The 57,671-nt window shown below is 72.2% G+C and carries 50 protein-coding genes and 2 tRNA genes (1 of these 52 running past the window's edge); 26 read left to right on the forward strand and 26 right to left on the reverse strand.

The features are described from left to right. The coding region (locus tag ACYVK5_RS21725) for a hypothetical protein (protein WP_460708059.1) at positions 1-209 on the forward strand (209 nt) is incomplete at its 5' end. Between the two features lie 122 nt (positions 210-331). Here ACYVK5_RS21725 and ACYVK5_RS21730 read toward each other — a convergent pair. The 4 genes from ACYVK5_RS21730 to ACYVK5_RS21745 form a co-directional block, all read right to left on the reverse strand. Beyond that, the gene (locus tag ACYVK5_RS21730) at positions 332-1,243 is read right to left on the reverse strand and encodes an ATP-grasp domain-containing protein (protein ID WP_460708060.1); all 912 of its coding nucleotides are present in this window, start codon (positions 1,241-1,243) and stop codon (positions 332-334) included. Between the two features lie 110 nt (positions 1,244-1,353). Then, a complete protein-coding gene (locus tag ACYVK5_RS21735; RefSeq protein WP_460708061.1) occupies positions 1,354-2,034 on the reverse strand; it encodes an ABC transporter permease in 681 nt (226 codons plus the stop codon). Continuing rightward, on the reverse strand, positions 2,031-2,690 hold the full coding sequence (locus ACYVK5_RS21740; RefSeq protein ID WP_460708062.1) for an ABC transporter permease: 660 nt from the start codon (positions 2,688-2,690) through the stop codon (positions 2,031-2,033). The genes ACYVK5_RS21735 and ACYVK5_RS21740 overlap by 4 nt, the downstream gene beginning before the upstream one ends. 71 nt (positions 2,691-2,761) lie before the next feature. Further along, a complete protein-coding gene (locus ACYVK5_RS21745; protein WP_460708063.1) occupies positions 2,762-3,121 on the reverse strand; it encodes a winged helix-turn-helix transcriptional regulator in 360 nt (119 codons plus the stop codon). Positions 3,122-3,234: 113 nt separating this feature from the next. Here ACYVK5_RS21745 and ACYVK5_RS21750 point away from each other — a divergent pair, with 113 nt between their 5' ends. From ACYVK5_RS21750 to ACYVK5_RS21760, 3 genes are all read left to right on the forward strand, one after another. After that, the gene (locus ACYVK5_RS21750) at positions 3,235-4,095 is read left to right on the forward strand and encodes an NAD(P)H-binding protein (RefSeq protein ID WP_460708064.1); all 861 of its coding nucleotides are present in this window, start codon (positions 3,235-3,237) and stop codon (positions 4,093-4,095) included. 277 nt (positions 4,096-4,372) lie between these two features. Beyond that, on the forward strand, positions 4,373-5,398 hold the full coding sequence (locus tag ACYVK5_RS21755) for an ABC transporter substrate-binding protein (RefSeq protein WP_460708065.1): 1,026 nt from the start codon (positions 4,373-4,375) through the stop codon (positions 5,396-5,398). An 89-nt stretch (positions 5,399-5,487) separates the two neighbouring features. Continuing rightward, the gene (locus ACYVK5_RS21760; RefSeq protein ID WP_460708066.1) at positions 5,488-6,873 is read left to right on the forward strand and encodes an acyltransferase family protein; all 1,386 of its coding nucleotides are present in this window, start codon (positions 5,488-5,490) and stop codon (positions 6,871-6,873) included. A 139-nt stretch (positions 6,874-7,012) separates the two neighbouring features. Here the strand turns inward: ACYVK5_RS21760 and ACYVK5_RS21765 are convergent. Beyond that, positions 7,013-7,085 (reverse strand) — tRNA-His (locus ACYVK5_RS21765). Positions 7,086-7,152: 67 nt separating this feature from the next. Then, complete coding sequence (gene orn / locus ACYVK5_RS21770; RefSeq protein ID WP_460708067.1) at positions 7,153-7,791, reverse strand: oligoribonuclease; 639 nt, start codon at positions 7,789-7,791, stop codon at positions 7,153-7,155. A gap of 619 nt (positions 7,792-8,410) precedes the next feature. Here orn and ACYVK5_RS21775 point away from each other — a divergent pair. Continuing rightward, a complete protein-coding gene (locus tag ACYVK5_RS21775; protein ID WP_460708068.1) occupies positions 8,411-9,721 on the forward strand; it encodes an MFS transporter in 1,311 nt (436 codons plus the stop codon). On the opposite strand, the gene ACYVK5_RS21780 is transcribed toward ACYVK5_RS21775, so the two are convergent. The 5 genes from ACYVK5_RS21780 to ACYVK5_RS21800 all read right to left on the reverse strand — a co-directional run bounded on the left by ACYVK5_RS21780 (position 9,657) and on the right by ACYVK5_RS21800 (position 15,484). After that, a complete protein-coding gene (locus tag ACYVK5_RS21780; RefSeq protein WP_460708069.1) occupies positions 9,657-10,769 on the reverse strand; it encodes a protein phosphatase 2C domain-containing protein in 1,113 nt (370 codons plus the stop codon). The genes ACYVK5_RS21775 and ACYVK5_RS21780 overlap by 65 nt on opposite strands. Next, positions 10,766-12,949, reverse strand: coding sequence for a serine/threonine-protein kinase (locus ACYVK5_RS21785; protein WP_460708070.1), 2,184 nt, complete (start codon positions 12,947-12,949; stop codon positions 10,766-10,768). The genes ACYVK5_RS21780 and ACYVK5_RS21785 overlap by 4 nt, the downstream gene beginning before the upstream one ends. Further along, entirely contained in the window at positions 12,946-14,004 is a 1,059-nt protein-coding gene (locus tag ACYVK5_RS21790; RefSeq protein ID WP_460708071.1) for a glutamate ABC transporter substrate-binding protein, read from the reverse strand. The genes ACYVK5_RS21785 and ACYVK5_RS21790 overlap by 4 nt, the downstream gene beginning before the upstream one ends. Beyond that, complete coding sequence (locus tag ACYVK5_RS21795; RefSeq protein WP_460708072.1) at positions 14,001-15,287, reverse strand: hypothetical protein; 1,287 nt, start codon at positions 15,285-15,287, stop codon at positions 14,001-14,003. The genes ACYVK5_RS21790 and ACYVK5_RS21795 overlap by 4 nt, the downstream gene beginning before the upstream one ends. Positions 15,288-15,410: 123 nt before the next feature. Continuing rightward, a tRNA-Arg gene (locus tag ACYVK5_RS21800) sits at positions 15,411-15,484 on the reverse strand. Positions 15,485-15,632: 148 nt separating this feature from the next. On the opposite strand from ACYVK5_RS21800, the gene ACYVK5_RS21805 reads away from it, so the two are divergent. From ACYVK5_RS21805 to ACYVK5_RS21835, 7 genes are all read left to right on the forward strand, one after another. Then, on the forward strand, positions 15,633-17,324 hold the full coding sequence (locus ACYVK5_RS21805; protein WP_460708073.1) for a GTPase domain-containing protein: 1,692 nt from the start codon (positions 15,633-15,635) through the stop codon (positions 17,322-17,324). Further along, positions 17,321-18,931 carry a GTP-binding protein gene (locus ACYVK5_RS21810; protein WP_460708074.1) on the forward strand — a complete coding sequence of 537 codons (1,611 nt, stop codon included), beginning with the start codon at positions 17,321-17,323 and terminating at the stop codon, positions 18,929-18,931. The genes ACYVK5_RS21805 and ACYVK5_RS21810 overlap by 4 nt, the downstream gene beginning before the upstream one ends. 55 nt (positions 18,932-18,986) lie before the next feature. After that, on the forward strand, positions 18,987-19,610 hold the full coding sequence (locus ACYVK5_RS21815; RefSeq protein ID WP_460708075.1) for a single-stranded DNA-binding protein: 624 nt from the start codon (positions 18,987-18,989) through the stop codon (positions 19,608-19,610). Between the two features lie 108 nt (positions 19,611-19,718). Beyond that, positions 19,719-21,401 (forward strand): energy-dependent translational throttle protein EttA, encoded by a 1,683-nt coding sequence (gene ettA / locus ACYVK5_RS21820; protein ID WP_460708076.1) that lies wholly within the window; start codon positions 19,719-19,721, stop codon positions 21,399-21,401. A 220-nt stretch (positions 21,402-21,621) separates the two neighbouring features. Further along, the gene (locus ACYVK5_RS21825) at positions 21,622-22,563 is read left to right on the forward strand and encodes a hypothetical protein (RefSeq protein ID WP_460708077.1); all 942 of its coding nucleotides are present in this window, start codon (positions 21,622-21,624) and stop codon (positions 22,561-22,563) included. A gap of 69 nt (positions 22,564-22,632) precedes the next feature. Continuing rightward, positions 22,633-24,753 carry a dynamin family protein gene (locus ACYVK5_RS21830; protein WP_460708079.1) on the forward strand — a complete coding sequence of 707 codons (2,121 nt, stop codon included), beginning with the start codon at positions 22,633-22,635 and terminating at the stop codon, positions 24,751-24,753. After that, a complete protein-coding gene (locus ACYVK5_RS21835) occupies positions 24,750-26,441 on the forward strand; it encodes a GTPase (RefSeq protein ID WP_460708080.1) in 1,692 nt (563 codons plus the stop codon). The genes ACYVK5_RS21830 and ACYVK5_RS21835 overlap by 4 nt, the downstream gene beginning before the upstream one ends. A gap of 169 nt (positions 26,442-26,610) precedes the next feature. Here ACYVK5_RS21835 and ACYVK5_RS21840 read toward each other — a convergent pair whose 3' ends face one another. After that, a complete protein-coding gene (locus tag ACYVK5_RS21840; RefSeq protein ID WP_460708081.1) occupies positions 26,611-27,126 on the reverse strand; it encodes a hypothetical protein in 516 nt (171 codons plus the stop codon). A gap of 267 nt (positions 27,127-27,393) precedes the next feature. Between ACYVK5_RS21840 and ACYVK5_RS21845 the strand changes: the two genes are divergently transcribed. Continuing rightward, positions 27,394-27,885, forward strand: a complete 492-nt coding sequence (locus ACYVK5_RS21845) for an acyl-CoA thioesterase (protein WP_460708082.1) — start codon at positions 27,394-27,396, stop codon at positions 27,883-27,885. A gap of 132 nt (positions 27,886-28,017) precedes the next feature. Here the strand turns inward: ACYVK5_RS21845 and ACYVK5_RS21850 are convergent, their stop codons facing one another. The 3 genes from ACYVK5_RS21850 to ACYVK5_RS21860 all read right to left on the reverse strand — a co-directional run bounded on the left by ACYVK5_RS21850 (position 28,018) and on the right by ACYVK5_RS21860 (position 32,798). Then, a complete protein-coding gene (locus tag ACYVK5_RS21850) occupies positions 28,018-31,326 on the reverse strand; it encodes a S41 family peptidase (protein WP_460708083.1) in 3,309 nt (1,102 codons plus the stop codon). Between the two features lie 75 nt (positions 31,327-31,401). Beyond that, positions 31,402-32,397 carry an acyl-CoA thioesterase gene (locus ACYVK5_RS21855; protein ID WP_460708084.1) on the reverse strand — a complete coding sequence of 332 codons (996 nt, stop codon included), beginning with the start codon at positions 32,395-32,397 and terminating at the stop codon, positions 31,402-31,404. A gap of 23 nt (positions 32,398-32,420) precedes the next feature. Then, positions 32,421-32,798: a globin gene (locus tag ACYVK5_RS21860; RefSeq protein WP_460708085.1), complete on the reverse strand. Its 378-nt coding sequence runs from the start codon at positions 32,796-32,798 to the stop codon at positions 32,421-32,423. Positions 32,799-32,984: 186 nt separating this feature from the next. Here ACYVK5_RS21860 and ACYVK5_RS21865 point away from each other — a divergent pair, with 186 nt between their 5' ends. The 3 genes from ACYVK5_RS21865 to malQ all read left to right on the forward strand — a co-directional run bounded on the left by ACYVK5_RS21865 (position 32,985) and on the right by malQ (position 36,831). Then, positions 32,985-33,221, forward strand: a complete 237-nt coding sequence (locus ACYVK5_RS21865; protein ID WP_460708086.1) for a glucose PTS transporter subunit EIIB — start codon at positions 32,985-32,987, stop codon at positions 33,219-33,221. 130 nt (positions 33,222-33,351) lie between these two features. Beyond that, positions 33,352-34,392, forward strand: coding sequence for a mechanosensitive ion channel family protein (locus ACYVK5_RS21870; protein WP_460708088.1), 1,041 nt, complete (start codon positions 33,352-33,354; stop codon positions 34,390-34,392). A gap of 135 nt (positions 34,393-34,527) precedes the next feature. Next, entirely contained in the window at positions 34,528-36,831 is a 2,304-nt protein-coding gene (gene malQ / locus ACYVK5_RS21875; RefSeq protein ID WP_460708089.1) for a 4-alpha-glucanotransferase, read from the forward strand. Between the two features lie 177 nt (positions 36,832-37,008). Here the strand turns inward: malQ and ACYVK5_RS21880 are convergent, their stop codons facing one another. The 9 genes from ACYVK5_RS21880 to ACYVK5_RS21920 form a co-directional block, all read right to left on the reverse strand. Further along, the gene (locus ACYVK5_RS21880; protein WP_460708090.1) at positions 37,009-37,359 is read right to left on the reverse strand and encodes a PASTA domain-containing protein; all 351 of its coding nucleotides are present in this window, start codon (positions 37,357-37,359) and stop codon (positions 37,009-37,011) included. Beyond that, on the reverse strand, positions 37,352-37,807 hold the full coding sequence (locus tag ACYVK5_RS21885) for a hypothetical protein (RefSeq protein WP_460708091.1): 456 nt from the start codon (positions 37,805-37,807) through the stop codon (positions 37,352-37,354). The genes ACYVK5_RS21880 and ACYVK5_RS21885 overlap by 8 nt, the downstream gene beginning before the upstream one ends. Next, entirely contained in the window at positions 37,804-39,003 is a 1,200-nt protein-coding gene (locus ACYVK5_RS21890) for an alpha/beta hydrolase family protein (RefSeq protein WP_460708092.1), read from the reverse strand. The genes ACYVK5_RS21885 and ACYVK5_RS21890 overlap by 4 nt, the downstream gene beginning before the upstream one ends. Before the next feature lie 146 nt (positions 39,004-39,149). Then, positions 39,150-39,626, reverse strand: a complete 477-nt coding sequence (locus tag ACYVK5_RS21895) for a hypothetical protein (RefSeq protein WP_460708093.1) — start codon at positions 39,624-39,626, stop codon at positions 39,150-39,152. A gap of 2 nt (positions 39,627-39,628) precedes the next feature. Beyond that, on the reverse strand, positions 39,629-40,057 hold the full coding sequence (locus ACYVK5_RS21900) for a hypothetical protein (protein ID WP_460708094.1): 429 nt from the start codon (positions 40,055-40,057) through the stop codon (positions 39,629-39,631). Positions 40,058-40,148: 91 nt separating this feature from the next. Continuing rightward, positions 40,149-40,334: a hypothetical protein gene (locus ACYVK5_RS21905; protein WP_460708095.1), complete on the reverse strand. Its 186-nt coding sequence runs from the start codon at positions 40,332-40,334 to the stop codon at positions 40,149-40,151. A gap of 253 nt (positions 40,335-40,587) precedes the next feature. Next, on the reverse strand, positions 40,588-41,787 hold the full coding sequence (locus tag ACYVK5_RS21910) for a M20 family metallopeptidase (protein WP_460708096.1): 1,200 nt from the start codon (positions 41,785-41,787) through the stop codon (positions 40,588-40,590). Continuing rightward, positions 41,784-42,560 (reverse strand): helix-turn-helix domain-containing protein, encoded by a 777-nt coding sequence (locus tag ACYVK5_RS21915; RefSeq protein ID WP_460708097.1) that lies wholly within the window; start codon positions 42,558-42,560, stop codon positions 41,784-41,786. The genes ACYVK5_RS21910 and ACYVK5_RS21915 overlap by 4 nt, the downstream gene beginning before the upstream one ends. Before the next feature lie 28 nt (positions 42,561-42,588). After that, positions 42,589-43,098, reverse strand: a complete 510-nt coding sequence (locus ACYVK5_RS21920) for a hypothetical protein (protein ID WP_460708098.1) — start codon at positions 43,096-43,098, stop codon at positions 42,589-42,591. A gap of 214 nt (positions 43,099-43,312) precedes the next feature. Between ACYVK5_RS21920 and ACYVK5_RS21925 the strand changes: the two genes are divergently transcribed. The 7 genes from ACYVK5_RS21925 to ACYVK5_RS21955 all read left to right on the forward strand — a co-directional run bounded on the left by ACYVK5_RS21925 (position 43,313) and on the right by ACYVK5_RS21955 (position 48,469). After that, entirely contained in the window at positions 43,313-44,416 is a 1,104-nt protein-coding gene (locus ACYVK5_RS21925) for an NAD(P)-dependent oxidoreductase (RefSeq protein WP_460708099.1), read from the forward strand. Continuing rightward, positions 44,413-45,186: a methyltransferase domain-containing protein gene (locus ACYVK5_RS21930; RefSeq protein ID WP_460708100.1), complete on the forward strand. Its 774-nt coding sequence runs from the start codon at positions 44,413-44,415 to the stop codon at positions 45,184-45,186. Before ACYVK5_RS21925 ends, ACYVK5_RS21930 begins: the two co-directional genes overlap by 4 nt. Beyond that, positions 45,183-45,881 carry a hypothetical protein gene (locus ACYVK5_RS21935; RefSeq protein WP_460708101.1) on the forward strand — a complete coding sequence of 233 codons (699 nt, stop codon included), beginning with the start codon at positions 45,183-45,185 and terminating at the stop codon, positions 45,879-45,881. The genes ACYVK5_RS21930 and ACYVK5_RS21935 overlap by 4 nt, the downstream gene beginning before the upstream one ends. Further along, the gene (locus ACYVK5_RS21940; protein WP_460708102.1) at positions 45,878-46,999 is read left to right on the forward strand and encodes a hypothetical protein; all 1,122 of its coding nucleotides are present in this window, start codon (positions 45,878-45,880) and stop codon (positions 46,997-46,999) included. Before ACYVK5_RS21935 ends, ACYVK5_RS21940 begins: the two co-directional genes overlap by 4 nt. Beyond that, on the forward strand, positions 46,999-47,352 hold the full coding sequence (gene speD / locus ACYVK5_RS21945; protein WP_460708301.1) for an S-adenosylmethionine decarboxylase: 354 nt from the start codon (positions 46,999-47,001) through the stop codon (positions 47,350-47,352). Before ACYVK5_RS21940 ends, speD begins: the two co-directional genes overlap by 1 nt. Before the next feature lie 230 nt (positions 47,353-47,582). After that, entirely contained in the window at positions 47,583-47,873 is a 291-nt protein-coding gene (locus ACYVK5_RS21950) for a hypothetical protein (RefSeq protein WP_460708103.1), read from the forward strand. A gap of 74 nt (positions 47,874-47,947) precedes the next feature. Continuing rightward, positions 47,948-48,469, forward strand: coding sequence for a hypothetical protein (locus ACYVK5_RS21955; protein WP_460708104.1), 522 nt, complete (start codon positions 47,948-47,950; stop codon positions 48,467-48,469). Between the two features lie 116 nt (positions 48,470-48,585). On the opposite strand, the gene ACYVK5_RS21960 is transcribed toward ACYVK5_RS21955, so the two are convergent. Further along, complete coding sequence (locus ACYVK5_RS21960) at positions 48,586-51,855, reverse strand: BTAD domain-containing putative transcriptional regulator (protein ID WP_460708105.1); 3,270 nt, start codon at positions 51,853-51,855, stop codon at positions 48,586-48,588. Between the two features lie 366 nt (positions 51,856-52,221). On the opposite strand from ACYVK5_RS21960, the gene pepN reads away from it, so the two are divergent. The 3 genes from pepN to ACYVK5_RS21975 all read left to right on the forward strand — a co-directional run bounded on the left by pepN (position 52,222) and on the right by ACYVK5_RS21975 (position 57,579). After that, on the forward strand, positions 52,222-54,828 hold the full coding sequence (gene pepN / locus ACYVK5_RS21965; RefSeq protein WP_460708106.1) for an aminopeptidase N: 2,607 nt from the start codon (positions 52,222-52,224) through the stop codon (positions 54,826-54,828). Between the two features lie 243 nt (positions 54,829-55,071). Next, on the forward strand, positions 55,072-56,094 hold the full coding sequence (locus tag ACYVK5_RS21970; RefSeq protein ID WP_460708107.1) for a hypothetical protein: 1,023 nt from the start codon (positions 55,072-55,074) through the stop codon (positions 56,092-56,094). A gap of 201 nt (positions 56,095-56,295) precedes the next feature. After that, positions 56,296-57,579, forward strand: coding sequence for an ABC transporter substrate-binding protein (locus tag ACYVK5_RS21975; RefSeq protein ID WP_460708108.1), 1,284 nt, complete (start codon positions 56,296-56,298; stop codon positions 57,577-57,579). Between the two features lie 63 nt (positions 57,580-57,642). Here the strand turns inward: ACYVK5_RS21975 and ACYVK5_RS21980 are convergent, their stop codons facing one another. Beyond that, positions 57,643-57,671, reverse strand: the end of a protein-coding gene (locus tag ACYVK5_RS21980; protein ID WP_460708109.1) for a carbohydrate ABC transporter permease. 907 nt of this gene lie beyond the right edge of the window; the window shows 29 of its 936 coding nt (coding positions 908-936); the start codon falls outside the window, past its right edge — the gene reads right to left on this strand; it ends in the stop codon at positions 57,643-57,645.

The raw sequence follows: 57,671 nt of genomic DNA on the forward strand, positions 1-57,671 counted from the left end.
GCGCGCGGGGCGGCGACGGGTCCGACGACGGCCGCGGGTCGGGCGGCCGCCCGGGCGGCGATCGCGGCCGCGGCAACGGCGGGCGTGACGGCCGCGGTGGTCGAGGCGGCAAGGGCCGCGGAGGTCAGGGCGGCCGGGGCGGCGGCAAGAGCCAGCCCCCGGCGAACACGGCGATGGCGGAGGCGCTCCGGAGGGCGGGGCTGGCCTGATCCGCCGGAGGTCGACGCTCGATCGGTCCGTTGGTGAGTGATCGGCAGATCGAGCTGCCGATCACTCATCGAGCTACCGATCACGTGGGAGCCGGGCCGCCGCGCGCTTCCTGCGGGCGCGACTACCCGAGCCGCTCGACGATCGCGTCCGCCATCGTGCCGAACGCGTCCACGCCTCCGGCCATCTGCATCCACAGCGACGGCTCGGTGAGTTCCAGCTCCATGAGCATCGGGGTGCCGTCGTCACCGGTGACGAGATCGACACGCGCGTACAGGAGCGGCTCGCGGGCGCCGAGTTCCGCCTGTGCGACCTCGAGGGCCTTGCGCGCCACCGCGATCTGCTCGTCCGAGGCGGTGAAGGGCCGCATCTCCTCGATCGCGTACAGCCCCTGCGTCGGGCGGACCGGGCCGTTCAGCAGGGCGTTGCGGCGCACGGAGTGCGACAGTTCGCCGTCGATGAACACCAGGCAGGCCTCGCCCGCCGTGTCCACGGAGGTGACGTAGGGCTGGATCATGGCCCAGCGTCCGCCGTCGAGCAGGCGCTTGGCGTGCTCGATCGCGAGGGCGCGCGACTCGGCGGAGACCGGCTGGTAGCGCCCGGTGTCGTTGGCGCCGGCGCTGACCACCGGCTTGACCACGAAGTCGCCGAACGCCGGCATCCGCGTGTGCACGGCGCGCTTGGACAGGTGCCGGTCCGGGTCGAGCCAGATGGTCGGGATCACGGGGACGCCGGACGCCTCGAGCGTGCGCAGGTAGCGCTTGTCCGTGTTCCACTCCAGCACGTCCGCGCAGTTGAGCAGTTTCGGCACCGCCTTCGCCCAGGCGACGAACTCGTCGCGGCGGGCCGAGTAGTCCCACGTGGAGCGGACCACGACCAGGTCGTACGACGACCAGTCCACGTCGGTGTCGTCCCAGACCGCGGGCTCGGCGGTGATGCCGCGCTCGGCGAGGGCGGCCACGAGGGGCTGGTCCCCCTTGTCGAGTTCGGGCAGGACGGAGCAGGTGGCCAGTGCAACACGGAGGTTCTCAGTCACGTCTGCGAGCGTAGCGAAGGCCTGTGCGGCGGTGCGGTGGAACGACGAGGGACGGACACGGGCGAAGCCGTGGTGCGTTCCCGTTGTGCGCGGCACCCGAGCGTGACTCGCTACCGCCGCTTGTGCGTGGTCACGCGCAGCGGCGCCGGGGTGACGAGCCGTTGCGCGACCGCGAGGACGCCGTCGAGCACGAGGGCCAGCAGCGCCACGACGATGCCGCCCGCCAGTACCTGGCCGTAGCGCTGCGTGCCCATCCCGAAGGCGATGATCTGACCGAGCCCGCCGCCGCCGGCCAGCGCGGCGAGGGGGATCGTGGCGACGACCTGCACGATGGTGGTGCGCAGTCCCGCGGCGATGAGACCGGTGGCGAGCGGGAGTTCGATCTGGAAGAGGACGCGTGCGCCGGACATGCCCATCCCCCGCCCGGCGTCGCGCGCGGCGGGGTCCGCTCCGCGGACGCCCTCGTAAGAGTTCACGAGGAGCACCGGTACGGCGAAGATCGCCGCCGCGAGCACGGCGGCGCCGTTGCCGAAGAGGCCGCCGGCGGCGAGCAGCAGGATGATGCCGAGGGTGGGGACCGCGCGGGTGGCGTTGCCGAGTGTGACCATGACGCCCGCTCCCTGGCCCGTGTGCCCCATCCAGGCGCCGAGCGGGATCGAGAACGTGGCGGCGAGCGCGACGGCGAGCGCGGTCATGATCAGGTGCTCGACCGTCAGGTCGATGATCCCGCCGCTCCGTGTCCAGGTCAGGGGGTCGTTGAGCCACACGATGGCCTCGTCGAGGACGTTCATGCGCGCCCCCGCTCGCGCCAGGGGGTGAGGGCGCGCCCGCCGGCCCAGATCGCGACGTCGAGCACGACGGCGAGGAGCACGCAGGCGAGCGTGGCCGCCATGATCTCCGCGCGGTAGAAGTTGTTCCGGAAGCCCTGGAACATCAGCTGCCCGAGCCCGCCGTAGCCGACGACGACGCCGACGGTGACCATCGCCACCGTCGACACGGTGGCCAGGCGCAGGCCGGCGACGACGGACGGCAGCGCGTTCGGCAGCGAGACGTGGACGAGCACGCGCGCCGGGCCGTAGCCGAGTCCGCGGGCGGCGTCGAGCACGCCGGGGTCGACGCCGTCGAGCCCGGCCACGGTGTTGCGGAGGATCACCAGCAGCGCATAGGCCACAAGGCCGATGAACACCGGGGTGCGTCCGATGCCGAGCAGCGGGGCGAGGATCGCGAACAGCGCGAGGCTCGGTACCGTGTAGAGCACCGCGGCGGTACCGATCACGATCCCGGACAGCCAGCGGACCCGGGAGACGAGGATGCCGAGCGGCACGGCGATGAGCGCGGCGACCGCCACCGACTGCACCGTGAGCACGGCGTGCTGGGCGGTGTGCTCCCAGAGGGTGTTCGCGTTCTCGACCACGTAGGTCCAGGAGAACCAGGGGTTGGCGGCCATGACGAGGACGCTATCGCGAGCGACCGACATCGACGAGAGGCCGCGGCGCGGGCTGCGCGGCACGGGGTGCCTCAGTCCGCGACGGCGGTCTCCAGGACGTCGGCGAGGGCTCTCAGGTGGCCGGCGACCTCGCGCCCGAGGGGGGTGAGCTCGTACTCGACGCGGGCGGGGATGACGTCGATCACGTCGCGGATGATGAGCCCGTCGCTCTCCAGGGTGCGCAGGTTCTGCGACAGCATCTTCTCGCTGACGCCGTCGACGCGGCGGCGCAGCGCGTTGAAGCGGGTCCGGCCGTCGAGGAGGGCGAGCAGCGCGAGCGAGGCCCACTTCGAGGTGACGTCGTCGAAGACCGCGCGTGAGGCGCAGTTCCGCGCGAACACGTCGGCCACGAGCGCGACGCTGGGTTCGGCCGCGTCGTCGTGCTGCGCCATCGGACCTTCCTCTCTCCTGCCGGATTCCTGCCTGTCGGGCACGGCCCATCCTACAGTGCCAACCTGTTGTATGGTACTTTCGATTTGAAAGTACGACCGAGAAGGAGTCGAACATGTCGCAGGTCTACGCGGTCACAGGAGTAACGGGTCACTTGGGGCGCCTCGTCGTGGGGGAGCTTCTCGACCGGGGGGTCGACCCGCACCGCGTCGTAGCGATCGCGCGCACGCCGGGCAAGCTGGACGACCTCGCCGAGCGCGGGGTGCAGGTGCGTGAGGGCGACTATGACCGTCCGGAGACCCTGAACGCGGCGCTGGCCGGAGTCGACCGCCTGCTCCTGGTGTCGGGGTCCGAGATCGGCCGGCGCGTCCCGCAGCACACCGCCGTGATCGAGGCAGCGAAGGCCGGCGGCGTGGGACGCATCCTCTACACGAGTGTCCTGAAGGCCGGCGCCACGGGGAACCCGGTCGCGCCCGAGCACGTGGAGACCGAGAAGGCCCTGCGTGCGTCCGGGATCCCGCACACGATCCTGCGCAACAGCTGGTACGTCGAGGTGTACACGGACCAGGCGGGCCAGTACCTCCAGACCGGTAAGATCCTGGGCGCCACCGGCGGAGCCCTCATCTCCGGCGCCGCCCGTGCCGACTACGCGGCCGCCGCGGCGTCGGCCCTCCTCGAGGACGCGGACGGGGACCGGGTGTACGAGCTCGCCGGCCCGAGCTTCACCCTCTCCGACCTCGCCGCCGCCATCACGCAGGTCACGGACACCAAGGTGGTGTACGAGGACCTCGCGCCCGAGGCGTACCGGGCGGCCCTGACCGGCGCCGGGCTCGACGCGGGCACGACGGGATTCTTGGTCGCCCTCGACGCCTCGATCTCCGCCGGCGACCTCGCCACGGACAGTGTCGACCTGCGGCAGCTGATCGGGCGCGAGCCCGCCTCGCTCGAGGAGGCCGTCCGGGCGGTGCTGGGCTGAGCAAGCGAACTGAGCGCGCGGTCCGGTGCGAGCACCGGGCCGCGCTCAGGCCGAGCACCCGCCTGGTGCGGGCCTCATGGTTCCAGCGCGTCACACACTCTGTGCGGAGCATCACAGACGGCCCGGGCAGGCGGCCGCTCTACTGCTGTCGGCCCCCGTGCGCCCGCCATGATGCGACGGTTCGCCCGCGATTCCCCTTGCCAGCGCGCACCGATCACGATCGAATGGGCCAGTTCGACCTCGTAGAACACCAGTACAGAGCAGAACCGGAGTCACGATGCGCCTCGCCCGCACCCCCCTGTCCCGCCCGCTGCGCCTGCTCGGCGCGGCCACCGCCGTCGTCGGCCTGACACTGCTCACCGCGTGCGGCGAGCCCGGCTCCGCCGGCGGCGATCCGAACGACGACGGCGACGACGTCGCCGCCACCTGCGAACCGATCGCCGGCGACGAGATCGTGGTGCTCGACGACGACCAACAGCTCCAGACGGTCGACAACATCATCCCGGCCGTCAACGCCGAGGCGGCCGAGCAGTACCCGGACCTGATCGGCCTGCTCGACCAGGTGTCGGCGGCACTGGACACGGACACGCTGATCGGGCTGAACCGGGCGGTCGACATCGACCGGCAGACGTCGGAGGACGTCGCCGCCGAGTTCGTCGCCTCCGCGGGCATCGAGGCCGAGGAGGTCGACGACGCCGGCTCGATCGCCATCGGCGCCGCCGACTTCGCCGAGAGCGCCACACTCGGCAACATCTACGCCGAGGTGCTGGAGGGCGCCGGGTACGACGTCGAGGTCACCACCATCGGCAACCGCGAGGCCTACCTGCCCGCGCTCAAGAAGGGGGACCAGATCCAGATCGTCCCCGAGTACGTCGGCACGCTGACCGAGTTCATCAACCTCGACGTCAACGGCCCCGACGCCGAACCGGTCGCGAGCAGCGACCTCGACGCCACGGTCGAAGGGCTGCGCGGGCTCGCCGACGAGGTGGGCCTCGTCGTCGGCGAACCCTCCGACGCGCAGGACCAGAACGCGTTCGCGGTGACCACAGCGTTCGCGCAGGAGCACGGCCTCACAACGCTCTCCGACCTCGCGGAGGCCTGCGACGGCCTGATCCTCGGCGCCGGGCCCGAGTGCACCGAACGTCCGTTCTGCCAGCCGGGCCTGGAGGAAACCTACGAGCTGACGTTCAGCGAGTTCCGCTCGCTCGACGCCGGCGGGCCGCTCACCAAGGAGGCCCTGAAGCAGGGCGAGATCACCCTCGGCCTGGTCTTCAGCTCGGACGGCTCACTGACCACCGAATGAGGCCGTGAGCCGCAATCGGAGACCGGCTACCGTGGAGAACGGGGCGTGCACGGACGTGCACCCGCCGGGCCGAGGCCTCGGGAGGAACGGTGTCCTCGATCCAGGAACTCGCAGCGCGGACGCCGTCCTCGCGCCGGAGGGACCTGGACCTGCTGCGCGCCGCCGCGATCGGTGCCGTGGTCCTCGGGCACTGGCTCATCCTGACCGTCCAGCGCACGAGCGACGGACGGCTCACCGGCTTCACCGCCCTGCCCGAACTGCAGTGGGCGCACGCGCTGACCTGGCTGTTCCAGGTCATGCCCGTGTTCTTCCTCGTCGGAGGCGCCGCCAACGCCATCTCCTGGACACGCAGGCGCGACCGTGGCGGGACGGCCACGCGCTGGCTGCTCGACCGCAGCGCGCGGCTGTTCCCGCCCGTCACCGCGCTCCTGCTCGTCGTGGCGGGCGGCGCGGCCGTCGCCCGCCTCGCGGGCGTCACGCCCGGCTTCGTCGAGCAGGCCGTCGCACTCGTGGTCCTGCCGCTGTGGTTCCTCGTCGTCTACCTCGGCGTGACCGCCCTGACGCCCCTCACCCACCGGCTCCACGAACGCCACGGGCTCGCCGTGCCGGTCGCGCTGGTCGCCGGCGTCGCGGCAGGCGACGCGCTACGCCTCACGACCGGCAACGAACTCGCCGCGGCCGGCAGCTTCGCCTTCGGCTGGCTCGCCATCCACCAGGTCGGCTACGCCTGGCACGACGGCACCCTGCGGCTCGGGACCCGGCGGGCGTCCGCGCTCGTCATCGGCGGCCTGGGCACCCTCGTGCTCCTCACCGGGCCTGGGCCCTACCCGGTGAGCATGGTGACCGTGCCCGGAGACGCGATCCAGAACTCCTCGCCACCCACCCTCGCGCTCCTGACCCTCGCCGCCACCCAGCTCGGCCTCGCCGCACTCGTGGCACCGCGGGCGCAACGCCGGCTCCAGCGGCCCCGCCCCTGGGCCGCCGTCGTCGGCGTCAACACCGTCGTCCTCACCGTGTACCTGTGGCACCTGGTGGCGGCACTCGCCGCCGCCGTCGCCCTCGACCTGCTCGGGCTCCTGCCGCCGAGCGACGCGGGCACCGCCGCCTGGTGGCTCGGCCGCGTGCCGTGGCTCGCGGCGCTCGCGGCCGTCCTGACGGTGCTCGTGGTCCTGTTCGGTCCCGTCGAGACGCGAGCCCCGGCCCGGCGGGCGGGGGCCGTTGTCGACGGCCGGCGGGTGCGGGCCCGGGGCCGCTTCGCGGCGGTGGCGCTCGCACGGACCGGGCCGGTCGTGGGCGCGTACGCGGGGGCCGTCGTCGGCCTGCTGTGGCTCACGGTCGCGGGGGACCTGGGTGGCCTGCAGGATCCTTTCGGGGTTCCCACGGGGGCGCTCGTCCTGGTCCTCGGGAGCGCTGCGGTGCTCCGGTTCGGGCGTGCCGGTGCGCAGCGGGGGTCCGCTCCGGAACCATCGAGGTAGAACCCGGTCGGGCGGGTCTCACGCGGCCCGCCGCCAGATCCACCAGCGGATCGGCGGCCGCGAGAACCGACCCGTATCCCCGGGAGCACGAAAGCGGCAGGCCGACCCAGGAACCTGGATTGACCTGCCGCTTTATCAGGGTGAGTAACGGGACTTGAACCCGCGACCCTCGCGACCACAACGCGATGCTCTACCAGCTGAGCTATACCCACCATGCCCGCCGATTCAGTACCGGCGGCCGACGAAAAGCATACATGAGGTCGGGCTCCGACCCCGAACTCAATTCGCGCCCGGCACCAGCTTCGTGACCGACGTCTCCTTCACCTTCGCCGCCGCCGCGCGGGCGGTCTCGGAGTCAGGCCCCGGCGGCGCGGGGAACAGCACCTCGCGGTAGTAGCGGAGCTCGTCGATGGACTCCAGGATGTCGGCGAGAGCCCGGTGGCCGCCGTCCTTGTCGGGGCTGGCGAAGTAGACGCGCGGGTACCAGCGCCGGGCGAGCTCCTTGACGGAGGAGACGTCGATGATCCGGTAGTGGAGGTGGCCCGCGAGTTCCGGCATGTGGGCGTCGAGGAACAGCTTGTCGGTGCCCACGGAGTTGCCGGCGAGCGGGGCTTTGCCCTTGACCGGTACCCAGTCGCGGACGTACTCCAGGACGCGGGACTCTGCCTCGGCGAGGGAGAGTCCGCCGGCCAGTGCGTCGAGCAGGCCGGACCGGGTGTGCATGTCGCGCACGAAGTCGCCCATCTGGGCGATGGCCTCGGCGGGGGGCTTGATGAGGACGTCGATCCCGTCGCCCAGGGGTTTCAGCTCGGAGTCGGTGACGACGGCGGCGACCTCGACGAGCGCATCGGTACGGACGTCGAGCCCGGTCATCTCGCAGTCGATCCAGACGATACGGTCGGCGGGACTGGTGCTCACGGCGCCCAGCCTACGTCGTGCGGTCAGGCGGGGCCGTCCACCCGACCCGCGGCGGGTGCCGCTGCCGGTGCCGGGCGGGGGCGCGAAAAACAGCGACACGCCGACAGGATCGAGATCTGTCGGCGTGCCGCTGCGATTCGGTGGCCGCAAGCGTGTCCGGCTTGCGGTGCGTCGGGGTCAACGGACCGGGGTCCGACGAGGGGCCCGGAGCGTGCTCCGGGACTTCCGCCGCGCGCGTTCCTGGCGCTGGCGCCGGTCGCGCCGGAGATCCTCGGCGTGGTCGAGCCGTTCCTGATGGAGGGCTCGGATGAGGGTGTAATCGATGGTGTGCACGTGAGTGCCCTTCGTGACGCTGGATTGCCGGGACGAGCCCGGCGTGAGGTCTGGCCGGACCTCTCCGCCACCCGGTCGTCGGGACCAGGCGGACGCCACCGCGGTGTGTCTGAACACTCTCAGGTCCGGGGGTCGTGACGCACGGCTTTTTCCTGGTGGCAGATCCTTGCTGCCCGTGGCGAAGGACACACACGGTCCGACCTCTGCCGAGGCCGTGGCCGTCACCCGTGAAGCGTCCGCCGTGACATGTCCGGAGAACTCGGTAGGCGGCTGTTAACGTCCAGCCATGTCCCGACCTGCCCCTGCCGGACGCCGCGCCGCAGATCCGGCTGTCGACCCGGCCGAGCCGTCCGCCGGCCGGCCCGGCACACCCGATCCTTCCCACCACCTGAGGACGCCGACGTTCCGCTGGCTCACCGCCGGCTGGGCGCTCACCAACTTCGCCGACTCGGCGCTGATGCTCATCATGGCGATCTGGGTGGCCGACCTCACGGGGAGCGCGGCGGCGGGCGGGCTGACGTTCGCGATGCTGGGCCTGCCGGCGCTGGTCTCGCCGTTCCTCGGCGTCCTCGCGGACCGGGTCTCGCGCCGGAAGCTGCTCGCGGTCGCGTACCTGCTCGGCGCGGCGTGCCTGGTCCCGCTGTTCTGGGTGCACGACGCCGGGACCGCCTGGGTGATCTACCCGGTCACGGTGCTGTACGCGCTGGTGGCGTACGTGACGGCCGCCGGGCAGTCGGGGCTCCTGAAGGACCTGCTGCCGGACGAGGCGCTCGGGCACGCCAACGCGCGGCTCGCGATGATCGACCAGGTGTTCCGGGTCGCCATGCCGTTCGCCGGGGCGGGCGCCTACGCGCTGGCCGGGCCGTACGTCCTGGTGGCGGCGACGATCGCGGCGTTCGTCGGCGCGGCCGCGGTGTTCGTGTGCCTGAGGTTCGCCGAGTCGGTGGTCCCGGCCGCGCAGCGCGTCACGGTGCGTGAGGTGGCCGGCGGGTTCCGGCAGCTGTACGCCGGTGTTCCGCTGCGCCCGCTGACGAACGTCATGCTCGTCGCGTTCGCGTTCATCGGCCTGGTCAACGGCGTGGTGTTCGCGATCCTCGAGGACGTCGGCGTCCCGAACGCGTGGCTGCCTCCGCTGCTGGTGCTCCAGGGGGTCGGCGGGTTCGTCGCGGGGGCGCTCACGCCCCGCCTCATGGCGCGGTGGGGCCGTGGCCGCGTGGTCGCGGTGGGCATCCTGCTCGCGGGGGTGGGCCTCGCGCCCCTGCTGCTCGCGATGGTGCCGCTCGTGGTGGTGGCGCAGCTCGTGCTCGGGTTCGGGACGACGTCGGCCGTCGTCGCCTACGTCACCGAACGCCAGGTCGTCACGCCCGCGGGCCTGCAGGGCCGCACCGCGGCCGCCAGCCAGCTCCTGCTGAACTTCCCGCAGGTGCTGTTCACCGTCGCGGGCGCCGCGCTGCTGGTCGTGTGGGACTGGCGGGTGATCGTCGCGGTCAACGTGGCGGCGCTGCTGCTGGCGGGCCTCGCGGGGCTGCGGGTCAGGAGAGAGGCCCCGGTTCCGTCCGGGACGGCTCCGGTTCCACCCGCGCCAGCGCCACGGTGATGTTGTCGCGCCCGCCGGCCGCGTTCGCCCAGAGCACGAGCGCCGCCGCGGTCTCCGACGGGTCGACCGTCCCGCCCGAGAGCCGGCGCACGAGGTCCGACACGTCCTCCGCCTCCGAGCAGTAGTTCCACAGGCCGTCCGAGCAGACCAGCACCCAGCCCGGGACCTCAGGGAGCATGGCCGCGCAGTGCGCGTCGAGGTCGGGGGCGGTCCGCCCGAGCCAGCGCGTGATCGCGTGCGCCTGCGGGGAGTGCTCGGCCTGCTCGCGCGAGAATCCCGCGGCCATCATCTCCTGCGCCCACGAGTCGTCGACGGACAGTTGTTCCGCGGCGCCGTCGTCGGGCAGCCAGTACACGCGCGAGTCGCCGAGCCAGCCCGCCACGACCAGGCCCGAGTCCACCACCGCGGCGGCGAACGTGCAGGCCGGAGGGTCGATCGCGGGTCCGCTGTGTCGGCCGGAGATCGCCGCCTCGCGCGCGATCTCGTCGCCGGTGCGGATGACGGCGGCCCCGGCCTCCCGGGAGGCGGTCACCATCGCCTGGGTCCACTCCGCCACGCGGCGTTCGATCTTGCCCCGCACGGGCAGGGAGCCGACAGGCTCGAACGTGACCAGCGCGTCCCGCGCCACCCGGGCTGCCGCCAGCGAGGCGACGTCGGAGTTCGGCGCGCTCGACACGCCGTCGCACACGACCAGCGCCGCCGTGCCGCTCGCCGAGCCCGGGCCGGCGGCGGCCAGCGCCATCGCGTCCTCGTTGCGCGCGTGCCGCACCCCGCGGTCGCAGACGCCGGCGGCCCAGTCGGCGGGCTTCTCGGTGAAGTGGTCGCGCTCGGACAGCGGGGCCGGAGGAGGCGTGACGGAGGAGTCCGGGTCCGGGTCGACCACCGTGACGACCGGGATGGGCTCCGTGGGCGGGGCGCCGGTCGTCGTGCCCTCCGCCGGCTGTCCGCGCAGCTCGAAGCCGCACTGCTCGCAGAAGCGCGCGCCGGGTGCGGAGAGCTCTCCGCAGCGCGGGCAGCGTGACTTGGTGTTCTCGTCAGGAGTGCTCATCGCAGCGTCCAGCGTCGCACGGAGTTGGCCCGATCGACGAGCGTGACACGGGCACGACGGCTCTCGGTGAACTGCGCGAGACGGCGCAGGCCCGCCTCGAGGGCGTCGCGCAGGCTGGGCTCGGTGGCCTCGGCGCCCGCCACGCGGATGCCGGGCTCGGGGCCGTGCCGGAGCACGTGGTCGAGCGCGCGCTGCAGCGCCTCGACCACCACCTGGGTGCGCATCCGGGCGGGGACCGGCGCGTCGTCGATCACCTCGGCGGCCTGCGCGAGGGAGGGCAGGCCGCGGCCGGATCCGATGAGCAGGCGGGCGCGGGCGAGGCGGGCGTCGCCGTACGAACCCCGGGTGGGGACCACGAAGTCGAGCGCGTCGAGCGCGCCGTCGAGGTCGTCCCGCGCGAGGCGTACCCGCGCCAGGCCGAACGCGGCCGCGCCCGTGTAGTTCGCGTCGGTGCGGGCGCAGACCGCGTACATCTCGTGGGCCACCCCCAGCTCGCCCGACTGCTCGCACGCGCAGGCGAGGGCCAGCTTCGGCGCGAGCTCGCCCGGAACCTGCCCGTACACGGCGTTGAAGGCCGCGGCGGCGCCGGCGGCATCGCCCCCGGCGAGGTAGGCGAGGCCGTCCATCCAGGCGGCACGCCACTCCCAGGGGTCGAGGGAGAGGATCTGTGTCACGGTGTCGCGCACTCGCCGCAGGTCGCCGATCTCCAGCGCGGCGCGCGTCTCGGCGAGCAGCACCTCCACGGTCCGCCGCGGTGCCAGCGCGAGCTGGTCCAGGCGCGCGGCCGGATCGGTGAGGTTCACGCCCGCGACCCACGAGGTCATCGGGTCGGTGGGGTCCGGGGCGAGCCCCGGCATCTCGTCCCACTTCAGAGGGCCTCCCGAGCCGTCCGCCGGCGGCACGCCGAACAGGGCCGACGCCGTCGACGTCGTCGCGCCCCCGCTCCCCGTCCGCTCGAGGGCGACGACCTCACGCAGGACCCCGAGGAGCTGCTCGCGCGCCTCCTCGACGGTGAGGAAGCGGTCGTCCCGCGAGGGATGACACGCCTTGGCGAGCCACCGGTGCAGCGAGTCGTGCCGGGCGAACAAGGGAGTCTCGTCGACGGGCGGGAGGGTGTGCTCGTGGACGCCGGTGCTGCCGGCGAAGTCCAGGACGAGCGCCGCGAGCGTGCGCCCGATCGTGTAGATGTCGGACGCGACGGACGGGCCGACCTGCGCCACCTCGGCGGCCTGGTAGCCCCGCGTACCGTAGATCTGGGTCGTCATGTCCGACATGCGGCGCACCCCGCCGAGGTCGATGAGCTTGACGGTGTCGCCCTGGACCACCACGTTGTCCGGCTTGAAGTCGCAGTAGAGCAGGCCGTGGTCGTGCACGTAGGTGAAAGCGGGCATGATCTCGAGCAGGTAGGCGATGGCGTGGTCCGGCGGGAACGGGCTCCGCCGTTCCTCCCGCAGCTCCTTGAGCGAGCGCCCGCCCACGTACTCCATCACCGTGTACCCGGCGCCCGCGTGCCGCGCGAAGTTGTAGATCTCGACGATCAGCGGATGCTCCACCTCGGCGAGGAACTCGCGCTCGCCGACCGCGACGTCGTAGGCCTCCGTGCTGTCGGCGTTCAGCAGTCCCTTGAGCACCACCCAGCGGTTGGCGACGTTCCGGTCGCGGGCCAGGTAGATCCACCCGAGGCCGCCGTGCGCGATGCAGCCGACCACCTCGTACTGCCCGCCGACGAGCTCACCGGGCGACAGCGACGGGACGAAGTCGAACGGGGTGCCGCACGCGGCGCAGTAACCCCTGGTGCGTCCGGGCACGCCCTCGCGCGCCCGGCCGACCGGATCGCCGCACGCGGAGCAGAACCGCTTCTCCTCGGCGAGCTCGGGGTTCTCCATGACCGACGCGAGCGGGTCCTGGACCTCAGGCGTGGGCACGACCGTCAGCCCGGCGCCGAGGCGCTTCTCGCGCAGCCAGGGCGACGACGTGCTGTGCAGCTGGGAGTCGCGCGGGACGTTCGCGATGGCCGACCCGAGGGCGGTCGCGCTCAGCCGCGACGAACTGGTCGCAGCAGCCGCGGGACCGGACGCGGCCGTCCCTCGCGCCATCGTCGAGACGCGCAGCGACATCGGCACCGCCCGCGTCGGCGGGTCGGAGGCAGGCCGGTCCGTGCCGTCGCCCACCCGGATCACGACGCCCGCCCGTAGACCGGCGCGGGCGGCACGGGCGCGTCACCCAGCACGTCCGACAGCCAGCGGTCGTAGCTCAAGTGCCAGCCCCCGCTCGAGACACGCTGCTCCAGCACCGCGTTCACGAACCGCACCAGGTCCACCTGGTCGGCGGGAATGCCGATGCCGTAGGGCTCGTCGCTGACCGCGTCACCCACCACCTTCGCGTACGGGTCCTGGGCGGCGAAGCCCGCCAGGACGGTGTCGTCGCCCGTCAGGGCATCCACCCGGCCCTGCTGGAACATGGCCAGGCACTGGGTGTGCGTCGCGGCGGCCACGGGTTCGACGTCGTCCCAGGTCCGCAGCAGGGCCAGCGACGTGGTGTCCTCCGACGCGCACACGCGCTGCCCCTCGAGCTCCCCGATGCCCCGCACGTCGGACGAGGACGGCACCAGCAGCTTCTGCCCGGCGTGGTAGTACTCCGCCGAGAACGCGACGTCCTCCCAGCGGTCGCACGTGATCGTGTACGTGCGCACCACGATGTCGACCTCGTGGTCGATGAGGACCCGCTCCCGCTGCGCGGAGGTGATCACCCGGAACCGTACGCGGTCCGGGTCGCCGAAGATCGCCTTCGCGACGGCGCGCGCCACGTCGATGTCGAAGCCCTCGATGCCGCCGGTGAACGGATCGCGTGCGCTCATGCGCAGCGTGTCCGCCGAGATCCCGACGCGCAGGGCGCCGCGCTCGCGGATCCGCGCCATCGTGGACCCCTCCGGCACCACCCCGGGCCGGGCGTCCTGCGGCGCGTACGAGGCGGTCGCGGGGGCGCCGTCGGCGCACACCTGCGGCTCTCGCAGGACCTCGCCCGTGCCCGACGGCGGTCCGTGGCCGGTCCCGCCGCCGGAGCTGCGGTCCGCGTCGCCCTGGGTCGACGTGATGCCGTCGAGCCTGGTGGTCGCGGCGCGCGGCACCGCGCAGGCGGCCAGCGCCACGACCACGAGCCCGGACACGACGGCGGCGGCGAGGCGGCGGTACCGGAGGCGCGGGTGCGCGAGACGCCCGGGTGAGACGGCGTTCACAGGTACTCCTTCTGCCGTGCCCAGATCCCGGTGGCGGTCATGCCCGCGGCGAGCAGGCCGGTCACCAGGGCGATCCAGCCGGTCGCGGAGGACACGGCCGACGCCTTGGTGAGCTGGGCGGCGGCGCGCTCCCCGGTGACGGTGACGTCCCGGGCGGCCCGGGCCGCGAAGTCCTCGAACGCCGCCATGGCCGAGCCGTCGCCGGTGGCGACCGCCGCCGACACCGCGTCCTCCCAGCGGCCCGCGGTGTCGAGCGCACGGATCTCGGCATGGCCTTCCAGCCACGTCCGCAGGAGGTCGCCGGTCGGCCGCTCGGCACCGGCGGCGTCGTCGGACGCGGCCAGCAACTCGGCGGCGCGCATCGTGGAGGCGTGGAACCGGTCCTCGTGCTCCCGCCCAGACCCGCGCTTGATGAGGGTGAGCGACTCCTGCGACTTGGCGTCCGTGGCCTCCGCGAGCGCGGCGGAACTCGCGACGGTGGCGGCGTAGGGGCCGTCCGCCACCTTGTGCGCGACGACGTTGCCCCCGACCACGCCGATGGCCACGGCCAGGGAGCCGACCAGCGCGAGGGCCGTCGCGACCACCATCCACGGGCTGATCATGCGGTGGGTGCGGTGGGCCAGCCACCACTGCACGAGCCCGAGCACGACGAGCCCGGCGACCACGGCCAGCAGCGGGGACTGCCGCATGGAGACGGCGGCCAGGTGGCCGTCCATGCGGTCGGTGATGCGGCCGGCGACGTCGTCGAGCACGGGCAGCGCCTCGTCGCGCAGGGTCGCCGACGCGAGGTCGAGGTAGCCGGTGCCCACGGGGAGGCCCTGCCGGTTGTTGGCGCGGGCCGACTCGACGAGGCCGGCGTAGCGCTGCACGGCGTCGGACACGGCGGCCAGCTCGTCGGCGCGCTCGGGGGCGCGGGCCGCGAGCGGGGGCACGGCGCGGGCGGCGTCGGCGAGATTCTCCGAGTAGCGCTCCCGCATGGCGGTGGGCTCGAGCCCGCCGACCAGGAAGGCGCTCGTGGCCGCCGCGTCGGCCGAGACGAGGCGGTTGCGCAGTTCCTGCGTCGCCACGAGATCGACGGCGTCCGCGTGGGCGATGTCGAGGTCTTCCGACTGGCCGGTGCCGGCGAGGAACCCGGCGATCCCGAGCGCGACGCAGGCCAGCACGGAGGCGATCTGGGCGAGGCCGAGGCGGCCCGGGGTGCCGGACACCGCGTTCGCGGCCCGCCGGGCGAGGAGGTGCGGGAGTGCGTTCGAACCGGGCCGGTGCGGTGCGGCCACGGTCATCGGCAGTACCTCCGGAGGCTCTGGGTGGAACGTCCGCGCCGCCACCGGCGCTTGTCAGCGGTGCTGAGCCACGGTAATCGCGGCACGAGATTCCTGCGACTTGTGCGTGGAGAGGATTTCAGGTGCCCCCGGCAGGATTCGAACCCGCGACCTCGTCATTAGAAGTGACATGCTCTATCCAGCTGAGCTACGGAGGCATACGCCCGCGTGGGCGCGGGCCTATCGTATCGATCCTGGCCGCGGAGTTGGACCAGGCGCGAGGACCAGTATCGTGGACGCAGTCCGCGGACGCCTGCCCGACGTCCCCGGTTGGCAACGGGCATGTGGAGATATCAGGATGAACCCGTGACTCTCGGAACGCGCTCCGCCGCGCTCGGCCGCCGGGGCGGCGTCGACCCCGACGTCGCCGAGCAACTCGGCTTCACCGTGCACGACGTCGTCCACGACCTTCGCGGCGACGTCGCCGCCGTGCGGCTGCCGCTCCCGATCGAGGGGGCCGACGACGCCGAAGCCTCCCGGGCGCGGTTGCTCGCGCAGCTCGACGAGCACCTGCTGCCACGGCTCGCGGAACTGTCCAGTCCGGCGCTCGTGGTGCTCGCGGGCTCGACCGGTGCCGGTAAGTCGACCATCTTCAACAGCTTGCTGCGCGGGGACATCTCCGACGCGGGCGTGCTGCGACCCACCACCCGGGAACCCGTCGTGGGCGTGCACCCGCGGGACCGCGTGACGCTCAAGGCGGGTCCCGTGACCGAGCTCGCGCGCGTCGTCGAGCACGAGGGCGTGCCGCGCGGCACCGCGTTGCTGGACGCCCCCGACCTGGACTCGTTCGTCTCGCAGAACCGGAGCACGGCGGGCAAGCTCCTCGAAGGCGCGGACCTGTGGCTGTTCGTCACCACGGCGGCCCGGTACGGGGACGCCCTGCCCTGGGAGGCGCTCGACCGGGCGCGCGAGCGTGGTGCGAGCGTGGCCATCGTGCTCAACCGGGTCGGCGAGTCCGACCTCGCCACCATCCGCGGCGACCTGAACGCGCGGATGCGGGAGCGGGGCATGACGGACGCGCCGCTGTTCACCGTCCCGGACGTCGGCCCGCACGAAGGACTGCTCGACACCTCGCTCGTCGCGGGGATCGCGCGCTGGCTGGCCATGATGGCCGGCCCGGAGCGGTCCCGCACCGTGGTGGTGCGCACCCTCAAGGGCGCGCTGAAGGCCCTCCCGGACTGGGTGGAGGGCCTGGTGGACGCCGTCGACGCCCAGGGCGCCGCGGCGCGCGAGCTGCGCCGCGTGATCGACGTGGTCGTCCCGGACGCCGAGGCCGTGGCGCGGGCCACCATCACGGCCGGGACAGCAGGCGGCTCGCAGGTGACCGCGCGCTTCGCGGAACTGGTCGCGAGCAAGCGCATCGACCGCGTCACCGTGCGTGACCGCGTCGTCCGCACGACGAAACGCGCCGGTCGCGCCCGCTCCGAGGCGCTCGCCCCGCTGCGGGAGGAAGCCAGGAAGGCCGCGGAGCGCTCGCTCGCGGCCGCCGGCGCCCGGACCGAGGAGCGGCTGCGCGCCGAGCTCGCGGGCCCGGGAGCCCCCGCGGCGGGTACGGCGGTGGCGCCGTCGGGCAAGGAACGCGGACCGGCCCGGCAGGAGTGGGTGGCCGAGCAGGCCGCGGCCTGGATCGCGGAGGGCGACCGCCTCGTGGCGGGACTCGGCACCGAGGAGGAAGTCCACGATACGGACGTCTCGGTTCCCCTGGACGAAGCGACGGCACTGGGCGCCCGGCGCGCCTTCGGGGATGCCGGGCTGGCGACGCTGCTGCACGCCGCGGCGCTCGGGAACGAGGACGCGGCACGGCTCCTGGGCAAGGTGCTGGGCGACGCCGTCGACGGACTCGTGCACCCGCTGCGCTCCGACCTGGCGAACCGGACTGCGCTAGCGGTTGCGGTGGAGGCCCGATCTGTCCAGAGTGCCCTTGAGATCCCCGCCCTCGCCGACGACGCGGCAGCCACGCTGCGTGTTCGGCTCGCCGAGCTCAGGAGGCTGACATGACGAGCGCCTCGACGCGGCCACCCGGCCGTGCCGGAGATGATGCCGCGCTGCGCGCACGGACCGAAGACCTCGGTCGCGCCCTGCAGGTGGCAGGTTCCCGCCTCGACGACGCCGTCTTCGGCCGCGTCGCGAGCGCCGTGGCGGGCGTGCGCGAACGCATCGCCCTCGGCGTCGACCACACCGTCATCGCCCTCGCGGGAGGCACGGGATCGGGCAAGTCGAGCCTGTTCAACCGGATCTCCCGGCTCTCCTTCGCCGAGGTGGGGGTCAAACGCCCCACCACGGCGAAGGTCTCCGCCTGCTCCTGGTCGGACGACGCCGCCGCGCTCCTGGACTGGCTCGGCGTCGAGCGCGAGCGGCGCATCACCCGCGCCGGCGAGCTCGACGGGGCCGACGAGGACGGCTTCGGCGGCCTCGTCCTGCTCGACCTGCCCGACCACGACTCCGTCGCCCCCGGCCACCGCGAGATCGTGGACCGCGTGCTGCCCCTGGTCGACCTCCTCGTCTGGGTGGTGGACCCGCAGAAGTACGCCGACGACGCGCTGCACTCCGGCTACCTGCGCGGCGCGGGGGAGCGACCCGGGTCCATGGTCGTCGCGATCAACCAGATGGACACCGTCCCGGCGGGCCAGCAGGACAACCTCACGCGTGACGTGTCCCGCCTGCTGCGCGACGACGGCGTCGGCGAGGTGCCGGTGGTTCCGGTCTCGGCGAGGACCGGGTACGGCGTGCAGGACCTGCGGGACCTGCTCGAGCAGGCGGTCCGCCGGAGGTCGGTGTCCGCCGGACGCGCCGCGGCCGAGCTGGACGCCGCCGCCGCGGCCCTGCTCGAGGAGACCCCTGCCGAGGTGCCGTGGCACACCTCCACCGTGCTCGCCGCGGAGACTGACGCGCTGGCGGAGACCGCCGGGCTCGGCCCGGTCGCGGCGCAGGTGGCCGCCTCCGTGCAGAACGGGTACGGGCGGCCCGAGTTCCCCGTGCCCGATCCCGACGCCGTCGCGCTGTCCCGTGCCCGCTGGCTCACCGGCGCGGGGGAGAACCTGCGGCCCGGCTGGCAACGGTCGCTCGCGGAGTCCGTGGCCTCCGCGGAGCACGTCGGTGCCTCGCTCGCGACCGCGCTGCGGGGCGTCACGCTGGACGTGCGAGGACCCGCCTCGGCGCGTCCGCTGCGGCGCGTGGCACTCGTCTTCGTGGGACTGGCCGTGGTGCTGGGCCTCGCCACGGTGCTCGCGTCGATGCAGGTGCTCCCCGTCGACGACACCACCTCGACCGTGCTCGGCGTGACCGGTGTCGCGGCGGCGCTCGCGGCGCTCGGTGTGTTCCTCGCGGCGACGCGGGTCCGGCGGGCGCTGGCCCGGCGGCGGGAGCAGGCGGTGCTCGCGGCGGGGCGGGCCGCCGTCGAGCGGGTGCTGGAGCGGACGCTCGGGGAGCCCACGCAGCGGCTCCTCGACGAGCACCGCCAGGTTCGCGAACTCGCGCAGTCCGCGCGTGAGGAGGGACCCCCGGCACGGGCCCAGGCCGGTTCGACGCCGACGACGGGTCGTGGAAACAGCTCTTCGTACACAGCCACCGCTCCGGCGCCCTCCGTGGAGGCCGCCCGCGCGTGATGCTGGTCCCGGCACGCCGGCAGGGGGCCGGCGCGCCGGGACGAAGGAGCGCGATGTGAGCAACGACGTGAAGGTGACCGTGACGGGGAACGCGGGGAGCGATCCTGTGATCCGGCGGTCGAGCAGGGGTACCGAGTGGACCCGGTTCTCGGTGGCGAGCACGCGGCGCATCCGGGACACGGACGGCGAGTTCTACGACGGGCCGACGATCTGGTTCCAGGTGAAGGCGTGGGGCCACGCAGCGGTGAACATCAGCGAGAGCGTCAGGAAGGGGCAGCCGGTGATGGTCGCCGGACGGCTCGAGGTCGAGGAGTGGGGCGACGACACCCACCGGCGTACCAGCCTGGTGATCAACGCCGACTCGGTGGGGCCCAATCTCATGAAGGGCCGGGCGGCGTTCCAGCGCGTGATCCCGTCCGACGAACCGCCGGGTGCGCCGGGGCAGGTGGAACGCGCCGCCGCCGGGTCCCGTGAGGGCGGTCTCGCGCGCGGCGTGCCGGGCGGGGACGTCTGGGCGACGACGGTCGCAGGCCCGGACGCGCCTCCCGGCCCGGACGAGTTCGGTGAGGTCCTGGACGAGGCCGGGGAGGCCGTGGACGGCTCCTCCGGCACCACGGTCGCGGACGCCGGGTATGACGGCGTCCGGGGTGCCGGGCACGAGAACGGAGTGACCGCGTAGGCTGGGGGCCGACGCCGCCCGTCGCGGCCGTGCGCGATATGCGCGAGCAGATCGCCGCGCGGCGGGCGCAACCCCCTCCCTACCTGTTGAAACGGTGGAACGAAGGCAGTGGCTGAGTTCATCTATTCCATGTACAAGGCGCGTAAGGCGCACGGCGACAAGGTCATCCTCGACGACGTGTCGCTGAACTTCTTCCCCGGCGCGAAGATCGGCGTCGTCGGCCCGAACGGGGCCGGGAAGTCCACGATCCTGAAGATCATGGCGGGTCTGGACACCCCGTCCAACGGTGAGGCCCGGTTGTCGCCCGGCTACACGGTGGGGATCCTGCAGCAGGAGCCGCCGCTGAACGAGGAGAAGACGGTCCTGGGCAACGTCCAGGAGGCCGTCGCGGACATCCTTGCGAAGAAGGCGCGGTTCGACGAGATCTCCGCGCTCATGGCCGAGCCCGACGCGGACTTCGACGCGCTCCTCGCCGAGATGGGCACGCTCCAGGAGAAGATCGACGCGGCCGACGCGTGGGACCTGGACAACCAGCTCGAACAGGCGATGGACGCGCTGCGCTGCCCGCCGCCGGACGCGGACGTGAAGCTGCTGTCCGGCGGTGAGCGCCGCCGTGTCGCGCTGTGCAAGCTGCTGCTGGAGAAGCCGGACCTGCTGCTGCTCGACGAGCCCACCAACCACCTGGACGCCGAGTCCGTGCTGTGGCTGGAGCAGCACCTGGCGAACTACCCGGGCGCCGTCCTGGCCGTCACGCACGACCGCTACTTCCTCGACCACGTCGCGCAGTGGATCTGCGAGGTCGACCGCGGCCGCCTGTACCCGTATGAGGGCAACTACTCGACCTACCTCGAGAAGAAGCAGGAGCGCCTGCAGGTCCAGGGCAAGAAGGACGTCAAGCTCGCCAAGCGCCTCAAGGAGGAGCTGGAGTGGGTGCGGTCCAACGCCAAGGGCCGCCAGACCAAGTCCAAGGCTCGCCTGCAGCGCTACGAGGAGATGGCCGCCGAGGCGGAGCGGACCAGGAAGCTCGACTTCGAGGAGATCCAGATCCCGGCCGGCCCGCGTCTGGGTTCTCTGGTGCTCGAGGCCGAGAACCTCCAGAAGGGCTTCGGCGACCGGACCCTGATCGACGGGCTGAGCTTCACCCTGCCGCGCAACGGCATCGTGGGCGTCATCGGTCCGAACGGCGTCGGCAAGACGACGCTGTTCAAGACGATCGTCGGGATGGAGCCGCTGGACGGCGGCATCCTGAAGGTCGGCGACACCGTGTCGGTGTCCTACGTGGACCAGTCGCGCGGCGGCATCGACCCGGACAAGACGCTCTGGGAGGTGGTCTCGGACGGGCTGGACTTCATCAAGGTCGGCAACGTGGAGATCCCGTCCCGCGCCTACGTGGCGTCCTTCGGGTTCAAGGGCCCGGACCAGCAGAAGCCGGCCGGCGTGCTGTCCGGCGGTGAGCGCAACCGCCTGAACCTGGCCCTCACCCTCAAGCAGGGCGGCAACCTGCTCCTCCTGGACGAGCCCACCAACGACCTCGACGTCGAGACCCTGGGCTCCCTGGAGAACGCACTGCTCGACTTCCCGGGCTGCGCCGTGGTGGTCTCCCACGACCGGTGGTTCCTGGACCGCGTCGCCACCCACATCCTGGCGTACGAGGGCACCGAGGAGGACCCGGCGAACTGGTACTGGTTCGAGGGGAACTTCGAGTCGTACGAGGAGAACAAGGTCGAGCGGCTCGGCGCCGACGCGGCACGCCCGCACCGCGTCACCTACCGCCGCCTGACCCGCGACTGACTCCTCTCGCGCTCGAACGGTCCCGTGGCGCGCGTCCGGCGCACGCCGCCACCGTGCAACGCACCGACCGTTCGGTCTCCAGGCTCACCGAGTTCCGGAGGCCGGACGGTCGGTGCGTTTCGTGGTGATGTGACGTGCATCCAGTGACTGTTCGACGAGTAGGGGGGAGTTTTTGCCGGGAATGCGGGGGGTCGTGGAGGATTGCCCTATGGTGTTTTCCGTGCCTCTTCCCGGATGGCAGGATCTGCCACCCCCCGTTCGCCAGCGCATCTCGGACGAGCTCGGAAGCCGGGTCCTCGGGTGGTCGACACTGCCGATGAGCGGCGTCGGCGACGGGATGACGATGTCGCTCCAGACCGCCGCGGGGACGCAGCTGTGCACCATGGTGAACACTGCCGATCCGCAGGCCCAGGAGCTTGCCCGGCGGGCGATCGACGTGGTCGTCGCCCTCCCGGCCGTGGCGCCCGTGCCCACGCTGGTCTGGTGGTTCGACGAGGACCTCGGGACGTTCGGGCGCTGGATCGTGGCGGGCTGGTCGATGCAGGACGTCCGGCCGATCGGCGACGAGTGGACCGCGGGCGAGGTCGCGGCGGCCCTCGGCGTGCTGCGGGAGATCGGCGAGTTCGAGGCACCCGCCGACGGGCCGTTCCTCGACACCGCCGAGGTGTTCGGCGACGGACCGTGGCAGCGGCTCGCGGACGAGCGTCCCGACGGGCTGCGGAACTTCTCCCCGTGGCTCGAACCGCGCCTGGAGGCCCTCGCCGAGATCGCCGTCCACAGCACGGAGGCCGTGTCCGGGACCACGCTCGTGCACGGGGCGCCGACACGACACGCGCTGTACCCCGCACTGTCGCCCGGCGGGCGGCCGGTGGCGACCGCCTGGTCCCACGCGGCGCGCGGCGCGTCGTTCGTCGACACCGTCCTGCTCCTCGCCCACATCCGGGCGGAGGGCGGCCCGGCGCCCGAGGTCGTCCTCGCGAGGCATCCCCTCCCGCCCGGCACGGATCCCGACGCCGTGACCTGTCTCGTCACCGCCCTGACCGGGCAGCTCATCGAGCAGGCGCTCCAGCCTGCGCACCCGGCCCGCGGGCAGCGGCCGTCCGCCCTGCAGGCGCGGGCGACCGTCTGCGTGGAGTGGCTCCGCCGCCGGCTCGGATTCTGAGCCGGGGCGGCGGCCGGCCCGGCTGGTCTCCACGGGACCGGCCTGCGTGGTTGCGGCAGACTGTGCGCCATGACCGAGTCGCCCGACGACGTGCCCACGGAACCCGAACACGCCGCCGAGCTCGCTGAGCCCCCCGAACGGCCGGGCGTCGCCTCGGCGCCCGCGGACGACGCCGTCGGAGACCTCACGCGGTCGCTGGAGAGTCTGCGTACGCGGCTCGGGACGCTCCGCCTCCCGCTCGAGACCCCCGACGCCGACCCGGCCCGCGACGCGCGACGGCGGTCCGCCGACCAGCTCGACGACTACCTGCTCCCGCGCCTGCGGTCGGAGCAGGCTCCGCTGCTCGTCGTGGTCGGCGGGTCCACGGGCGCGGGCAAGTCGACGCTCGTGAACTCCGTCCTGGGCGAGGACGTCACCCTGCCGGGCGTACTGCGCCCCACCACCCGCGCGCCCGTGCTGGTGCACCATCCGCTCGACGCCCGCTGGTTCACCGGCGACCGCGTCCTGCCGGGCCTCTCGCGGGTGACCGCCGCGGGCGGCTCGCCGGGTGGTCGCAGGGCGGCGGGGAGCACCGCTCCCGTGCCCGCCTCCGCCCGGACCGGCTCCGCCGGGGAGCCGCGCACCCTCCGCATGGTCGCGAGCGAGGCGCTGCCCCGCGGCCTCGCATTGCTCGACGCGCCCGACATCGACTCCGTCGAGCAGGCCAACCGCGACCTCGCGGCGCAGCTCCTCGGCGCGGCCGACCTGTGGCTCTTCGTCACCACCGCGGCCCGCTACGCGGACGCCGTGCCGTGGGACCTGCTCACCGCCGCCGCCGAGCGGCGCGCCCAGGTGGCGATGGTGCTCGACCGGGTGGATCCCGGGGCAGAGGCCACGGTCGACGACCTCCGCGACCTCATGGCGGAGCAGGGACTGGGCGAGGCGCGCCTGTTCGTCGTGCCCGAGGCGGAGCTGACGCCCGAGGGCTACCTCCCGGAGCGGGCCGTGGCGCCCGTGGCCGACTGGCTGACGGACCTCGGCGGCGACGCGGGCGCAAGGGCACACGTCATCGCGGCCACGCGGGACGGCGTCGTCGACGACCTGGTGCGGCGGGCCGAGGCCCTCGCCGACGCCGCCGACACCCAGCAGGAGGCCGACGCCCGCCTGCGTGCCGTCGTCGCCGGCGCGTACGCCGACGCGGTCGCCCACGTGAACGCGGCGACGTCCGACGGCGCGCTGCTGCGGGGCGAGGTGCTCGCCCGCTGGCAGGACTTCGTCGGCACGGGGGAGTTCTTCCGCGCCGTCGAGCAGGGGATCGGGCGGGTACGGGACGCGATCGGTGCCTTCTTCCGCGGCAAGCCGCGGCAGGCGCCGCAGGTCGAGCAGGCGATCGCGCACGGCCTGGAGTCCGTGGTGCTCGACGCCGCCGAGGACGCCGCCGAACGGGCGTACGCCGGATGGCGCGGCGACTCGGCAGGCCGGGCGCTGCTGGACGGACTCGAGCTGTCCCGGGCGCCCGCCACCCTGCGGGCCGACGTCGGCGAGCAGATCCGCGGCTGGCAGTCCGACGTGCTCGACCTCGTGCGGGAGCAGGGCGCGGCCAAGCGCGGCACCGCACGGGCCCTGTCGCTGGGCCTGAACGGGCTGGGCGTGGCGCTGATGATCGTCGTGTTCGCGTCCACCGGCGGTCTGTCCGGGATCGAGATCGGCATCGCCGGCGGCACGGCCGTCCTGGCGCAGCGTCTGCTGGAGGCGGTGTTCGGCGAGGACGCCGTCCGGCGGCTCGCCGTCGGGGCCAGGGAACGGCTCGGCGAGCGGGTGCGGGCCGTGCTGGACGGCCAGGCCGCGCGGTACACGGCCCAGCTCGACGCGGTGGGATCCGCCGACGCCGGAGGAGTGGCGCTGCGGGGCGCGGCACGCGCCGTCGCGGACGCCGCCTCCGCGGAACGCGGCTCCCGGGACACCGCCGGTTCCGGGAACGACGGCGGCGCCCCGGCCTCCACGGGCGGCGCACCCGCACGCGGGCTGCGCGGGGCCGGCCGGGGCGGGGAGGACGCCATGGGCACCGGCCGCGGGACCGCCTCGGGAGTGGCGGACGGCGTGAGAACGCGGTCGGGCGACGCGGACGACACGGACGACACGGACGAGACGGTCGGCCGGCGGCGTGGCTTCTGGCACCGCCTGTTCGGCCGTGAGGAGGACGACCGATGAGCCGGCTCGACCTGGCCGCCCGGACCGCGGCCCTGGAGAACGCCGCGCAGGAGGGCGACGGGCGCCTCGCGCCGGAGATCCTGGACGCCGCCCGTGCCGTGGCGCGACGCGCACGCGAGCGGGGCGGGCTCTCGGCGGAGCACACCGTGGTTGCGCTGGCAGGCGCGACGGGGTCGGGCAAGTCCTCGGTGCTCAACGCCGTGGCGGGCGCGGACGTCGCCATTCCGGGAGTACGGCGCCCGACGACGTCGCACGCGCTCGCCGCGTACTGGGGCGAGGGCGCCGGGCCGCTGCTGGACTGGCTGGACGTCCCGCGGCGCCACGAGATGTCCGGGCCGGTGCCGTCGGGCGACGCGACCGGCCTGGTGCTGCTGGACCTGCCCGACCACGACTCGGTCGTCGTGGACCACCGGCTGCGCGCCGAGGCGCTCGTGGCGCGGGCGGACCTCCTGGTGTGGGTGGTCGACCCGCAGAAGTACGCCGACGCGGCGCTGCACGAAGGGTTCCTCCGCCCGCTGGCCGGCCGGGCCGACGTCGTCGTGGTGGTGCTGAACCAGATCGACCGGCTGCGGGCCGACGAGACCAAGGCGATGCTCGCGGACCTGAAGCGGCTCGTGGCCGCCGACGGGCTCGACGGCGCGCGGGTGCTCGGCCTGTCGGCGGCGACCGGCCAGGGCATGGACGAACTGCGCGGGCTGCTCGCGAAGGCGGCGAGAAAGCGCGAGGCCGCCACGGCCCGGCTGGTGGGCGACGAGCGGGCCGCGGCGTCCGGCATCGTCGAGGCGTGCGGGCCCCAGCCGCCCTCCCGCGCCGGGGACCGGGCGCGCGGTGCGCTGCTGCAGTCCCTGGAGGACGCGGCGGGCGTGCCCACCGTGGTCGACGCGGTGCGCGCGTCCGCGCGCCGGGACGCGCGCGCGGCAACGGGCTGGCCGCTGACCCGCTGGCTCGGGCGGCTGCGGCGGGACCCGCTGCGCAGGCTCGGGCTACGCGACGGGGAGCGGCGCGCCCCGCAGGGACGGGAGGACCTCGTGCGCACCTCGCTGCCCTCGCCGGCCCCGGCGGTGCGCTCGGCGGCGGCGTCGGGGGTGCGGCAGTACGTCGAGAAGGTGACCGACGGCGTCGCCGACTCGTGGGTGCTGGCCGCCCGCGCCCGCGCCCAGCGGGGGATCGACGACCTGCCCGACGCCCTCGACCAGGCGGTCGCGAGCACCCGGCTCGAGGCCGGCCGGCGACCTGTCTGGTGGCGGGCGGTGAACGCGCTGCAGTGGACGCTCATCGCCGCGGTCGGCGCGGGACTCGCGTGGCTGGCCGTGCTGTTCCTGTTCTCCTACCTGCGCCTGCCCGCGCCTCCGACGCCGGTCTGGACCGTGCCTATGCCGTCCGGGGACGGGACGGACGTGGTGTTTCCCGGAGCACCGCCGGGCCCCTCCGACGGGCTCGGCGTGGACCCGTTCCAGATCCCGTGGCCGACGCTGCTGGTGCTCGGCGGGCTGGTGCTCGGCGTGCTCGTGGCACTCGTGTCACGGGTGCTGGCGGCGATCGGTGCCCGCCGCCGGGCGGCGGCCGCCCGGCGACGGCTGCGCGCGTCGGTGGCCGAGGTCGCCGACCGGCTGGTGCGGCACCCGGTGGGGGAGGAACTCGGGGCGCTCGGACGCTGCCGGACCGCGGCCACGATCGCGGCGAGCTGACGCCCGCGCGATCAGCCGGTCCGCGGCGACCGTGCGGGCGCGGCGGCCTCGGCCCGATCGGCATGAGGTTCCCGGCCCCGGAACGAACTTGCCGCGCATCGTCCGGGAAGGGGCGTCGGGAAGGTCATGCCCAGGTCGGGAACCTCATGACCGCCCCTCTCGCGCACCGTTATGCGTCCGCGTCCGCGTCCGCGTCGGCGGTCGCCAGGCCCAGCGCCTCGCGGAAGGCCGCCTCGGCGCCGGCCTCGTCGACCTTCATCGCCTCGTCGACGTGGTCCATGATCTCCTTCGTCGAACCCGCCTCGGCCGCCTCCTGCCAGTGCCCCGCCTCCTGCTGGACCAGGCCGGCCAGGGCGTGGGCGTCGCCGGAGACGTCGTCGGGCCACGCCACCTTGTGCAGGCCCTCGGCCTCGGCACGCAGCGAGGCGGCCACCGCGGAGGCGAGCCCGGTCTGCTGCTCGAGCGGTGCCTCGGAGTCGATCGCCTCGTCGAACTGCCCTCGCACTCCGTCGTACGGGGAGACGAGCTGCAGGAACTGCTCGCCCGCCGCCTCCTTGCCGAGCGGTTCCGCGGGAGCGTTGACGCTCCCGGCCTCAGCGCCACCGTCCGGGCCGGTCGACGGCATCGAGCAACCGGTCAGGGACAGAACGGCGACCAGAGCGACGGCGGCAACTGTGCGGCGCATGGTTCCTCCAGGAGTCTTCTCGGGCGGGCGGCACGAACTGTAACCGCGCCGGCGGCGCCAGGGGGAGCGCAGCGAAACGATTAGGAAGCACGCTGCGAGGCGCTGCGAGGCACTGTGTGGTCGGCGGGTTGTAGAGCGGTCGGTCCGTTGTCGAGAGATCGGTCGCTCGGGGGACCGGCCGTGTGACATGCGGCGGATCACTCGACGCCGGACCGACCGCTCGACGCCGGACCGCTCCGGCCCGCGCGATGCCTGAGGATAGGTCCCATGCGTCTGCACATCCCCGTCTCCCTTCGCTGGTCCGACCTCGACGCGTATCAGCACGTCAACAACGTCGAGATGCTCGACCTGCTCCAGGAAGCCCGCATCGAGGCGTTCTGGCGGCACGAGGACGTCGTCGACCCGTTGCCGACCGCCGTCGTCGACTCGGGACCCGCGGCGACCACGCACACCTTCGTGGCGCACCAGGAGATCGAGTACCTGCGCCCGCTGGAGTACACGCGCCGCCCGATCCTGGTGGAGATGTGGTTCGGCAAGCTCGGCGGCGCGTCGATCGAGGTCTGCTACGCGGTGCACGACGGCCGTCCGGGCGGGGTCGCCACCTCGGGCGACCCGCTCGACTCCGACCCGTACGTCCGCGCCTCGACCACGCTGGTCCTGGTCGAAGCCGCCACGGGGAAGCCGCGCCGCATCACCGACGCCGAACGCACGGTCTGGGAGCCCTACCTGGACGCCCCGCTGCAGTTCCGCCGCCGCTGACCCGCCCCGGTCCCGCCTCCCGGACGAGCCGGGTGGTCGGCACTCCCGTGAGTGATCGGCACGATGAACTGCCGATCACTCACGGAGGTACCGACCACACCGGGGCGCCGCGGCGCTGTCGCGAACTGCCGGTCAGGCCTCGCGGCGGACGCGGGGCTCCGGGAGGGACGGCGGCTCGGCGGCCGGGCGTTCGGACAGCAGGCGGAACGACTCGGCGATCGCGGCGTCCAGTTGCTTGTCGGCGTCGCTGAAGTAGTCCGCCGGCGTGTGCCACACCTCGACGTCCGGGTCGACGCCGTAGTTCTCGACGTCCCAGCCCGGCCCCTCGTACCAGCTGGCGTAGCGGGGCTGGGTGATGCCCGTCCCGTCGACGAGGTCGAAGCGCCCGTCGATACCGATGACGCCGCCCCAGGTGCGGACGCCGACGACCGGGCCGACGTCCAGGGCCTGGGCCGCGACGTTGACGATGTCGCCGTCCGAACCCGCGTGCTCGTTCGTCACGAGCACCACGGAGCCGCGCGGCGCGCTGTCCGGGTACGGCATGGGCCGCTCGTAGTGCCGTGCCGTCGTCCAGCCGACGATCCGCCGCGCGATCCGGGAGATCACGAGCTGCGACGTGTGGCCGCCGCCGTTGAACCGGACGTCCACGACCATTCCCTCGCGGCCCACGGCCTGGCGCAGGTCCCGGAACATCTGTGCCCAGCCGTTGCTCGTCATGTCCGGCACGTGCACGTAGCCGAGCCGTCCGCCGGACTTCTCCGCCACGTAGTTCCGGCGGGAGGCCACCCAGTCCTGGTAGCGCAGCACGGACTCGTCGGCCAGCGGTACCACGACGACCCGGCGGTCGGCGTCCGTCCCGTCCCGGCGGAGGGTGAGCTCCACGGGCCGGTCCGCCGCACCGGCGAGGTTCGCCGCCGGGCCGACGGCCGGATCGACCGGCCGTCCGTCGACGGCGACGATCGCGTCGCCCGGGCGCGCGTCCACGCCCGCCGCCCGCAGCGGGGAGCGCGCGTCGGGGTCCGAGGACTCGCCGGGCAGGATCCTGTCGATCCGCCAGCCGTCGCCGGCCGGCGAGAGGTCGGCGCCCAGGAAGCCCAGGCGCCGCGAGGCGTCCCCCGGCTGCCACGGCGGGCTGACGTAGGCGTGCGAGGTGTTCAGCTCGCCGACGGTCTCCCAGAGCACGTCGGTGAGGTCGTCGCGCGTCGCGACCCGTTCGATCACCGGGCGCCAGCGTGCCACCGCCGCGTCCCAGTCGACGCCGTTCATGTCCGCGCGCCAGTAGTGGTCGCGCATGATGCGCGCGTTCTCCTCGAACATCTGGCGCCACTGCGCCCTCGGGTCGACCTCGTAGCGCATCCGCGACAGGTCGATCTCCGTGGAGCCGCCCGGGCCGGGCTCGTCGCCCGGCTTGGCCGTGGCCGGCTGCGTCGTCAGCCCCTTCCCGGACCGCACCACGATGCGCCGGCCGTCGCCGGAGACGGCGTACGCGTCGACCTTCTCGGCGACGTCGGTGGACTTGCGCTCGTCGAACGACCAGAACTGCACCGAGTCCGCCTGCCCGTCCTCCTCGACGCCGGCGTTCCGGGAGCCCAGCACACCGGCGTCGTCCGACTCGCGGATCCACAGCACGCCGCCCTTCGCGGCCCGCAGGTCGCGGTAGCGCCCGGAGGCGACCGGGAACGGTACGACCCGCTCCTCGGGCCCGTCGAAGTCGATGTCGGGGCAGGCCACCTTGTCGTCCGACGTGCCGTCGCCGGCCTCGGCGTCGTCCGCGCCGTCCTTCTTCTCGTCGTGCTTGCTCAGACGCCAGCCGTCGACGCTCGGGCCGAAGGGCGCCGGCTCGGCGGCGCTCAGCGGGATGAGCCAGGGGCGGGTCGCCGCGCCGAACGACAGCGCGAACTCGTGCGCGTCGTAGGCCGGATCGAACGTGCGGTCCGAGAGCAGGACGAGGTACTTGCCGTCGCCGGTGAACGCCGGGCACCGGTCGTGGAACTTGCCGGACGTCAGCGCGCGCTCCGCCGGGGTGTCCGCGCGCAGGTCGGCGACCATCAGGCGGTGGTGGTCGCCCTCGTTGCCGGTGGGGGAGCTCCACGCCAGGTAGCGGCCGTCGGGGGAGAAGACGAGGCCCTCCGCCTCCCCGGTGGCCGACCGTCCCACCTCGGTGACCGTGGACGACGCCGGCTCGCCCGGCGCGGGCACGGTGACCAGGCTGATCCGGCCGTCGTGCGAGATCGTGGCGACACGGGTGCCATCCGGGCTCGCGGCGAGGTGCAGGACCCTGCCGAGGGCGCCGCCCGCGAACCGGACGGACGGCGTCGAGCCGTCCAGCGAGTGCGCCTCCAGCGCGTCCTCGCCGTCGGCGTCCGTCACGACGACGGCGCGACCGGTGTCTCCGAGCAGGTCGGGTTCCCGGACACGCTCCGCCGGGTCGGCGACCAGCGCGCGTGCCGGCCCCGCCCGGTGCGTCACCCAGAAGGCGGTCCCGAGCCAGCCCACGAGGCTCCCGTCGCCGCCCTTGTCCGTCGCGAGGCCGTCGATCCGGGCCGGGGTTGCCGCGTAGGGCCGCGGTGTGGCGCCGGTGAGCGTGACGTCGAGGCGACGGGGCGTGGCGTCCAGGGAGTCCAGGAGCCAGAGGTCGCCCCGGCTGTGCCAGACGACCCGCGTGCCGTCCGTCGTCGCGTCCCGGACGTAGCCCTGCTCCGCCGTCTGGAACGTGACCTGGCGCGGCGCCGCCGGCGTCCCGTCCTGGCCGGGCGCCGCCGCGGCGAGCCCGTCCCACGCCCAGAGATTGCCCTGCTCGTCGGCATGATCCGGGAACGTGGCCGCCCGGTCGGAGGTGAACAGGAGCGTGTCGCCCAGCCACATGGGGTCCAGCACGGCGGCCTGATCCTCGGGCAGCGCCCGCTCCCAGGTGTCGTCACCGGCGCGGTCGAGCCACAGGCGGGACGCGGTCCCGCCCCGGTACCGCTTCCAGTGCACGGCCGGCCGGTAGCCCGCCGACACGAGGGCCGTCACCCCGCTGCCATGGGTGGCCACGCCCCAGGCCGGGCCGAACCGCAGCCGTTCCGTCGATCCGTCGAGGCCTACCGCGTACACGACCGTGAGCCACCGGTGATGCTCGGCACCGTTCGTCGCCACGAGGACACGGCCGTCGTCGTCCCAGCCGAGCAGCAGCGTCCGCATGCCGCCGAACCACGTGAGACGGCGCGGCGCGCCGCCGTCCAGGTCGACGACGTACACCTCCGGGTGTCCGTCCCGGTGCGACAAGTAGGCGACCCGGGAGCCGTCGGGGGCGATCCTCGGCGTCGAGCAGGCGACGTGATCGCTGGTCAGGCGCCAGGCGCGGCCGCCGGCGACGGGGGCGAGCCACACGTCGTCGTCGGCGACGAACGTGACGAGGTCTTCGTGGAGGTGCGGATACCGCAGGTAGGGACGAGACATGCGCACAACGTACCTGTGACCTCGGACACGGTCACGGACAATCCGCTCGCAGCAGACCGCCCCGGCGTCGTACCACTACGCGGCGGGCAGCCGCATCATGCCTTCCTGCCCCATCGACGCCACCAGGGTGCCGTCGGTCCGGTAGACGCGGGCGTGACCCAGCGCGCGACCGCCCTGGGCGGACGCCGCGCCCTGCACGTACAGGAGCCACTCGTCCGCGCGCACGTCCCGGTGCCACCACATCGCGTGGTCGAGACTGGCCAGCGGCACCTTGCCGCCGCCCACCTCCTGCCAGGACTTCCCTGCCGCCCGCAGCGCCGGCTCGAGCATGATCTGGTCGCACGCGAACGCGAGCATCGCCCGGTGCAGCATCTGGTCGTCGTCGGCGATCGGGCGGCGGGTCCGCATCCACACCATCTGGGTGCCGGGCGCCTCGCCCGACGACGCGTCCCGGGGCAGGTACAGCGACCCGCCCACGTGCCGCAGGTCGAACGCGGACTGCTCGGCCCAGAACGCGCGGGCGCTGTCGTCGGCACCCGCGAGCTCCTCGACGGCGGAGGGGAGGTCCTCGGGCGCGGGGACGCCGTCGGGCATCGGCGTGGTGAGCTCGAACCCGGGCTGGTCCTCCTGGAACGACGCGATCATCGACAGGATCGGCCGGCCGAACTGCATCGCGTGCGAGCGCCGCGCGCTGAACGAGCGGCCGTCCCGCAGCCGCTCGACGGCGAACCCGATCGGTGCCTCCAGCGACCCCTCGCGCAGGAAGTAGCCGTGCAGGGAGTGGATGAGGCGCCCCGGCGGCACGGTCCGCGCGGCCGAGATGATCGCCTGCGCCAGCACCTGGCCGCCGTAGGCCCGCGGGGCGGGGCCGACCACGCTGTCGCCCTCGAACACGTCGTCCTCGCCGCGGGGGCCGGGGCCGTCCACGGGGCGCAGGTCCAGCACCTCCAGGAGGTGACCCAGGGGATCGGACGTCGCGGCCGTCGTGGTGTCCGACGGCGGCCTGGTGCCCGACGGCGACGGCGTGCCGTCGCCGGGTGTGGTCGTCGGATGATCGGCGGTTCGGTCCACGTGCTCGGTGCTCCTGTTGTCGGTCAGTCCTCGAAGGTGTTGATCATGGAGAAGGCGGCGCGTTCGAGGTAGTCCCACAGTTCCGCCTCGTGGACCGGTGCGAGCTCCAGCGCGTCGACGGCGGCGCGCATGTGCTTCAGCCAGCGGTCCCGGGCGTCCGGGTTGACCTTGAACGGCATGTGCCGCATGCGCAGGCGGGGATGTCCCCGCTCTGCGGAGTAGGTGTTGGGGCCGCCCCAGTACTGCTCCAGGAACAGCGTGAGGCGCTCGGCCGCCGGGCCGAGATCCTCCTCCGGGTACATCGGGCGCAGCACCGGGTCCTCGGCGACGCCCTCGTAGAAGGTGTCGACCAGCTTCGCGAACGTCTCGTGCCCGCCGACCTGCTCGTAGAACGACTTCACCCCGTCATCCTCCCATCCGTGTGTGACACGAAGGCCCTCCGGAGGCGGCGGGCGATGTGAGCCTGCTGACAGCACGCGCCCGTGATCGCGACGGGCGAAACCACCGGCCTTCGTGTCGATCTCCTGCGGCTCCGGATAGGGTGGACACAGACCGGCAACGACGCACGGGTTATGGGAGCGTGATTCATGTCCAAGGCGAACGACATCCTGGTGGCACTCGGCGGCAACACGAACGTCGTCGAGCTCCAGCCGTGCATCACGCGCTTGCGTGTCGAGGTCAGCGATCCGACGCTGGTGGACGAGCCCGGCCTGAAGTCCTCCGGCGCCTTCGGCGTCGTGCGGTCCGGGCGCGTGGTCCAGGTGATCGTCGGCCCGGAGGCCGACGACCTCGCGGCGGAGCTGGAGGGCCTGCGGACTTCCTGACGGCCGGCGTGACCCGCGCCACGGAAGGATGACTCGTTCGCGCACGGGCTGTGAAGGTCGCGGGGCGGTGCGCGCGTGGCCTCGTACGGGCTTGGCTCCCGGGCCCGCCGTACCGCTAGCGTGAGCACCCGTGAACGACCAACTTGCCACGGCCCTCATCAACGGTGCCGAAGGATTCTGGGAGTGGTTCGCGGACATCCCCCTCCGCATCCTCGTCATCGTCGCCATCGGCACGCTCGTGCTCCTCGTGGTGCGCCGGGTGATCACCCACCTCACCGAGCGGATCGCCCTGGGCGTCACGCGGGAGCAGGAGCGCGCGGCGAAGGCCGCCGCGGCCGAGGCCACCGGAGCGGCTGCCGACGTCGTCGGGGACGCCCACAAGAAGCGCAGGCGCCGGAAGGTCGGGATCACGCCACAGGCCCTGGGCGCGGCGCTCGCCCCCGCCAACGGGCAGGCGGCCGACCGCCGCGTACAACGGGCCCGCACGGTGGGGTCCGTCCTGAACTCCACCGCGAACATCGTGATCGCGACACTCGTCGTGCTGTCGATCCTGGACACGGTCGGCGCACCCGTCGCGGGATTCGTCGCCAGCGCCGGCATCGTCGGCATCGCCATCGGCTTCGGGGCCCAGAGTCTCGTCAAGGACTTCCTGAGCGGCATCTTCCTGCTCATCGAGGACCAGTTCGGCGTCGGCGACTTCGTGGACCTGGGCGGCGGCGTGACCGGCACCGTCGAGGCGATGGGGCTGCGCCTGACCCAGGTGCGCAACTTCGACGGCACGCTCTGGTACGTACGCAACGGCGAGATCCTGCGTGCGGGCAACAGCACGCAGGAGTGGAGCCGCGCGGTGGCGCCCATCCTCGTGCCCGTGGGGAGCGACGCCACGGTCGTGCGCGCCGCGCTCGGCCGGGCCGTCGACCGCGTGCAGGAGGACCCCGAGACGTCGTCGGCCCTGCTGGAGGCCCCGTCCGTGCGTGGCGTCGACAACGTGGACTCGTTCTCGCTCACGTTCACCCTGCACGCGCAGGTCAGGCCGGGTGAGCAGTGGCTGATCGCCCGCGCGCTGCGCGTCGCGGCACAGGAGGAACTGCTGCGCGAGGGGATCGTCGTGCACAGCGCGCCGGGCAACCGGGCCGCGGACGCCTCCGAGGTGCCGCCGGCCGAGGAGTGACCGCCGAGCGGGCCCTCCGCGGGCCTGCCCGCCGGACGTGACGGAACCGGCGGAAGGCCCGCTACCACCCCTCGAATCGGGCCACACGCCGGTGATTCCCCCCGAGCGACCCCGTTCGGTGGCAGGATCTTTTCTGTGAGCCACGACGAGACGACACGCGCCGCGACCGCTGTCGACGGCGCCACCGAGCCGGCCGGCCGGTCGGCGCTGCCCGAGCTGCCGGAGGACCTCGCCGATCTGGCGGAACTGTGCGACGTGCAGACGGTGTTCACCGACGCCGCCGGAACCACCCGCCGCGTGAGCCCGTCCACCCTGGCGGCGGTACTCGGCGCGCTCGGCGTGCCCGCCGCGTCGCCGTCGGCGATCGCCGAGTCCACCGCCCGCGTGCGCGACGACGCATGGCGTGAGATGCTCCCGCCCGCCGTCGTCGTCCGTCAGGGCACGCAGACGCAGATCCCCGTGCACGTGACCGACGGATCGAGCGTCTCCTGCTGGGTCGAGCTCGAACCGGTCGCGCCCGCGATGCCGCTCGGCGCCATGCCCTGGCGCGTCGCCCCGACCCCCGGCACGGTCCGGCGCGCCACGCCGTCGTCCGGCACCACGGACGCCGACGACGGCACGCCCACCCCGGGCACACGCCACCTCGACCAGGCCGACGTCCTGGTCGAACCACACACCGTGGACTCTCGGAAGGTGGGCCGGGCAACCTTCGTCGTTCCCGGCGACCTGCCGCTCGGGTGGCACACCCTGCACGCCGAGTCGGACGGCACCACGGCGACGACGACACTCGTCGTCACACCCGACCGGCTGGAAACCGCCCCGGCGCTCGCGGACACGCAGGCGTGGGGCTTCCTGACGCAGCTCTACTCGGTGCGCTCGCGCGACTCCTGGGGAATCGGGGACCTGGCCGACCTCGCCGACCTGGCCTGGCTCACCGCGAACAACGCGGGCGCGGACTTCATCGCGCCCGGACCGCTGCACGCCACCGAGCCCAAGGCACCGATCACCGACAGCCCGTACCTGCCCACCTCGCGCCGGTTCCTCTCCCCGCTGTACATTCGCGTCGAGGAGATCCGGGAGACGGCCTACCTGTCGTCGGCGGACCGCTCCCTGGTCGAATGGGCGGGCGAGCCGGTGCGCGACCTGTCGAGCGACGCCGCGCCGATCGACCGCGAGGCGATCTGGGACGCCAAGAAGTCCGCGCTCGAGGTCGTGTTCACCGCCCCGCGCTCGGCCGCGCGGCAGACCGCGTTCGACGAGTTCGTGCTCGGACAGGGCCGCGGCCTGGTCGACTTCGCCACCTGGTGCGCCGTCGCGGAGCATCTCGGTGAGCAGGAATGGCCGCCGGACCTGCTGGACCCGTCGTCGTCGGCGGTGGCGACGCTGCGCGGCTCGCTCAAGGACCGCGTCGAGTTCTACTGCTGGCTCCAATGGGTCGCCGACGAGCAGCTGCGCCGCGCGCACCGCCTCGGGCTCGAGGCCGGGATGCGCGTCGGGATCGTCAAGGAACTGGCCTCGGGCGTGCACCCCGAGGGCGCCGACGCCTGGGTGCAGCCGGAGGTGCTCGCGCGCGGCGTGTCGGTGGGCGTCCCGCCGTCGTCGGCCGTCGGTCCCGAGGGACGCAACCGCGGCCTGCCGCCGTGGCACCCGCAGGAGCTCGCGAAGGCGGGGTACGCGCCGTTCCGCGACATGCTCCGCACCGCGCTGCGGCACTGCGGCGCGCTGCGCGTCGGGCACATCGGGGACCTGTTCCGGTCCTGGTGGATCCCCGGCGCGACACGGGCGACCGCCGGGGCGTACGTCACCTACGACCACGAGGCGCTAGTCGGGATCCTGTGCCTGGAGGCGCAGCGCGCCGGCGTCCCGCTGATCGCCGACGACGCCCTCCTCGACGACGCCGAGCGCGAGTACCTGGACGGGCGCGGCATCCTGGCGGCCTCCGTCCTGCTCGCGGACCAGGCGGGCACCGGGGAGCTCGTCGCGCCGGAGGACTTCCGTCCCGGCGGGTTCGTGACCCCGACACCGCCCGACCTGCCGCCGACGGCGAGCTGCCTCGCCGGCGAGCACATTGACCTCGGCGAACGGCTGGGGATCCTCACCGAGGACGCGCAGGCGCTGCGCTCGCGGACGCGGGCTCAGCGCGATGCGCTGATGACGTCGCTGTCCCGGTTCGGCATGACGACGTTCGACCCGTCGGAGCGCGAGCTCGTCGAGGGTCTGTACCGCTACCTGCGGGACACCCCGGCCGCGCTCGTGGCCGTGGACCTCGCCGACGCGGTCGGGGAGCGGCGCACGCAGGCGCAGCTCGGCGCGGGCGACGGCTACCCGAACTGGCGGGTCCCGCTGGCGGACGGCTCGGGCGCCCTGGTCATGCTGGAGGACCTGTTCGACTCGGCGCGGCTGCGGTCGCTCGTCACGGTCCTCAACGAAGAGGGCTGAGTTCGCGCGGGCGTGGTCGGTTCGGCGACCGGCCGGGGTTACGCGAGCACCGCGCCCATCGATGCCGACTGGACGAGCTTCGTGTACTCGGCGGGCACGCCGCGCGTGTAGCCGTGAGGGAGCGGCGCCCAGCCGGTCGTGCGGGCGGTCGTAGCGCCTGGAGCACCGACGACTTCGTCAGGCGAACGGGTCTGGATGTCCGGGGAAGGTCCTCTTCCAATGATCGGGGTGAGGCTTCCCGATATCGGGAGGCGGCAATATCTGCGGCGGGTCGTGGTCCTCCTCCGGGACCGGTTCATCCGACCAGTCCGGAGGAGGCTCTGTGCCGATCCAGATGGTGACGACCATGTCGTCGGGCGCCGGTTCGCCGGACCAGGGAGCCTGGCCGACAACGAGCCCTACTTCCTCAGAAGGCTCGGTCTTCACACGGGCGCGGAAGCCGAACGAATCGAGATTCCATATGGCGTCCTGGCGCGACAGGCCGACGACGTGGGGCACTTCGACCCCGCCCGTTGCCTCCTCAGCCATTGTCCTGCTCGGTCGGGCCCACTCGCTCGAGCGCATGCGCGAAGAGCCGGTCAGCAGTGGCGTTCAGCAGTTCGTGCAGTTCTGCGCGGCCGTTGACATTGTGAAATTCGGCAAGACGCTGGAACGCGGCCCCGGCGATGAGTTGTGGGCCTACGGCCTCCGGGTCGGCAGTGACCTTTTCGACCGAAGCCTTCAGGTTCTCCACCGTGATGACTTCGATAGGGACTCCGCTCAGATCCACCAGCGGATCCTTGCCGCAGAGAGGGTCCTCGATGACGAACGGCGGTCCCCACTGGACCTCGAAGGTTTGTGTGCAGGGATCCCACACCAGTTCGGGGTAGAACTCAATTTTTTCGATCGGCCCGAGCGGGTCCGGCCCGAGACCGTTTCCGAACCGGACGTAGTTGACGATGCCAGCAATTGCTGCCGAGCCCACTTCGAACTTCATGTGCCCTCCATGTGTCGCACGTCACATGCGTCGTCGCTGCATCGTATCCCGCCCTGGCAGAGCTGTCCCCGGACGGGACGGCCGCGCGTAGACACCGGATGTCCCCTTCGGCCCGTAGAAGCCTCGGCAGAGCTGTCCGCGCCGGCTGCGATTCGCCGGTTGGGTCGCCCCCGCTCCTCGTGAGGGGACCCCGTCTCGCCGATCAGGCTCGTGGTGGGTGCACCACGGCGCCAACGTGCGCGTGCACGTGCTCGATCCGGCTCGTGCGCTGGGACGCCGCGGGCCGCCAGGTCCGCTGCCAGGTCTCCGGCCAGCAGTGCGGCGGCCTCGGGCCGACCCCGCAGCGTCGCGTCCAGGTGTGCGAGAGTGAGTCCTCGCGCGAAGGCATGCGCGATGTCCGGATCGATCAGCTCGCCGATCTCCCGCATCTCGCGGACCCAGCTCAGGAGCGGCACGGACCTCGCTGCCGACCGGATCGCCTCGTGCTCCGCGCCGACGTCGTCCGCGAAGTGGTAGTGGTCCGCGCCGTCCAGCACGACGAGCCGTACGGGGTCCGGCGTGCGCGTGACCATGTCGCGGATCCCTGCCAGGCGCGTCGAGACGTCCTCCGCCCCCGTCAGGTACAGGGTGGGCACGCTGCGTACCGGGTCGAGTGTCACCTGGTAGACGCCGGGCCTCGGGTCGGGGCCACCCGCGGGCGCGATGGCTACGACGGCGCCCACCCGGGGATCGGCCTGCGCGACGGTCAGCGCGGTCCAGCCCCCGATGCTGTGCCCGACGACGCCGATCCGCCCCGCGCCGTCAGACGCCGCCCGGTCCAGCAGCGCGCTGAGCTCCAGCACGCGCGTCCGGGCGATCAGGTCCGCGCGTGCGGCCCGGCCGGCGGCGTCCTCCCCGGGCCGCGCGCTGCCGAGGGTCTCGTCGACCGTCTCGGCGTGGTCGGTTGCGAGCACCCGGTACCCGTGACTCGCCAGGTGCGCGCACAGGAACGACGCCGAGCCCCGGTCGGCGCCGCCGCGGTGCGAGAACAGGACGGTCGGGCCCGCGGTTCCGGCGGCTTCGCCCCCCGGCGTCTCGTCGTCGGGCAGCCACGTCTCGACCGGGTGCGGCCTGCCGAGTCCGGTGTCCAGGTTCACGCCGTGTGTGGTTCGCGCGACGAGGTACGGGCCGACGGCAAAGGGGTCGTAGACGGTCATGACGCCATCCTGGGCGGGGTGGCGGCGAGGTGTCGCCCGTTTCTTCGCACAGCAGATGGCGGCGTGTGGGGACCGGGGATCCCCACGCGCCCCGGCTGGTCGTCAGCTGGATCGTGGTCCGGACTGGAGCGGCCGGGTTGTTCCAACTACTCGCCGGGTTCCTCGAACAGGTTGTTGGTGAAGCTCATTTTCACTTCCCCCCAGTCACCGCCTCCGAGGCCGGTGCTGTTCAAGATCATGCCGTTGGAGGACGGCTGGGTGCCCCGTGGGACCAGTACTTCGACCGTCTGTTGGTCCTCGAGGTCCATCGAGTCCTGACTGTCACCCTCGTAGAGCCGCCCCGCTGCATTGACCTGGATGGTTCCGCTCTCGTTGATCACTTGAGCGGCAAGGTCCAGTTCGATGCGACACTCCCCGCCCCACCTGACGTGGGGCACCTCAACTCGAGCGGCGGGCTGGTTGACGTCCAGCACGACGTGGACTGCGTGCTGAACGTCAATCACTTCGTTGGCCCACGGCCAGTTCTCGTCGTCGACACCGTGGATCATCACGGTCCCGGAAAGTCGTCTTGCCATGATCTTCCTCTCGGCTTGGTCGGGAGTGACCGGTGGCTGAGCCGCCACGATCACTCCCCGGGGGCCTCGTAAGGCACGTTGTTGAAGGAGAGCGTCACTGTCGCGCGATCTCCACCGCCCAGCCCTTCGTTGAGTAGGTGGATCTCGCGCGTCTTCTGCACGTTCCTCAGAAGCGTGACCTGGATCGGCTCTTCCTCTTCAAGGTCCTGTGTGTCCTCCGAGTCGCCCTCGTAGAGGCGTGCTGAACCTGTGAGTTCGGCCGTCCCGCTCTCGAGGATGACCGCGGCGGCGAGATCTACCTCGACCCGGCACTCGCCTCCCCACTTCCTCTCGAAGTAGAGCCTCTCCGGCGGATTGCCGAAGTTCAGCCGGAACGTCACCGGATCCCACAGGCTCCAGGCGGTCTCATCGTTCCAGGGCCAGTCCTCGTCATCGACCCCGTCGATGCGAACGCTTCCCTGAATGAGGCGTGTTGCCATGGTGTCCTCCCTCTCCTTGGTTCGTGGATTCGGCACGGACGCGGTGGTGCGTCCGATGCCTCACGATCGCCGTCGGACGTTCAGGCCAGGTTCACGAGGAGCGGGACGGGCCGGCGTCGTCGGGCGGGAGCGGGCGCCGGGCGGCCGCGGAGAGGAGGTCGATGAGCGCCTCGGTGCCGCTGAACGGCACGGGTTCCTCGCCGATGACCTCGACGAGGCCGTGCAGCGTGCCCCCGGTTTGCTCGGGCTCGGCGAGTCGGACGATGACCGTTCGCACCGTGACTCCTCGCAGGTAGCGGGTCCGATGCTCAACGATCGACGACGTCGGTTCAGGTCAGGTTCAGGTCGGTCAGGGTCAGGCCGACGGCCATGCTCGGGCAGGCCAGGTTCAGTCCTGATCCACCGAAGTGGGTCTCATTCGCCCACGAGGTCCGGGAACCCCGACACGGAGTTCCCGGACGTGTACAGGTACGTCGTGCGGCGGGTTTGTCGTGCGCGCCTCAGCCGAATGGACCCGTGAGTGGTCCCGTTCAGCCGGGCATCATGAGGGTTCGTATTGCGTGGTCGTAGACGGCTTGGGCGATGGCGACGGTGTCGGTGCGGACGCGTTCGTCGGTGGCGTGGAGGCCTTCGTAGGCCGGCCCGAATCCCGCGGTTGCGGGGATGCCGAGTCCGGCGAGGTAGTTGCCGATGTTGGACGGGCCGGCGATCTTGGCCTCGACCGGTACGCCGTGGATGGCTGCGGCGTCCATGAGTGCGGCGCGGAGCGGCGATTCGCGTTCGAGCGCGAAGGCGGGCCACGTGGTGTGCGCTTCGATCAGGGTCGGCGCGGTGTCGGGCCAGTCGGCGTCCACCTTGGAAACCACGGTGCCGAGCAGGTCGGCCGCTTCCTGTCCGGTGAAGTTCGCGGTGGTGCGCACGTCGACGTTGACCGTGCACAGGTCCGGGACGACCGAGAATCCTTCACCGGCCTCGATCGCGGTGACCGTGAGCTTGCCCGGTCCGAACCCGCCCGCACGGCCGGGAAGGGGTTGGTTCTCGAGCGCACGGACGATGGCCGCCGCCTTGCTGATCGCGTTGGGTGTCGTGCGGCGGCCGCCGGAGTGGGAGGAGACTCCATGGATCCGGAGCCGTGCACGGTAGACGCCGCGTCCGCCGACGACGAGCTTGTCCAGGCCGGGGTAGCCGATCATGACGCCGCCGATGTCGGCGGGAGCGTCGGCGGCCTCGAAGAACCTCTTGGCGCCGCCGAAGTGGCCGGTGTGCTCGTCCAGGTCGAAGAGCAGCACGAGGCCCCCGCGGAGCCGGTCCGCCTCGGTGCGCAGGCGCGCGGCGATGTGGCAGAACATGCTCACGGCGATCTTGGAGTCGGCCGCTCCGCGGCCCCAGAGCCAGCCGTCCTCGATCACACCGCTGGTTGGCGGATGCGTCCAGGCGTCGACGTCGCCGAACGGCGCGGTGTCCAGGCAGGCGTCCAGGACCCAGGTCGGTCCTGGACGCGAGCCCTGGACGCGGCTGGTGACCGCGACGGGTGCGCCGGTCTCGTTGCGCAGGACCTCGGGGTTCAGGTCGCGCGCGGTCATCCACTCGCGCAGGAGGGTCACGGCGTCGTCGTAGGGGTCGATGCCGCCTCGGGTGGGGATCCGCACGAGATGGCGCGCGAGGTCGAGGACCGACTCCACGTCGGCATTGGCGCGGTCGAGGGGTGCTGTGGTGGGTGTGGTTCTCATGATCCGTCCTGCCGTTGTCGGACGGCCGGGGTCAGGCCGTGAAGCGCCGTGGTGGTCTCGATGCGGCTGGAGGCTGCATATGCCTGGCGCGCGTGGTCAAGGAGACGGCCGGCGATCTGGGGTCCCAGCACGACTCCCGAATCGAACCCGTACACCGAGGTCAGCGAGGGTAGCGGAACGACGGCGGCCTGCTCGGAGGCGATGAAGAAGCGTTCCGGAATGTCATCGGTGACCAGGCCGATATGCAGGGTCTTCATCCCGAGTGACCTGTCCTGCGGATCACGCGTCTCCAACAGACGGCGCAAATGCGCCAGAAGGGCATCGGAGCGCGGCGGGCCGAACAGCAGCCGGTAGTGCACAAGCGTGGGTTGTCTGGTCAGGGACTTCTCGATCGTCTCCAGGTAGGGAACATCCCGGGAGCGGGACCCCGCGACGGCAAGGAATTCATGGGCGCTCTCGGCTACCTCGACCATCGCGTCGCGCAGGCGTCGCGGGTCGGTCAGGAGCAGCGGGGTTTCTTCCTCCGCAGCCTGGTCTTGATGGGCGAATAGTTCCGGTGCCGGCCGGCCATAGTGGCCTGCCAGTAGCAAGCGATAGCGGCGGCTGGTGGTGTGGCGTCCGAGCTCCCAGCCCGAAAGCATCGACGGGGTCACGCCACTTGATCCCGTCGGGGAGGCCAGGTCCAGATCGGCGCAGACCTGTTCCAAGGTGGCGCCGGAATCGAGGCGTGCCTGACGTAGCGGGCTGATGTGAGGAGAAGGGGAAGGGCTCAACGCATCACATCCTCGGTGGCGGTGATGGTCACGCGACGGGCAGGGGTTCGATCGCCGTCTCGCGGATCACAGGGGTGGCCATGAGCCTGTCGCATATGGATCGCCAGGCAGGATGCCGGTCGACCAAGAGGTATCCCTGGGGCGGGTGGAACTCACCGAGCAACTCGGTCAGTTCGCGCGCGGAGAACCCGTGGTACTCACGGACTCGCCGGATCGGCATCGCGTAGCCGACCGTCCTGTCCCCCCGGGCAAGGTAAGGCTCAACGGTGGCGCCGTTGCCCGGACGGGTCCGTTCCGCGATCTGGGCGATCTGCTCGGGCGTGTCCTCGATCGCCGGATCCAGATCGATGACCGCGCACAGCTGGCTCTCGGGAGCGGTCAGGTACACGAACCACCGCACTGGCTTCTCGGTGAGGAACCGCCGCCGGAACTCGTGGGTCTTTTCCCCCCGCCACATCAGGTCGTACCACTCGGCGTCCAGGCACATCACCACCGGGACAGGTTCGGCCGGGACGTCGAACAGCGACGGGTGGTCCACGAGATCTCCTCACAGAGTCGAGACGGGTGCGGCCACAGTAACCACCACATCTCCGGCGCGCAGCCCCTTGCCTGTTATCTCCTCATCGTTGTTCACCCCGGCTCGACAAGAGATGAGCAGCCGGTGAACAAGCTGCTCGACAGCGCATGATCTGGTCGCTGGGCTGCCCCGAGGGCGAACCTGTTCAGCACGTACGCACCTGCTGGAGGTCACCGTGCACTCACGAACGATCGGGTTTCCCCGCGAGACCGGCGCGGCTGAACGCCGCACTCTTCTCACACCTCACGTGGCCCGCCTTCTGACCGGTGACGGTCACCGAGTGGTCGCCGAATCCGGCATCGGTGACGGCATCGGATTGGACGACGGCGACCTGGCCGCAGCCGGCGTCAAATTCGCCGACACCGCCACGATCTGGAGCGCTCCGCTGGTCCTGCGCTACAAGAGCGGGCCGCCACACGACATGGACCGTCTCGACCCGGAGCAGACGGTCGCCGCGATCTTCCACGCCGAAGGCCATCCCGACATGCTGGATACCCTCACCCGAAGCGGCATCACCGCCTACAGCTACGAGTTCCTGCGCGAGAACGGGCGCTTTCCACTCGCAGCGGCAGGCGGGCAGATCGCCGGAACCCTGGCAGTACACGCAGGCGCCCAGGCACTGCGCCATCCGCGTGGGCGTGGCGTGCTCATCGACGCCGTCGCTGGTGCTCCGCGCGCTCGGGTGGTCGTCATCGGCAACGGAAACGTCGGGCACGCCGCCACGTCCACGGCAGTTGCACTCGGTGCGCACGTCACGGTTCTCACTCGCGACGCCGCCAGCGCTACCGCGTACCGACGGAAGGCCCCGGCCGGAACCGTCGTGGCCCCAAACACGCCCGACCGGCTCCACGAAGCGCTGACGGATGCGGATCTGGTCATCGGGGCGATCCTGATCTCCACGTACACCACCGCGCCGATGATCACCCGGGACCACCTGTCCACGATGCGACCCGGAGCGGTCATCGTGGACGCAACCTGTGGATACGGCCCCGGCTATCTTCCCACCGCAGGCCCAGTTCAAGAGCCAGGGCAAGAGCCGCACGTCGTGGACGGCATCCTGCACGTCAAGTACGACGCCCTGCCCCGGATGGTGCCTCACACCGCCTCGTACGCCTACGCCCACGCCGCGACCCCGTATCTGCTGCGCCTGGCACGACACGTGCTCGACCAGCGGGCCGACGACGATGTCGCGACCGCACGCATCGCCCGCCGTGGCGAGCTGACCCACCCCGTCGTGCGCGACCATGCCGCGCTCTACCTCACGGGACAGATCGCATGAAAGACACCGCCCACACCATGGAGAACCGGGTGACGGCTTCCTACCGTGACCGCGTCGAACTCGCCCGCGCCGAGACCCGCCCCGTCGTGCCTCGACTCCTCGCCGCCGCGCTGGACGGCGCTGCGGAGGTACTGGAGTTCCCCTGCGGCACAGGTCACTTCCTCACCGCTTACGCCCAGGCTGGAGTGCGCGTCCGGCTGATCGACGGATCCGCGCCCATGCTCGGCGAAGCCGTGCGCCACGCTCGTCGTTCCGGAGTCGGTGAACTTGCTATCGGGCATCACCTCCTGCACCACTTGCCAGCCATCGCCACCGCCGACGTCGTGGTCGTCCCCAACGGCGCGATCAACCAGCTTGCCGCCCAGGACGACCTCGTCACCGCCCTCGCCCTGATCCGCGCCGCGATGCCCGCGCGATGCCGACTGGTCCTCCAGGCCCTCACCACCACGACCGTCGGTACGCCCTTCTACGATCCGGGTCTCGCCGACGAGGAATGGCACCACGACCGCGTGCTCTCTGCGCCCGACTTCTCGACCGTGCACCGCTACCGCAGACAACGCCACCGGCCTGGCAGAGTCGCGATCGAGTTCGCCTACACGCGCAACCCGCGCGGCTCCGGTAGGCCCGAGCACACCGCCAAGGTGGAGCTGACGCTTCCGACGCCGGATCAGTTCCGTGCCGCGGCCGGGACCGCGGGGTGGCAACAGACCGACACAGCGACGCACGAAGGATTCACCGAACTCCTGGCCCGCGCAGGTGACCCGAGATGACCGCCCGGCCAGACACCGTCCTGGACGCCGAAACATACTGGCGCACCTATTACGCCGACACCTTCCGCTTCGGGCAGGGTACAGAGCACGTCCTCGACCTGCTGACCCACATCCCGCCCGTGTCCACGTGGACCGACCTCGGCGCGGGCTCCGAGAGCCTCCTGTGGGCCTGCGCCCTGGAAGCGCAGAAGCTCACTGCGATCGACAACGACGCACACCGTCTCGCGACGCTCGCGACCACCGCGCGCGCCGCACGCCCACGAGGAGTTCACCAAGTCGCACTCGCACTCGGAGGCACGCCGCCCACAACGACGGCATTCGCCGAACGATGCCGAAGTCTGAAGACCACCCTGCGGGCCGACCTCCTCGCCCCGGACGTTCCGCTCCTGTCACCCGCATGTGACGCCCTTGGGGCTCAGCTCGTCACCCAGTTCGGCCTGCTCGGTCTCACCACTACTCCGGGCGAGTTCACTGATGCGTTCGCCGGATTGCATGCCCGCCTGCCGACCCACGGCTGGGCCGCAGGAGCCAACTGGGTCAGCGCCGATGCCACCGACCGCGTCCATCTCACCCACGACCTCTACCAGAGCGCCCTGGCCCGGGCCGGACTCGACACCCTCCAAGTGCGCTGCGTGGCTAGCACCGACTCTGACTTCCCTCTCGTGTGGACCTACCTCGCAAGGAGGCAGCCATGACGACCTCAGATCCCACCAGCCTGTACTTCGCTCCCACCGGCATCTCTCACCTCACCAGCGCCAACACTGACCTCGCCCGCGCCGCCGCACGCGGCCGGGCGCGGCTGCGCATCACCACGGCAGCACAGCTCAACGGCCGCCCCCACCTGGGAACGGTCACCACGATCATGACGGTGTTCGCCTTGGCCGCCCGCCTCGCCGAAGACCTCGAGCTCCCCGCGACCATCATCTTCGACGCCCTGGAGAACGCGCCGGCCGAGCACCGCACCGTCAACGGCCGCCGCTACACCCGCAATGTCCAGGACCTGATCGACGCCGGCGAACTCGACGGAGCCGAGCGGTCCTCGGGCTTCCGGCGCCTGCTCGCCTGGACCTCGGAGCGGTCGTCCACCGACTGGCAGGAACGCCCGTACAGCACCTACCAGGAACTCGCCCCCGTTCGAGCATGCCTACATGCCATCGCCCGGAGACAGCAGGAATTCGCGCCCCTTCTCGCGCCCGCCGACGGCCGGATCCGCATCCGCCCCCGCTGCCCTCAGTGCCGTCTCATGGACAAGGACGCCCACGACCTCACCGTCACGGCCGCCGACGGCGCCGTCCTGCTCGACTCGGTCTGCCCCGACCACGGCCCCTACCGCGAGACGATCACCGTCGACGGCACGGACGGCTGGTCCGACGCCAACACCCCCGTCCGCTCCGTCCAGAAGGTCGCCCTCCTGTCCGCCGAACGCGCCCTTTACGACGCCTGCTCCATCAGCATCGACGGCCCGGACTGGGGAGGCGCATGGTTCGCACACGTCATCGCCCCCGCGCTCGCCCTGCTCGGAACGCCCGTCAGCGACTGGCCCGTGAGCATCTTCACACCCATGGTCCTGGACCGCACCGGCGGCAAACTCTCCAAGAGCCTTTACGTCAAGTACGGCGCCGAGTACACGAATCTGCCGCCGACCTTCCTCGACCTCGACCTGCTCCTGGATGCCCACGGCGAAGGCGGCCTTGAAGCCTTGTGGCAGGAAGCCACCCGCTGGGCAGCCGACCCCCGCAGACTGCACCGCTCCTACACCGTCGACCACCTTGCGAAACTCATGCCCGCCGACTTCGCCCGGGAGATCGCATGATGACCTGCGCTGCCATCGACCTCCTCGATTGCTCGGACTCAAACCCACCGCCTGACGCCATCCTGATCGCAATGCGACACAGCGCCCGTCTCCTGGGCGTAAGGAGCCTGGCCGAACTCTCGGTTCCCTTCGTGCCCCATGGCGTCACCGTCGTGCTCGTCCTCGCAGAATCACACATGACTGTGTCGACCTGGCCCGAATACCGCATGGCACAGATGGATCTCGTCTCCTGCCGCGCCACCACCGATCTAGACCGCGCCATTCAACCGCTCGTCCGCGTGTTTGACGCCCATGACGTCCGCGTCCAGAGGGTCCACCGACACGACCCCCGGCGAACCTTCACGGCTCCGTGAGCTCGGTGAGAGGGAGAAGTCGATGGACGTCGTGAGAGAGCTGACTGTGTGGACGGTCGTGTACACGGCCATCTGCGTGGTCCTGGTGTGGCGGGCCATGGTCCTGTGGTCCCGTTGACCCGCCCGGCCCTTCGCTCGGTCGCGATCGGCTACGTCTCCGCGCCTGGCCCCGCTGCTCTCGACGCCCAGCGCAACACCGTCAGTGCCTACGCGCGCGCCGAGGGTACGCGTTGGCACAGATCGTCACCGACCAGTGCGACGGGTTCACGATCAGCCAGATCATCGAGGCCGCCCGCCTGCATGAGGCCCGGCTCGTCATCGTGCCCGCTGACACGACCCTCGCGACCGCACGCGCACAGCTCGGTCACGAGCTCAAGCCCCACGGCGCAGCCTGCGTCGTCATCGACGGCCCCGCCATGACCGCCGTCGAACCCGCGACCGCTGCGTCACGCCTGACCGACGCACTCGGACGCCACTCTCTCCCGCACATGCCCCGCCACGCAGCAAGGACGCACCCATGAACGACACGACAGGGGAATCCCGAGGGCGGCGCCCGCCTGATCAAGGCATGGATCGACAAGCACAAGGAGCACGTGTGACGACCACGAAGTTCGAGTTCTCGTTGGTACTCGACCGCGACCCGGACCCAGTAGCCGGCGGGGAACTGGCCGAGGCGGTGCCGTACCTCGCGACGCTCGAAGGCGGACCGAACACGCCCACGCTGGCAAACATCATCATCGAGGCCGACGTCCTCCCCGACGCCGTGGCCACCGTGGTCTGGCAGATCGAGGCCGCCGGCTACCTGGTCCTCGGGCTGGAGACGAACGACACGGTCGCGATCGAGGAGATCGCCGTGCGCACAGAAAGGTCCGAGGAATCGGCTCGGCAGCTGGCCGACGGCCGGAGCGGGCCTGGCGGGTTCCCTCCCCCGATCTCGTCCGGGACCTGGGACCTGTACTCCTGGACAGCCGTCGCGGACTGGTTCACCAAGCACTTCCCCGACCAGGCATTCGACTTCGACCGACAAGCACGCGCCGCCGACCACCTCCTGCGCGCCCGCCACCTCACCCGCACCGAACCCCAGCCCGACGCGTGGGCACGACTGCTGTCCGTATGATCTGGCTCCACAATCCGTACCAGGGGATTCTCGTCACCCCATGTGCGGTGTGACCAGGTCCGACCAGGCGGCGTCACCCGGACCACGGCAGGCTTCGGCCCCAGGCCGCCCCGCGATCACACCGGATGCGGCGACGGCTCGATGTCGAGCTCGCGCATCAGGTCGGCGTACACCTGGTACCGCCGGCGCGCGTCGCCGCGCCGGCCCGCCTGATCGAGCGCCAGGATCAGTGCCAGGTGCGCGCGCTCGTCGTACGGATCGCGTTCGAGCAGCCGCAGCCAGTACCGGGCCGCCTGCTCGTAGTGGCCGGCGCCGGCCTCCTGGTCCGCGATCCGCGCGGCGGCCTGCGCGTAGGCCAGGCGGGCCTCCTCGCGCAGGGTAGTCGCCCAGTCCGCGTACGCGTCCTCCTCGCAGAAGTCGCCCGTATAGATGGCCTCGGCGCCGCGCCAGCGTTCGAGCGCCTCCGCGCGCCGGTCGGCCTGGTCCAGGGCGGTGGCCTCGTCGACCCGGTCGAGGAAGTCGACGACGTCGACGTGCACGTGGTCCAGTTCCACGTGCAGTGATCCCGACGTGCTCGCCACGATGTGGTCGGCGGGCCAGGAACGCTCGGGGTCGAGCACGCTCCTGACGGTCGACACCATGACGTTCAGCCGCTTCAGCGACACCGCGTCGCCGGCTCCGGCGTCGGGCCAGAGGATCTCCGCCAGCTGGTCCCGGGGAATCGGGCGACCCCGGCGGGTGATCAGCACCTTCAGCAGGTCGCGCGCCTTGCGGGACTGCCAGGCCGCGTTCGGGATCGGGACGCCGTCGCGGAGTACACGGAACGTGCCGAGGGTCTGGACGAGGATCCGCGGCTCCTCCGACGTCGACGCGCGGGACGCCAGCGCATCGATCTCCCGGTCCAGGGCGTGGCAGCCGATGGCCCGCATCCGGGACCGGACCCGCTCTGCGACCTCCGCCCCGGGCCGCGCCGGGCTCAGTGCGGCGCGCAACAGCTCCGCCCTGGCCAGGCCGACGGGGTCGCCGATCGCCCGCCACCGCTGCACGGCCTGATCTGCCATGCCCAGGTCCCCGTCGAGCTCCGCCCGCAGTTCCGTCACCCGGGCCAGGCTTGCGCGCTCGTTGCGGCGCGTCGCCTCCGTCCCGGCGTCGTCCAGCAGCCGCCGCGCGTCGTCGGGTCGGCCGCCGGCGATCGCCGCACGGGCTCCCGCCAGCCAGGCGGGGACCACGACCGTCCCCACGTGGTGGGCGGCCGCCTGCTCGGCCAGCTCGGCCGCGACATCCGGCTCGTCGAGCACGAGCAGTTCGGCCAGGCCGGACAGCGCCGTGCTGCGGGCCTGCGCGTCGCGGGCCCGTTCCGCGAAGGCCACCGCGCGCCGGAACGCGTCCGCCGCAGCCGTCGTATGCCCTCGCAGGACGTGGATCTGTGCTTGCTGGGTGAGGCCGTAGCCCATCAGCCGGGAACCCATGGACTCCCAGCGCTCCACCGCGTCCCCGGCCTCGACCGCGGCCTCCTCGAGGCGGCCGAGCCGGATCAGTGTCTCGGCCCGGTTGGAGCGCACCAGCGCCGCCCACGGCGCGAACCCGGTGAGGTCGCACAGCCGGATCGCGATCTCCAGCTCCGCGAGCGCCTCGGCGAACGCGCCCTCGGTGTGCCGGTGGGAGGCCCGGTTGCTGCGGATACGGATCTGCTGCGCCACGTCTCCCGCTCGGGCTGCGTGATCCAGCGCCTTGAGGTAGTGGGCGTCGTTCGCCCGCCCGTCGCCGTCGTAGGCGGCCAGCATCGCGAGAACGGTGTGCACCGCGGCGAGGGCGCGATGGTCGCCGAGCCGGGTGGCCTGCTCCCTGGCTGCGTCGGCGAGTGCCGCGCACTCGGTGCGGTCGCCCTGCAGCCAGTGGACCGCGGCGGCCATCGCGGTGCACGCGACGGCGTCGGTGGCGGGGCGGCCGAGGTCGGCGCCGCGACGGTAGGCGTCGAGGGCTGGGTGCAGTTCCCCGCGGAGGTGCTCGATGACGCCGAGGCGGTAGGCCACCGCGGAGTCGAGCGCGCCGGTGTCGCCCGCGCGGACGAGCAGGTCTCGTGCGGTGTCCCAGTCGCCGCGGTTGAAGTGCGCCAGCCCGGCGAGGCGGAGGTGCTCGGTGTCCACCGGCCGCGCGCCGCCGCCTCCGGCCCCGTCCTCCTCGCCTCGGGATCGGTCGATTCCGTCCTCGTCCGCCCCGATCCGGGCGAGCGCCGCGAGCAGGTCGTCGGGATGTTCCACGAGCAGTTCGCCGTGGTCGGTCAGCAGCGACTCGATCAGGGTGTCGTGGCGTGCCGCGATCGCCGCCTGCGTGGCGCGGTGGGGCACACCGTGCTCGACATACCAGCGTGCCGCGACCTCGGCCACGTCGTGGGCCTCGTGCTCGTCGAGCGGCGCATGGGAGTGGAGTACGCGGCGGCCGACGGGCGTGAGCTGGGACCCGTCGGCGCCGGATTCCATGAACAGTCCGCGTGACGTGATGCCGGGCAGCGTGTCCGGCGCGACGCCGAGGGCAGTGGCGAGCTGGCCGGTGATCATGGGGGCGACGGTCGCGGCCCGGAGCAGGAACCTGGCTTCGGCGGGCAGGTCGTCGAAGGCTCGCCCGGCGAGTCTCTCCAGTGCTTCGGAGGTCGCCGCCGCGCCCGTCACGACGCCGGTCCAGGCGTCGGGGTCGGTGCGCGCCATGGTGTCCACGGCGGCGTGCGTGGCGGCGGGCCAGCCACCTGTGGCGGTGTGCAGGGCGGGTGCGACGGCGGCGGCGGCGTCGCCGATCCGGCGGCGCAGCCATTCGGCGGTCTCCTGGGGCTTGAGCGTCAGGTCGGTGGCGTCGAACTCGAGCACCTCGTGGTCCTGGCGGAGCCGCGCGATGGGGAACGGCAGGGCGTCGCGGGAGGCGATCACGATGTGCAGGTGCGGCGGGGCGGTGCGGACCAGCGTGTCGACGAAGCGGCTCGCCGCGGGGGAGTCGGCAATTCCCTCGAGGCCGTCCAGGACGAGGACGAGGCTGCCGGTCAGGTGCGTGCGGAGCGCCTCGGACACGGCTCCGGCGAGTGCGCTCGCCCGGGTGGCCTCGTCTGCGACGGCGCCGGGTCCGAGCGGGGCGTCGACGGCGGTGACGATCTCGGACGTCAGGGCGGGGGCGCGCAGGCGCAGGGCGGAGATCACGGCGCCGCTGAACTTCGTGAGATCGCGGTCGGCGGGACCGATCCGGTAGGCGGCTCCGCCGACCGCGCGCACCCAGGCCGACAGCACCGTGGACTTGCCGTATCCGGCGGCCGCGATGAGCGTGGTCAGACGGTGGGTGAGTGCTCCGTCGAGCCGCCGGTCGAGATCCGGACGGGGCTGTGACCAGTTGTGATCGACCACCGTCGCCCCCTCCGCAGTCCCCACCTGCATCGTAGCTTCAGGGACTCGACGTCGGGAGTCCCTGGACCCGTGCCCGCATCGGGCGGGGTTCGCCGGACGCCCGGCAACGCCGCGCAGGTCACCGGCCCATGTGGTTCCTTACGGGCCATGAGGTTGCTTGCGCTTCGCCCGCCTCAAGCGCAAGCAACCTCATGGCTCGTCAGGAACGGCCCGGCCGTCCGCCGTCGTACACGAAGCTGAACGATTCGCTAACGATCGGCCCGCGGCGAATTCAACGACGGCGTACGGTCCGACTGGTGGCATGATCGACCCCGGAAATCGCTGTACACCCGGGCGCCCCAGCGCCCCGACCAGACTGGAGGGCCCGTGCCCGGAGAGAACCTCACGCGAGCCGAGGCCGTCGAGCGTGCCGATGTCGTCACCGTCGACTCGTACGTGATCGACCTTGACCTGACGACCGGACCGACGACGTTCGCGTCCACCACGACCGCCCGCTTCACCGCGACCCCCGGCGCCGCCACGTTCATCGATCTCGTGGCGCCCACGGTGCGGTCCGTCGTCCTGAACGGGCGTGAGCTGGACCCGGCGACCGTGTTCGCCGACTCCCGGATCGCCCTGGACGGACTCGCCGCCGAGAACGAGCTGACCGTCGTCGCCGACGGTGCGTACACGAACACCGGCGAGGGCCTGCACCGCTTCGTGGACCCGGTGGACGGCGAGGTCTACCTGTATACGCAGTTCGAGGTCCCGGACGCGCGCCGGGTGTTCGCGGTCTTCGAGCAGCCGGACCTCAAGGCCACGTACCAGTTCACGGTGACGGCGCCCGCCTCCTGGGAGGTCGTGTCGAACGAGCCGACGCCGGAGCCGTCCGCCGCGACGCACGCCACGGACCCGTCGGTGGAGGCCGCGACGTGGACGTTCTCCCCCACGCCGCGCATCTCGTCCTACATCACGGCGCTCGTCGCCGGCCCGTACGCGGTGGAGCGGAGCTCGCTCACCTCCGTGAGCGGCCGGGAGATCGCCCTCGGCGCGTTCTGCCGCAAGTCGCTGAGCAAGCACTTCGACGCGGACTACATCTTCGCCACGACGCGCAAGGGCTTCGAGTTCTACGAGAACCTCTTCGGCGTCCCCTACCCGTTCACCAAGTACGACCAGCTGTTCGTGCCCGAGTACAACATGGGCGCGATGGAGAACGCGGGCTGCGTCACGTTCACCGAGTCGTACGTGTTCCGGTCGAAGGTGACCGACGCCGTCCGGGAGCGTCGCGTCGTGACGATCCTCCACGAGCTGGCGCACATGTGGTTCGGCGACCTGGTCACCATGAAGTGGTGGAACGACCTGTGGCTGAACGAGTCGTTCGCGGAGTACATCTCGACGCTGGCGACGGCGGAGGCGACGGAGTACGACGCGGCGTGGACGACGTTCGCGGCGATGGAGAAGGCGTGGGCGTACCGGCAGGACCAGCTGCCCTCGACGCACCCGATCGTGGCGGAGATCCGTGACCTGGAGGACGTGCAGGTCAACTTCGACGGGATCACGTACGCCAAGGGCGCGTCGGTGCTGAAGCAGCTCGTGGCGTGGGTGGGTCGTGAGGCGTTCGTCGAGGGTGTGTCCGCCTACTTCGGCAAGCACGCGTGGGGCAACACGGAGCTGCCGGACCTGCTGACCGAGCTGGAGGCGACGTCCGGGCGCGACCTGGCCGAGTGGTCGGGCACGTGGCTGGAGACGGCGGGCGTGAACACGCTCCGGCCGCACGTGGAGACCGATTCGCACGGGCGGATCACGTCGTTCACGGTGGAGCAGACCGCCCCGGCAGAGTGGCCGACGCTGCGGCCGCACCGGCTCGGCATCGGGTTCTACTCACTGGTCCCCGGAACGCGCGGGAGCGTGGAGCCTGGCTCGATTGAAGCAGCCGGGAAGCTGGAGCGGGTGCACCGCGTGGAGGTCGACGTCGACGGCGAGCGCACCGAGGTCCTGGAACTGTGCGAGCTGGACCGCCCGGCACTGGTGCTGCTGAACGACGACGACCTGGCGTACGCGAAGATCCGGCTGGACGACGAGTCCCTGGCGGTCGCGGTGAAGTACCTCTCGCAGATCACCGATCCGCTGGCGCGCTCCCTCGTGTGGGGGTCGGCGTGGGACGCGGTGCGTGACGGGGAGACGCCGGCGAGCGCGTACGTGGACCTGGTGCTCGGCAACATCGCGGCCGAGACGGAGTCGACCACGGTGCGGACCACGCTGAACCAGCTCGTGCTGGCGATCCGGCAGTACGGGGCGCCGGGTGCGCGCCCGGCGACGCTGGTGCGGGCGGGGGACCGGCTGGCCGACCTGGCGCGCGGTGCCGCGGCGGGCTCCGACCTGCAGTTCCAGCTCGTGAAGTTTTTCGCGCACCTGGCCTCGACCCAGGAGCACGTGGCCCTGCTCAAGGGGCTGCTGGACGGCTCGCGGACGCTCGACGGCCTGGAGATCGACACCGATCTGCGCTGGGAGCTGCTCGAGGGCCTCGTGCTGAACGGTGCGGCGGGTGAGGCGGAGATCGCGGCGACGCTGGCCGACGACGACACCGCCACCGGGCGCCAGTCCGCGGCCCGGGCGCGCGCGACGGTCCCCACCACGGAGTCCAAGCTGGCGGCGCTGGAGTCGGTGGTGGCCGACTCGGAGGCGCCGAACGCGATCATCCGGAACACGGGCCTCGGCTTCGTGCACGTCAACGACGCGAGCGTGCTGGCTCCGGTGGTGGGTCCGTACCTCGACGCGGTGCTGCGCGTGTGGGAGGAGCGGTCGTACCACATCGCCGAGGAGATCATCGAGGGCTTCTACCCGGCCCCGCTCGCCTCGGCGGAGCTGCGCGACGCCGTCGCGGCGTGGCTGACGGGCCACGAGGACGCGGCACCCGCGCTGCGCCGCCTCGTGGTGGAGGGTCTGGCCGGTACCGAGCGCGCATTGCGCGCCCAGTCGGCCGACGCGGCATAGGGCCGCGGCTCGCCCGGGAGTCCCGGCCTCGTGCCGGCTCCCCTTCGCCGGGCATGACGGTGACGTCGTTACAGATCTCCGTGACGACGTTGTCGTCGTGCCCGGCCGGGAAGGCCTTCGAATCGGCGCCCGGGCCGGCGCGGAAGCCGAGGGCCATGGACGTCTCCGCCGTGGACCGTGCGCGGCGGTACCCTCGCTTCGTCGTATGATCCAAGGTCGATCGTGTCCGAGAGAAGGAGCCGCATGTCCGGAACGGTGCCCCCTCCGCCGCCGCCTGAGGGGTGGGACGACGAAGGAAACGGTGGAGCCGACCCGGCGTCGGCCGCCGCCTCGCCGGCGTCACAGGCGCCCGGCCCGCAGCGTGTCTCGGCGACCACGCGGATGCCCCCGGCCATCTCGCCGACGTCGCAGTTCTCCGACGCGGTGACACCCGCACCGGCGCCCCCGGTGCAGCAGCCCGGGTACGCACCCCAGCAGGCGTACCCGCAGGCGGGCTACGACCAGCAGGGCTACCCGCAGCAGGGCTATGCCCCGCAGGGGTACCCCCAGGGCTACCCTCCGCAGGGGTACGCGCAGCCCGGCTACGACCAGCAGGGCTACCCGCAGCAGCAGGGCTACGCTCCGCAGGGGTACGCCCAGCCGCAGGGCTATGCGCCGCAGCCGCAGGGCTACCAGGGGTACGAGCAGGCACCCGCGCCGCGCCGCAAGCTCAGCCCGGGCTGGATCGCCTTCATCGCCCTGGACGTCGTACTCGTGATCGCGGCGATCGTGTTCGCGGTGCAGCTCTTCTCCTCCGGCGGCGAGGACACCACCCCCGTCGGGTCCCCCCAGGGGGCGGACGCCTCGGAGTCCGCGGGTGGTGGCGAGGGCTCCGAGACCGAGCAGCCGGGGTACGCGACCGGTCTCGAACTGGACGCGGCGGGTGCGAAGGTCTTCGCGGCGCCGTCCGGCAACATCACCTGCACCATCACCGCCAACGCCGCGACCTGCGGCATCGTCGAACTCACCACTCCTCCGGCCCCCGACGGGTGCGAGGGCGTCCAGGGCCACATCGTGGCGGTCGACAAGACCGGGCAGTTCTCCGTCCCGTGCGTGGCGAAGGAGGACAAGCCGGTCGCGGCGTCGGGCCTGCAGGTCCTGCAGTACGAGAAGAAGCAGAAGGCGCACGGCTTCACGTGCGTCAGCCGGACCACGGGCATGTCGTGCACCCACGACGCGACGGGCTCGAGCTTCACGGTGGCCCGGGCGGGCATCTCCCAGTCCTGACCGCCGGACCACGAGATGGCTTGGTTGAAGTCATCCTTTGTCGCATTCTGTCGGATGTTAGCGATATCACGATGATTCGCTATGCTCGCTCGCGGACCACCACCCGTTGTGCTGCGGGTTTCCGCGCGCCGTCGGATCCATAGGTGGATCGATGGTGTCGCCCTCCGATGTCGAAGGGGATTCAGAACGCGAATGCGAGCGATGCGTAAGACAACCGCGGTAGCAGCGTCGGCTGCCGCCATCAGCCTGGTGCTGGCCGCGTGCGCAGCCGGGACAGCCGGAGGCGCCGAGCCCTCCGCCCGGACGCACGAGAAGGTCGCCGTCTACACGTGGTGGGCGGCGGGCGTGGAGAAGCAGGGCCTGGACAAGCTGGTGGAAGTGTTCCGGGAGCAGCATCCCGGGATCGAGTTCGTCAACGACGGCCTCATGGGCGGCGGGGGCAGCGCGACGTCGAAGGAGCACCTGCAGTCGCGGCTCGAGACGGAGGACCCGCCGGACGTGTTCGTCGCGCACGCGGGCGCGGAACTGCAGGACTACATCAAGGACGACTACATCCAGGACGTGTCGGACCTCTACACGGAGTTCGGCCTCACGGAGGCGTTCCCGCAGGACCTCATCGACCGGCTGTCCACCGACGACGGCAAGATCTACTCGATCCCGTCGAACATCCACCGGGCCAACCTGCTCTGGGCCAACCCGGTCGTGCTCGAGCAGAACGGCATCGATCCGTCGGGCGAGTACGGCAGCGTCGACGCCTTCATCGCGGACCTCGAGAAGCTCAAGGGCGCCGGGATCGACGCGCCGCTGTCGGTCGGGACCACCTGGCCCCAGGTGCACCTGCTGGAGACCACCCTGCTGGCCGACCTCGGCCCCGAGGCGTACAACGGCCTCTGGAACGACGGCACCGACTGGAACGACCCGCGGGTCACCACCGCGCTCCAGCACTACGAGACCCTCATGAGCTACACCAATCCCGACCGCGACGAGCTGGAGTGGGACGGGGCGAGCGCGATGGTGATCGACGGGGAGTCCGCGTTCAACATCATGGGGGACTGGGCCCTGGCCGCCTACGAGACCGACGACAGGAAGTACGGGCAGGACTACCGGGTGGTCCCTGCCCCGGGAACCTCGGGGACGTTCGACTTCCTCGCCGACTCGTTCACGATGTCGGCCCGCATCCTCGACGAGGACAGCGCGAAGGCCTGGCTGCAGACGGTCAGCTCGAAGGAGGGGCAGGTCGCGTTCAACAAGATCAAGGGCTCGATCCCCGCCCGCACGGACGTCGACACCGGGCAGTTCACCGAGTATCAGCAGACCGCGATCGAGTCGTTCGGCAAGGACACGATCGTGTCGTCCGTGACGCACGGCGCCGCGGTCCCGATCGCGGAGCTCGGCGCGATCACGGAAGCGGTCAGGGCGTTCAACTCCGGATCCGCCGACCTGACCGAGTTCCAGGCGGCCCTCGCCGCATCGGCCGGCGCGTAGTCCGGCTGCCGCCGCGGCGAGGGGGCGGGGGGCGGGCGGGGTTCTCCCCGCCCGCCCCCGTCGTCAGCCCTTGACGGAGCCGGACATGAGGC

The organism is Myceligenerans halotolerans (assembly GCF_054782975.1).

Excerpts from the sequence above, each read along its gene's own strand:
- ACYVK5_RS21735 (WP_460708061.1), bottom strand. The coding sequence starts at position 2,034 with ATGAACGTCCTCGACGAGGCCATCGTGTGGCTCAACGACCCCCTGACC.
- ACYVK5_RS21740 (WP_460708062.1), bottom strand. The coding sequence starts at position 2,690 with ATGGCCGCCAACCCCTGGTTCTCCTGGACCTACGTGGTCGAGAACGCG.
- ACYVK5_RS21745 (WP_460708063.1), bottom strand. The coding sequence starts at position 3,121 with ATGGCGCAGCACGACGACGCGGCCGAACCCAGCGTCGCGCTCGTGGCC.
- ACYVK5_RS21750 (WP_460708064.1), top strand. The coding sequence starts at position 3,235 with ATGTCGCAGGTCTACGCGGTCACAGGAGTAACGGGTCACTTGGGGCGC.
- ACYVK5_RS21755 (WP_460708065.1), top strand. The coding sequence starts at position 4,373 with ATGCGCCTCGCCCGCACCCCCCTGTCCCGCCCGCTGCGCCTGCTCGGC.
- ACYVK5_RS21775 (WP_460708068.1), top strand. The coding sequence starts at position 8,411 with ATGTCCCGACCTGCCCCTGCCGGACGCCGCGCCGCAGATCCGGCTGTC.
- ACYVK5_RS21780 (WP_460708069.1), bottom strand. The coding sequence starts at position 10,769 with ATGAGCACTCCTGACGAGAACACCAAGTCACGCTGCCCGCGCTGCGGA.
- ACYVK5_RS21795 (WP_460708072.1), bottom strand. The coding sequence starts at position 15,287 with ATGACCGTGGCCGCACCGCACCGGCCCGGTTCGAACGCACTCCCGCAC.
- ACYVK5_RS21810 (WP_460708074.1), top strand. The coding sequence starts at position 17,321 with ATGACGAGCGCCTCGACGCGGCCACCCGGCCGTGCCGGAGATGATGCC.
- ACYVK5_RS21830 (WP_460708079.1), top strand. The coding sequence starts at position 22,633 with ATGACCGAGTCGCCCGACGACGTGCCCACGGAACCCGAACACGCCGCC.
- ACYVK5_RS21835 (WP_460708080.1), top strand. The coding sequence starts at position 24,750 with ATGAGCCGGCTCGACCTGGCCGCCCGGACCGCGGCCCTGGAGAACGCC.
- ACYVK5_RS21840 (WP_460708081.1), bottom strand. The coding sequence starts at position 27,126 with ATGCGCCGCACAGTTGCCGCCGTCGCTCTGGTCGCCGTTCTGTCCCTG.
- ACYVK5_RS21845 (WP_460708082.1), top strand. The coding sequence starts at position 27,394 with ATGCGTCTGCACATCCCCGTCTCCCTTCGCTGGTCCGACCTCGACGCG.
- ACYVK5_RS21850 (WP_460708083.1), bottom strand. The coding sequence starts at position 31,326 with ATGTCTCGTCCCTACCTGCGGTATCCGCACCTCCACGAAGACCTCGTC.
- ACYVK5_RS21865 (WP_460708086.1), top strand. The coding sequence starts at position 32,985 with ATGTCCAAGGCGAACGACATCCTGGTGGCACTCGGCGGCAACACGAAC.
- ACYVK5_RS21880 (WP_460708090.1), bottom strand. The coding sequence starts at position 37,359 with ATGGCTGAGGAGGCAACGGGCGGGGTCGAAGTGCCCCACGTCGTCGGC.
- ACYVK5_RS21885 (WP_460708091.1), bottom strand. The coding sequence starts at position 37,807 with ATGAAGTTCGAAGTGGGCTCGGCAGCAATTGCTGGCATCGTCAACTAC.
- ACYVK5_RS21890 (WP_460708092.1), bottom strand. The coding sequence starts at position 39,003 with ATGACCGTCTACGACCCCTTTGCCGTCGGCCCGTACCTCGTCGCGCGA.
- ACYVK5_RS21900 (WP_460708094.1), bottom strand. The coding sequence starts at position 40,057 with ATGGCAACACGCCTCATTCAGGGAAGCGTTCGCATCGACGGGGTCGAT.
- ACYVK5_RS21910 (WP_460708096.1), bottom strand. The coding sequence starts at position 41,787 with ATGAGAACCACACCCACCACAGCACCCCTCGACCGCGCCAATGCCGAC.
- ACYVK5_RS21930 (WP_460708100.1), top strand. The coding sequence starts at position 44,413 with ATGAAAGACACCGCCCACACCATGGAGAACCGGGTGACGGCTTCCTAC.
- ACYVK5_RS21935 (WP_460708101.1), top strand. The coding sequence starts at position 45,183 with ATGACCGCCCGGCCAGACACCGTCCTGGACGCCGAAACATACTGGCGC.
- ACYVK5_RS21940 (WP_460708102.1), top strand. The coding sequence starts at position 45,878 with ATGACGACCTCAGATCCCACCAGCCTGTACTTCGCTCCCACCGGCATC.
- speD (WP_460708301.1), top strand. The coding sequence starts at position 46,999 with ATGACCTGCGCTGCCATCGACCTCCTCGATTGCTCGGACTCAAACCCA.
- ACYVK5_RS21970 (WP_460708107.1), top strand. The coding sequence starts at position 55,072 with ATGTCCGGAACGGTGCCCCCTCCGCCGCCGCCTGAGGGGTGGGACGAC.
- ACYVK5_RS21975 (WP_460708108.1), top strand. The coding sequence starts at position 56,296 with ATGCGTAAGACAACCGCGGTAGCAGCGTCGGCTGCCGCCATCAGCCTG.